Source organism: Agromyces sp. NPDC055661, from assembly GCF_053618135.1.
Genome location: NZ_JBSHHC010000002.1, coordinates 665933 through 723462 on the forward strand (window position 1 = coordinate 665933; position 57530 = coordinate 723462).

Annotated in this window: 49 protein-coding genes and 6 tRNA genes (1 of these 55 cut by a window edge); 30 read left to right on the forward strand and 25 right to left on the reverse strand. The window is 71.3% G+C overall.

The window, feature by feature from the left end; genetic code table 11:
* The coding region (locus tag ACWGO8_RS16680; RefSeq protein ID WP_452044117.1) for an acyl-CoA thioesterase at positions 1–661 on the reverse strand (661 nt) is incomplete at its 3' end.
* Between the two features lie 89 nt (positions 662–750).
* Between ACWGO8_RS16680 and ACWGO8_RS16685 the strand changes: the two genes are divergently transcribed.
* Entirely contained in the window at positions 751–1431 is a 681-nt protein-coding gene (locus ACWGO8_RS16685; RefSeq protein WP_376954969.1) for a hypothetical protein, read from the forward strand.
* 86 nt (positions 1432–1517) lie between these two features.
* Here ACWGO8_RS16685 and ACWGO8_RS16690 read toward each other — a convergent pair whose 3' ends face one another.
* The 6 genes from ACWGO8_RS16690 to ACWGO8_RS16715 form a co-directional block, all read right to left on the reverse strand.
* A complete protein-coding gene (locus tag ACWGO8_RS16690; RefSeq protein WP_452044118.1) occupies positions 1518–3191 on the reverse strand; it encodes an FAD-binding dehydrogenase in 1674 nt (557 codons plus the stop codon).
* Positions 3192–3346: 155 nt separating this feature from the next.
* Complete coding sequence (locus ACWGO8_RS16695; RefSeq protein ID WP_452044579.1) at positions 3347–3754, reverse strand: globin; 408 nt, start codon at positions 3752–3754, stop codon at positions 3347–3349.
* 53 nt (positions 3755–3807) lie between these two features.
* The gene (locus ACWGO8_RS16700; RefSeq protein WP_452044119.1) at positions 3808–4935 is read right to left on the reverse strand and encodes a mechanosensitive ion channel family protein; all 1128 of its coding nucleotides are present in this window, start codon (positions 4933–4935) and stop codon (positions 3808–3810) included.
* Between the two features lie 21 nt (positions 4936–4956).
* Positions 4957–7623 carry an aminopeptidase N gene (gene pepN, locus ACWGO8_RS16705; RefSeq protein WP_452044120.1) on the reverse strand — a complete coding sequence of 889 codons (2667 nt, stop codon included), beginning with the start codon at positions 7621–7623 and terminating at the stop codon, positions 4957–4959.
* An 83-nt stretch (positions 7624–7706) separates the two neighbouring features.
* Positions 7707–10274, reverse strand: a complete 2568-nt coding sequence (pepN, locus tag ACWGO8_RS16710; RefSeq protein ID WP_452044121.1) for an aminopeptidase N — start codon at positions 10272–10274, stop codon at positions 7707–7709.
* A gap of 119 nt (positions 10275–10393) precedes the next feature.
* Positions 10394–11272, reverse strand: a complete 879-nt coding sequence (locus tag ACWGO8_RS16715; RefSeq protein ID WP_452044122.1) for a hypothetical protein — start codon at positions 11270–11272, stop codon at positions 10394–10396.
* Between the two features lie 132 nt (positions 11273–11404).
* Between ACWGO8_RS16715 and ACWGO8_RS16720 the strand changes: the two genes are divergently transcribed.
* From ACWGO8_RS16720 to ACWGO8_RS16755, 8 genes are all read left to right on the forward strand, one after another.
* The gene (locus ACWGO8_RS16720) at positions 11405–12388 is read left to right on the forward strand and encodes a DUF2332 domain-containing protein (protein ID WP_452044123.1); all 984 of its coding nucleotides are present in this window, start codon (positions 11405–11407) and stop codon (positions 12386–12388) included.
* A 10-nt stretch (positions 12389–12398) separates the two neighbouring features.
* Positions 12399–12911 (forward strand): ribose-5-phosphate isomerase, encoded by a 513-nt coding sequence (locus ACWGO8_RS16725; protein WP_452044124.1) that lies wholly within the window; start codon positions 12399–12401, stop codon positions 12909–12911.
* Positions 12912–12923: 12 nt separating this feature from the next.
* Positions 12924–13943, forward strand: a complete 1020-nt coding sequence (locus ACWGO8_RS16730) for an Fpg/Nei family DNA glycosylase (protein WP_452044125.1) — start codon at positions 12924–12926, stop codon at positions 13941–13943.
* A gap of 56 nt (positions 13944–13999) precedes the next feature.
* On the forward strand, positions 14000–14644 hold the full coding sequence (locus ACWGO8_RS16735) for an FMN-binding negative transcriptional regulator (RefSeq protein ID WP_452044126.1): 645 nt from the start codon (positions 14000–14002) through the stop codon (positions 14642–14644).
* A complete protein-coding gene (locus tag ACWGO8_RS16740; protein WP_452044127.1) occupies positions 14641–16122 on the forward strand; it encodes an amidohydrolase in 1482 nt (493 codons plus the stop codon). Before ACWGO8_RS16735 ends, ACWGO8_RS16740 begins: the two co-directional genes overlap by 4 nt.
* Before the next feature lie 78 nt (positions 16123–16200).
* Entirely contained in the window at positions 16201–17745 is a 1545-nt protein-coding gene (locus tag ACWGO8_RS16745; protein ID WP_452044128.1) for a multicopper oxidase family protein, read from the forward strand.
* On the forward strand, positions 17735–19219 hold the full coding sequence (locus ACWGO8_RS16750) for a sensor histidine kinase (RefSeq protein ID WP_452044129.1): 1485 nt from the start codon (positions 17735–17737) through the stop codon (positions 19217–19219). The genes ACWGO8_RS16745 and ACWGO8_RS16750 overlap by 11 nt, the downstream gene beginning before the upstream one ends.
* Before the next feature lie 133 nt (positions 19220–19352).
* Complete coding sequence (locus ACWGO8_RS16755; RefSeq protein WP_452044130.1) at positions 19353–20015, forward strand: response regulator; 663 nt, start codon at positions 19353–19355, stop codon at positions 20013–20015.
* Between the two features lie 35 nt (positions 20016–20050).
* Here the strand turns inward: ACWGO8_RS16755 and ACWGO8_RS16760 are convergent, their stop codons facing one another.
* The 5 genes from ACWGO8_RS16760 to ACWGO8_RS16780 form a co-directional block, all read right to left on the reverse strand.
* Positions 20051–20752 carry a hypothetical protein gene (locus ACWGO8_RS16760; protein WP_452044131.1) on the reverse strand — a complete coding sequence of 234 codons (702 nt, stop codon included), beginning with the start codon at positions 20750–20752 and terminating at the stop codon, positions 20051–20053.
* 42 nt (positions 20753–20794) lie between these two features.
* Positions 20795–21292: a Dps family protein gene (locus ACWGO8_RS16765; protein ID WP_452044132.1), complete on the reverse strand. Its 498-nt coding sequence runs from the start codon at positions 21290–21292 to the stop codon at positions 20795–20797.
* 130 nt (positions 21293–21422) lie between these two features.
* The gene (locus tag ACWGO8_RS16770; RefSeq protein ID WP_452044133.1) at positions 21423–22445 is read right to left on the reverse strand and encodes an alpha/beta fold hydrolase; all 1023 of its coding nucleotides are present in this window, start codon (positions 22443–22445) and stop codon (positions 21423–21425) included.
* Between the two features lie 106 nt (positions 22446–22551).
* Entirely contained in the window at positions 22552–22950 is a 399-nt protein-coding gene (locus ACWGO8_RS16775; RefSeq protein WP_452044134.1) for a hypothetical protein, read from the reverse strand.
* A gap of 113 nt (positions 22951–23063) precedes the next feature.
* Positions 23064–23137: transfer RNA gene (locus ACWGO8_RS16780), tRNA-Gly, on the reverse strand.
* A gap of 91 nt (positions 23138–23228) precedes the next feature.
* Between ACWGO8_RS16780 and ACWGO8_RS16785 the strand changes: the two genes are divergently transcribed.
* Positions 23229–23600 (forward strand): nuclear transport factor 2 family protein, encoded by a 372-nt coding sequence (locus tag ACWGO8_RS16785; RefSeq protein ID WP_452044135.1) that lies wholly within the window; start codon positions 23229–23231, stop codon positions 23598–23600.
* Positions 23601–23631: 31 nt separating this feature from the next.
* Here the strand turns inward: ACWGO8_RS16785 and ACWGO8_RS16790 are convergent, their stop codons facing one another.
* Positions 23632–27411: an SCO7613 C-terminal domain-containing membrane protein gene (locus tag ACWGO8_RS16790; protein ID WP_452044136.1), complete on the reverse strand. Its 3780-nt coding sequence runs from the start codon at positions 27409–27411 to the stop codon at positions 23632–23634.
* 363 nt (positions 27412–27774) lie between these two features.
* On the opposite strand from ACWGO8_RS16790, the gene ACWGO8_RS16795 reads away from it, so the two are divergent.
* From ACWGO8_RS16795 to clpX, 6 genes are all read left to right on the forward strand, one after another.
* A tRNA-Pro gene (locus ACWGO8_RS16795) sits at positions 27775–27849 on the forward strand.
* A 56-nt stretch (positions 27850–27905) separates the two neighbouring features.
* Positions 27906–29384: a trigger factor gene (gene tig, locus ACWGO8_RS16800; RefSeq protein WP_452044137.1), complete on the forward strand. Its 1479-nt coding sequence runs from the start codon at positions 27906–27908 to the stop codon at positions 29382–29384.
* 68 nt (positions 29385–29452) lie between these two features.
* Positions 29453–30001 (forward strand): tetratricopeptide repeat protein, encoded by a 549-nt coding sequence (locus ACWGO8_RS16805; protein WP_452044138.1) that lies wholly within the window; start codon positions 29453–29455, stop codon positions 29999–30001.
* Complete coding sequence (locus ACWGO8_RS16810; protein ID WP_274379505.1) at positions 29998–30630, forward strand: ATP-dependent Clp protease proteolytic subunit; 633 nt, start codon at positions 29998–30000, stop codon at positions 30628–30630. Before ACWGO8_RS16805 ends, ACWGO8_RS16810 begins: the two co-directional genes overlap by 4 nt.
* Before the next feature lie 25 nt (positions 30631–30655).
* On the forward strand, positions 30656–31324 hold the full coding sequence (locus ACWGO8_RS16815; RefSeq protein ID WP_452044139.1) for an ATP-dependent Clp protease proteolytic subunit: 669 nt from the start codon (positions 30656–30658) through the stop codon (positions 31322–31324).
* 195 nt (positions 31325–31519) lie between these two features.
* Positions 31520–32797, forward strand: coding sequence for an ATP-dependent Clp protease ATP-binding subunit ClpX (gene clpX, locus ACWGO8_RS16820; RefSeq protein ID WP_452044140.1), 1278 nt, complete (start codon positions 31520–31522; stop codon positions 32795–32797).
* Positions 32798–32866: 69 nt separating this feature from the next.
* On the opposite strand, the gene ACWGO8_RS16825 is transcribed toward clpX, so the two are convergent.
* Together ACWGO8_RS16825 and sepH are read right to left on the reverse strand one after the other, a co-directional pair.
* Positions 32867–33151, reverse strand: a complete 285-nt coding sequence (locus tag ACWGO8_RS16825) for a hypothetical protein (protein WP_376954939.1) — start codon at positions 33149–33151, stop codon at positions 32867–32869.
* Between the two features lie 114 nt (positions 33152–33265).
* Positions 33266–34378 (reverse strand): septation protein SepH, encoded by a 1113-nt coding sequence (gene sepH / locus ACWGO8_RS16830; RefSeq protein ID WP_452044141.1) that lies wholly within the window; start codon positions 34376–34378, stop codon positions 33266–33268.
* Between the two features lie 205 nt (positions 34379–34583).
* On the opposite strand from sepH, the gene ACWGO8_RS16835 reads away from it, so the two are divergent.
* Positions 34584–34877: a DUF4193 domain-containing protein gene (locus tag ACWGO8_RS16835; RefSeq protein WP_148734830.1), complete on the forward strand. Its 294-nt coding sequence runs from the start codon at positions 34584–34586 to the stop codon at positions 34875–34877.
* Here the strand turns inward: ACWGO8_RS16835 and ACWGO8_RS16840 are convergent.
* Entirely contained in the window at positions 34874–35338 is a 465-nt protein-coding gene (locus tag ACWGO8_RS16840; protein ID WP_452044142.1) for a DUF3093 domain-containing protein, read from the reverse strand. The two genes, ACWGO8_RS16835 and ACWGO8_RS16840, sit on opposite strands and share 4 nt — an antisense overlap.
* Positions 35339–35376: 38 nt before the next feature.
* Between ACWGO8_RS16840 and dut the strand changes: the two genes are divergently transcribed.
* The 5 genes from dut to dxs all read left to right on the forward strand — a co-directional run bounded on the left by dut (position 35377) and on the right by dxs (position 42382).
* A complete protein-coding gene (dut, locus tag ACWGO8_RS16845; RefSeq protein WP_376954935.1) occupies positions 35377–35835 on the forward strand; it encodes a dUTP diphosphatase in 459 nt (152 codons plus the stop codon).
* Positions 35832–36452: a DUF3710 domain-containing protein gene (locus tag ACWGO8_RS16850; protein ID WP_376954934.1), complete on the forward strand. Its 621-nt coding sequence runs from the start codon at positions 35832–35834 to the stop codon at positions 36450–36452. Before dut ends, ACWGO8_RS16850 begins: the two co-directional genes overlap by 4 nt.
* Positions 36453–36454: 2 nt before the next feature.
* Positions 36455–37339: a DUF3159 domain-containing protein gene (locus ACWGO8_RS16855; RefSeq protein ID WP_452044143.1), complete on the forward strand. Its 885-nt coding sequence runs from the start codon at positions 36455–36457 to the stop codon at positions 37337–37339.
* Positions 37340–37492: 153 nt separating this feature from the next.
* On the forward strand, positions 37493–40303 hold the full coding sequence (acnA, locus tag ACWGO8_RS16860) for an aconitate hydratase AcnA (RefSeq protein ID WP_452044144.1): 2811 nt from the start codon (positions 37493–37495) through the stop codon (positions 40301–40303).
* Between the two features lie 132 nt (positions 40304–40435).
* Positions 40436–42382: a 1-deoxy-D-xylulose-5-phosphate synthase gene (gene dxs / locus ACWGO8_RS16865; RefSeq protein WP_452044145.1), complete on the forward strand. Its 1947-nt coding sequence runs from the start codon at positions 40436–40438 to the stop codon at positions 42380–42382.
* A 51-nt stretch (positions 42383–42433) separates the two neighbouring features.
* Here the strand turns inward: dxs and ACWGO8_RS16870 are convergent, their stop codons facing one another.
* The 4 genes from ACWGO8_RS16870 to ACWGO8_RS16885 all read right to left on the reverse strand — a co-directional run bounded on the left by ACWGO8_RS16870 (position 42434) and on the right by ACWGO8_RS16885 (position 47667).
* Positions 42434–44599 carry a 3-hydroxyacyl-CoA dehydrogenase NAD-binding domain-containing protein gene (locus tag ACWGO8_RS16870; RefSeq protein WP_452044146.1) on the reverse strand — a complete coding sequence of 722 codons (2166 nt, stop codon included), beginning with the start codon at positions 44597–44599 and terminating at the stop codon, positions 42434–42436.
* Positions 44600–44604: 5 nt separating this feature from the next.
* Positions 44605–45810: a thiolase family protein gene (locus ACWGO8_RS16875; protein ID WP_452044147.1), complete on the reverse strand. Its 1206-nt coding sequence runs from the start codon at positions 45808–45810 to the stop codon at positions 44605–44607.
* A gap of 77 nt (positions 45811–45887) precedes the next feature.
* Entirely contained in the window at positions 45888–47084 is a 1197-nt protein-coding gene (locus ACWGO8_RS16880) for a ribonuclease D (RefSeq protein WP_452044148.1), read from the reverse strand.
* Positions 47077–47667 (reverse strand): DUF3000 domain-containing protein, encoded by a 591-nt coding sequence (locus ACWGO8_RS16885; protein WP_452044149.1) that lies wholly within the window; start codon positions 47665–47667, stop codon positions 47077–47079. The genes ACWGO8_RS16880 and ACWGO8_RS16885 overlap by 8 nt, the downstream gene beginning before the upstream one ends.
* 91 nt (positions 47668–47758) lie before the next feature.
* On the opposite strand from ACWGO8_RS16885, the gene ACWGO8_RS16890 reads away from it, so the two are divergent.
* The gene (locus tag ACWGO8_RS16890; protein ID WP_452044150.1) at positions 47759–48973 is read left to right on the forward strand and encodes an alpha/beta hydrolase family protein; all 1215 of its coding nucleotides are present in this window, start codon (positions 47759–47761) and stop codon (positions 48971–48973) included.
* A 62-nt stretch (positions 48974–49035) separates the two neighbouring features.
* Here the strand turns inward: ACWGO8_RS16890 and ACWGO8_RS16895 are convergent, their stop codons facing one another.
* Both ACWGO8_RS16895 and ACWGO8_RS16900 read right to left on the reverse strand, forming a co-directional pair.
* On the reverse strand, positions 49036–49476 hold the full coding sequence (locus ACWGO8_RS16895; RefSeq protein ID WP_452044151.1) for a SufE family protein: 441 nt from the start codon (positions 49474–49476) through the stop codon (positions 49036–49038).
* Positions 49477–49545: 69 nt separating this feature from the next.
* Positions 49546–50445 (reverse strand): sulfurtransferase, encoded by a 900-nt coding sequence (locus ACWGO8_RS16900; protein WP_452044152.1) that lies wholly within the window; start codon positions 50443–50445, stop codon positions 49546–49548.
* 143 nt (positions 50446–50588) lie between these two features.
* Between ACWGO8_RS16900 and zapE the strand changes: the two genes are divergently transcribed.
* The 3 genes from zapE (at position 50589) to ACWGO8_RS16915 (ending at position 53763) form a co-directional block, all read left to right on the forward strand.
* Complete coding sequence (gene zapE, locus ACWGO8_RS16905; RefSeq protein WP_452044153.1) at positions 50589–51644, forward strand: cell division protein ZapE; 1056 nt, start codon at positions 50589–50591, stop codon at positions 51642–51644.
* A 265-nt stretch (positions 51645–51909) separates the two neighbouring features.
* On the forward strand, positions 51910–53172 hold the full coding sequence (locus ACWGO8_RS16910) for an ammonium transporter (protein ID WP_452044154.1): 1263 nt from the start codon (positions 51910–51912) through the stop codon (positions 53170–53172).
* A gap of 42 nt (positions 53173–53214) precedes the next feature.
* The gene (locus ACWGO8_RS16915) at positions 53215–53763 is read left to right on the forward strand and encodes a type II toxin-antitoxin system PemK/MazF family toxin (RefSeq protein ID WP_452044155.1); all 549 of its coding nucleotides are present in this window, start codon (positions 53215–53217) and stop codon (positions 53761–53763) included.
* 7 nt (positions 53764–53770) lie between these two features.
* Here the strand turns inward: ACWGO8_RS16915 and ACWGO8_RS16920 are convergent, their stop codons facing one another.
* Together ACWGO8_RS16920 and ACWGO8_RS16925 are read right to left on the reverse strand one after the other, a co-directional pair.
* Positions 53771–54130: a VOC family protein gene (locus ACWGO8_RS16920; RefSeq protein ID WP_452044156.1), complete on the reverse strand. Its 360-nt coding sequence runs from the start codon at positions 54128–54130 to the stop codon at positions 53771–53773.
* Positions 54131–54276: 146 nt separating this feature from the next.
* Positions 54277–54352: transfer RNA gene (locus ACWGO8_RS16925), tRNA-Val, on the reverse strand.
* Between the two features lie 239 nt (positions 54353–54591).
* On the opposite strand from ACWGO8_RS16925, the gene ACWGO8_RS16930 reads away from it, so the two are divergent.
* From ACWGO8_RS16930 to ACWGO8_RS16945, 4 genes are all read left to right on the forward strand, one after another.
* A tRNA-Gly gene (locus tag ACWGO8_RS16930) sits at positions 54592–54664 on the forward strand.
* A gap of 53 nt (positions 54665–54717) precedes the next feature.
* A tRNA-Cys gene (locus tag ACWGO8_RS16935) sits at positions 54718–54791 on the forward strand.
* A 25-nt stretch (positions 54792–54816) separates the two neighbouring features.
* Positions 54817–54891, forward strand: a tRNA-Val gene (locus ACWGO8_RS16940).
* Between the two features lie 237 nt (positions 54892–55128).
* Positions 55129–55803: a hypothetical protein gene (locus ACWGO8_RS16945; RefSeq protein WP_452044157.1), complete on the forward strand. Its 675-nt coding sequence runs from the start codon at positions 55129–55131 to the stop codon at positions 55801–55803.
* Positions 55804–56244: 441 nt separating this feature from the next.
* Here ACWGO8_RS16945 and ACWGO8_RS16950 read toward each other — a convergent pair whose 3' ends face one another.
* Positions 56245–57530, reverse strand: the 3' portion of a protein-coding gene (locus ACWGO8_RS16950) for a glycosyl hydrolase family 28-related protein (RefSeq protein WP_452044158.1). 769 nt of this gene lie beyond the right edge of the window; the window shows 1286 of its 2055 coding nt (coding positions 770–2055); the start codon falls outside the window, past its right edge — the gene reads right to left on this strand; the stop codon is at positions 56245–56247.

Consider the following 57530-nt stretch of genomic DNA (forward strand, 5'->3'; position numbering starts at 1 on the left):
GGGGGGGGGGTCGGCCCCCCCCCCCGCGTTGGGTGTGGTTGCCGCGGCCCCCCCCCCCCCCCCCCGCCCGGTGGATCTTCGGATCGTCGGGCAGACGGCCGAACGCCTTCATCCACACCGCCTGGCGCGGCACGCGCTCGCCGTCGACGCGGAGGTACACGGGAGACGGGATGTGCCGCACGTCGAACGCCCGCTCGCTCGACCAGTACCGCGCGACGTCGTGGTCGAGGTGGCCGAGCACGTCGGCGGTCGACGGCAGCGACTCGGGGTCGGGCAGGTCGTCGGGCATCTCCATCTGGTGCTCGACGCCCTCGTCGTGGGTCTGGAACGACGCGATGAGCGACAGGATCGGCTCGCCGTGCTGGAACGCCTGCGTGCGCCGGGTCGAGAACGAGCGGCCGTCGTGGATGCGGTCGACGGAGAACGTGATCGGGTGCTGCACGTCGCCGGGGCGCAGGAAGTAGCCGTGCATCGAGTGGATCTGCCGGTCGGCGGGCACGGTGTGCATCGCCGCCACGATCGACTGCGCGAGCACCTGCCCGCCGAAGACCCGCCCGAGCGGCATCCACTGCGACGGACCCGTGAAGATGTCCTCATGCGTGCGCGCACCCGTGTCGGTGAGGTGCAGCGTGCTCAGCAGGCCGTCGATGGGACCGTTCATCGTTCCTCCGTGTCGGTGGGGCTGGGCCGCGACCCGGTGGAAGCGCGGCCCGCCGGGGGCGGCGGCGCTCCTTGGTAGTTTAGGAGCAGATGGTCCAGCAACTGACGCTCGCAGACAGCCTCGCGCTCGGCGACCTGCACACGTACCTGCAGCGCGCCGGGCGCGTCGAGGACGGCTCCGTCCGGTTGATCGCGGGCAACGGCATCCTCGCGGTCTACACGGCGATCCTCTACCCCCGGGGCATCCTCGACGAGAGCCCGACCGTGCTCGGCCTGCGCACGTTCGAGCTGCGCGACACCGAGGACTTCGACGCCGTCGTGCCGATGCGCTCGCTCGTCGAGCGCATCGTCCGCCTGCGCGACCAGCTCGCCGACGACCAGGAGTCGCGGCCGGTCACGATGTCGCGGCCGCCCGAGGTCAACACCGTCACGTGGGCGGGCATCTCGCCGCCGCGGGGCGGCTGGCGCGCGCTCGGCGAGGCGGATGCCGCGACGCTCGAGTCCGCCGCACGTGGCGGCATCGACGAGGTCGCCGCCGCCATCCCCGCAGGCACGGGCGAGCAGCTCGTGCAGCGCGTGCGCTCCGAGGTCTGGGGACGAGGGGTCGACGGGCTCGAGTACGTGCCGACGGGCGCCGCGTTCGCGGCGTTCAGCCTCGGGTTCCTCGGCGACGACCCGGTGCGCCTGTTCGAGACGGGTCCGTGGACGCGGCTCACCACGCGACGGGGCCACGTGCTCGTGCGCCGCAAGCCCTGGACGCTGAAGGCGTAGACGCTGCGAGGGTCGAGGAGACCGCGCAGCGGTCTCGAGACCCGGTCGCCGCGCGTGCGGATTTCGAGACGGCGCTTCGCGCCTCCTCACCCCGCGGTTGCGGCGATCGACCGACCGGCCGCACGGCCGGTGAAGAGGCATCCGCCCAGGAACGTGCCCTCGAGCGCCCGGTAGCCGTGCACGCCGCCGCCGCCGAAGCCGGCGGCCTCGCCCACGGCGTACAGTCCCGGCAGCACCGACCCGTCGGGCGCGAGCGCGCGCGAGTCGAGGTCGGTCTGGATGCCGCCGAGGCTCTTGCGCGTGAGCAGGTGCAGCTTCACCGCGATGAGCGGGCCCGCCTTCGGGTCGAGAATGCGGTGCGGCGTCGCGACGCGGATGAGCTTGTCGCCGCGGTACTTCCGTGCGCCGCGGACCGCCGTGAGCTGCAGGTCCTTCGAGAACTCGTTGTCGAGCTCGCGGTCGCGAGCGACGATCTCGCGCTCGATGTTCTCGGTGTCGATGGACACCTCTGGGGAGAGGGCGCGCATGCCCTCGAACAGTTCAGGCAGCGTGTCGGCCACCACGAAGTCGACGCCGTGCCGCTTGAACGCCTCGACGGGCCCCGGAGCGCCGGAGCCGATCCGCTCGGCGAGGAGCTTCAGGTCCTTGCCGGTGAGGTCGGGATTCTGCTCGCTGCCCGAGAGGGCGAACTCCTTCTCGATGATCTTCTGCGTGAGCACGAACCAGGAGTGCGCGTAGCCGGTGGAGACGATGTGCTCGAGCGTGCCGAGCGTGTCGAAGCCGGGGAAGAGCGGCACGGGGAGCCGTCGGCCCTCCGCGTCGAACCAGAGCGACGACGGGCCGGGCAGGATTCGGATCCCGTGGGAGGGCCAGACCGGGTCCCAGTTCGTGATGCCCTCGGTGTAGTGCCACATGCGGTCGCGGTTCACGAGCCGGGCGCCGGCCTGCTCGGCGATGGGCAGCATGCGCCCGTCGACGTGGGCGGGCACGCCCGAGAGCAGTTCCTCGGGCGCGGCGCCCATGCGCTCGGGCCAGTACTCCCGCACGAGGTCGTGGTTGCCGCCGATGCCGCCGGAGGCGACGACCACCGCGGGCGCGCGGAACTCGAAGTCGCCGACCACGTCTCGGTTGCTCGGCTCGCCGCGCCCCGCGGCATCCGGTGCGAGTACGGCGCCGCGCACGCCGACGACCGCGCCCTGCTCGACGATGAGCTCGTCGACGCGGTGCCGGTGGTGCAGCTCGACGAGGCCCGCTGCGGCGCCCGCCTGCACGCGCGCGATGAACGGCGCGAGCACGCCGGGGCCCGTGCCCCACGTGATGTGGAATCGCGGCACCGAGTTGCCGTGCCCGATGGCGTTGTAGCCGCCGCGCTCGGCCCAGCCGACGACGGGGAAGAACCGGACGCCCTTCTCGTGCAGCCACGAGCGCTTCTCGCCGGCGGCGAACTCGAGATACGCCTCGGCCCACTTCCGTCCCCACTCGTCGGTGTCGCGGTCGAAACCCGCGGTGCCCGACCAGTCCTGACGGGCGAGCTCGAGCGAGTCCTTCACGCCCATGCGGCGCTGCTCGGGGGAGTCGACGAGGAACAGCCCGCCGAACGACCAGTGCGCCTGCCCGCCGAGGCTCGCCTCGGGCTCCTGCTCGACGATCACGACGCGCTTGCCGGCGTCGACGAGCTCGGCGGCCGCGACGAGGCCGGACAGGCCCGCGCCGATGATGATCGCGTCGGGCTCGGGGCGGGATGCGGGGGTGGCGGCCACGTGGGACTCCTTCGTCTCGGTGGTGCGGCGGCAGTGCCGCGAGCGGTCCGGCAGCGCCGCGGGGCGGTGCAGCGGATGCCGCGAGGGCGGGTCGGCGGTGAGGGTGCCGCCGTGGCGATGCTACTGCCCGCACGGCGGAATGCGGTCGCGCCTTGTCAGTCCTCGAACGTGTTGACCATCGCGAAGGCCGCACGCTGCAGGTAGTCCCACAGCGTCTCCTCGGCGAGCGGCGGCAGGTCGAGGGAGTCGACCGCGGCCCGCATGTGGGCGAGCCAGCGGTCGCGGGCGTCGGGATTGACCTTGAACGGCAGATGCCGCATCCGCAGCCGGGGGTGACCCCGCTGCTCGCTGTAGGTGCCGGGGCCCCCCCAGTACTGCTCGAGGAACATGGTGAGGCGCTCGGCCGCGGGCCCGAGGTCCTCCTCGGGGTACATCGGGCGCAGCACGGGGTCGTCGGCGACGCCGCGGTAGAACTCGTGCACGAGCTGCTCGAACGTCGCGCGTCCGCCGACGGTCTCGTAGAACGACGGCCCGAGGGCGGCGCCGTGCTCGCTCCCGCGCAGCGGCACGTTCGCCGGTTGCACGGGCCCGGATGCCGCGGGCGTGGTCTGGTCGGTCACGGCAGGTCTCCGCTGCTCGGTGGGTTCGGCGTGGTCGGCGGCTTCGGCGCGCGCGGCGCCCTGGGGGTCTTCACCTTGGTCCCGACTCCGGAGCCGACGCCGTCGCCCACGACGGCGCTCGGCGCCGTCTTCGGCGGCTTCGCGCCCTTGACGCGGGTCGCGCCGTCGAAGCCCGACAGCACGACGCTGGAGAGGCTCGGCAGGCGCACGTCCATCGCGTCGAGCGAGTGCTTGAGGCGGGTGCGCAGCTCGCGGGCGACGTCGTCCTTCGACGACGTGCGCACCTTCATGACGATGCGGATGACCATCGCGTCGTCGGAGATCGACTCGAGGCCCCAGATCTCGGGCTTCTCGAGGATGCGCGAGCGCCACTTGCCCGACTGCGACATCTCGACGGCGGTGCGCAGCATCTCGGACTCGACGGCCTCGACGTCGGCCTCGTACGGCACCGCGAGGTCGAGGATGACGCGGGCCCAGCCCTGCGACATGTTGCCGACCCGCAGGATCTCGCCGTTGCGGACGAACCAGAGCGTGCCGTTCACGTCGCGCACCTTCGTGATGCGGATCTGCACGTCCTCGACGATGCCGGTCGCAGGGCCGAGGTCGACGACGTCGCCGACGCCGACCTGATCCTCGACGACCATGAACAGGCCGTTCAGCACGTCCTTCACGATGTTCTGGGCCCCGAAGCCGAGGCCGGCGCCGATCGCGGCGCCGAGCAACGCGAACGAGCCGAGGATCGACTGGTCGATGACGTTCACGATCATGAGCGTCACGATGATGAAGAGCGTCACGTTGACGATGTTGCGCAACACGGTGCCGAGGGTGCGGGTGCGCTGCACGACCCGCACCGCGGCGAGCGGCGACGCCTGCAGGGCCTGCGTGTCGGTGACGTCCTGCTTCTTCTTCACGCCCGTGACGATGCGGTTCACGACGCGGTCGATCACGAAGTGCAGGATCCACCGGATGAGGAACGCGATGGCGATGATGACCGCGATCGACACCAGCTTGCCGACGATGAGGTCCCAGTTCTCGGCCCAGTACGCCGCCAGGCTCGACCAGAAGTCCCCGCTCAGCGGCGTCTCGTCGAGCGGCGGGACGGTCGGTTCTTCTGCCAGGAACATCTGAGCGAGTCTATCGAGGGGCTACTGGACGGCGCCCGAGAGCGCGACCGCGTCGCGGGCGCGCGCGGCGAGCGCCCGGTCGAGCTCGTCGAGCTGCTCGGACACGAGCCGGTGCAGCGGCGCGGGCTCGGCGTTCGCCGCGAGCCATGCCCTGGTCATCTCGGCGAGCTCCTCGTCGACGAGCGGCGCAGGGAAGAGCCGCGACACGACGAGCGAGGCCATCGTGAAACTCCGCTCCGCCCAGACCCGCTGCAGCATCGCGAAGTAGTCGGTGGCCGTGGGCGCGAGCAGCTCGGGCTGCGTCGTGCGGCGCCAGCCCTCGGCGATCGCGCGGGCGAGGTCGTTCGAGAGGCTCGTGTCGGTCGCGACGCGGTGCCAGGCGATGTCCTTCCCGACCGGGTCGGGGCGGGCAGCCCGTGCGGTCTCGGCGAGCTGGCGACCCTTCGAGGTGTCGTCGTGCGCGAGGGCGGCGTCGATCTCCTCGTCGGATGCCGCGCCCAGCGTCGCGCGGGCGATCACGAGCTCCCAGCGCAGGTCGAGGTCGACCTCGAGCCCGTCGAGCCGGATCGAGCCGTCGAGGAGGCTCCCGAGCACGTCGGCGTGCGCCTGCGTCGAGGCGATGCGCGTGAACGCCTTCACGAGCTGGAGCTGCGCGTCGGAGCCGGGTCCGGCGAGCTCGCCGAGCGCCCAGATCGCATCGCCCGTCTCGGACGCGAGCTGCTCGCGGTGGTCGTCGGCGAGGTAGCGGCTGAGGGCGACCTCGAGTCTCGCCAGCGCGAGCCCGCGCGCGGCCGATTGCGTCTCGTGGCCGATCGCGGCGAGCACGAGCCGCACGTAGTCGTTCGCGGGCAGCTCGGCGTCGCGCACCGCGTCCCAGGCCGAGCCGAGCACGACGGCCCGCGCCACCGGATCGGCGAGCTCCGACAGCCGGCGCACGGCCGTGTCGAACGAGGTCGCGTCGAGGCGCACCTTCGCGTAGGTGAGGTCGTCGTCGTTCACGAGCAGCAGGTCGGGACGCGCCAGGCCGACGAGCTCGGGCACGTCGGTCGACGGTCCGTCGACGTCGAGCTCCACGCGGTCGGTGCGCACGAGGCGTCCGTGCACGTCGCTGGAGTAGCAGCCGAGGGCCACCCGGTGCGGGCGGAGGGTGGGGTGGTCGTCGGCGGCGGTCTGCTCGACGCGGGCGGAGGTGATCAGGTCCGCGGCATCCGTCTCGACCACCGCACGCAGCGTGTTCACGCCCGCGGTCTCGAGCCAGAGCTGCGACCACCGGGTGAGTTCGCGGCCGCTCGCCCGCTCGAGCTCGTCGAGCAGGTCGCGCAGCGTGGCGTTGCCGCCCGCGTTGGCGCGCAGGTACGCGCCGACGCCGCGCTGGAACGCGTCGAGTCCGACCCACGCGACGAGCTGCTTCAGGACCGAGGCGCCCTTGTCGTACGTGATCGCGTCGAAGTTCACCTCGACGTCGGCGAGGTCGCGGATCTCGGCGACGATCGGGTGCGTCGAGGGGAGCTGGTCCTGCTCGGCGGCGTGCGTCTTCTCGTCGCTCGCGAAGGTGGCCCACACGCCGGTGAACTCGGTGACCTGCGAGGTGGCGAGGGTCGACGCCCACGTGGCGAACGACTCGTTCAGCCAGAGGTCGTTCCACCACCGCATGGTCACCGAGTTGCCGAACCACATGTGGCTGAGCTCGTGCAGCACGACGATCGTGCGCTGCTCGCGCCGCGCGTCCGAGACGCGTGAGCGGAACAGGTAGCCCTCGTTGAAGGTGACCGCGCCGACGTTCTCCATCGCGCCCCAGTTGTACTCGGGCACGAAGATCTGGTCGTACTTGCCGTAGGGGTAGGGCACGCCGAAGGCCGCCTCGTAGAAGGCCAGCCCCGCCTGCACCGTCTCGAACATGACGTCGGGCTCCGCGTACTGCGCGAGCGAGGCGCGCGCGAAGAGCCCGAGGGGCACGTCGCGCCCGTCGACGCTGCGGGCCGACCCGCGCCAGGCCGCGTACGGCCCCGCGACGATCGCGACGATGTAGCTCGAGATCACCGGTCCGGTCTCGAACGCCCAGGTCGCACTGCCGCTCCCTGAGCCCGTCGAACTGCCGCTCCCTGAGCCCGTCGCACTGCCGCTCCCTGAGTCCGTCGAAGGGAGTACCGCGGGCGCGCTCGCTTCGATGGGCTCAGCGAGCACTGTCGGGACCGGCGTCGGGGCGTTGCTCAGCACCTGCCAGCCGGCGGGCGCGGTGATCGTGAATCGCACCGACGCCTTCAGGTCGGGCTGGTCGAACACCGCGTAGACCCGGTTCGCCTCGGCGACCGCGAACTCCGTGTAGAGGTACACGGCGTCGTCGACCGGGTCGACGAAGCGGTGCAGGCCCTCGCCCGTGTTCGTGTACTCGCGCGTCGAGACGACCCGCAGCTCGTTCTCGGCTGCGAGGTCGTCGAGCCGGATACGGAACCCATCGCTCACCTCGGACGGGTCGAGCACCCGCCCGTTGAGCACGAGCTCGTGCACCTCACGGGTCGTCGACTCGATGAACGTCTCGGCGCCCGGCTCGGCGCGGAAGCGCACGACGGTGGTCGAGCGGAACGCGTCGCCGTCGCCGGTGAGGTCGAGGTCGACCTCGTAGGCGGGCGCGGCGACGACGGAGGCACGGGCCTCGGCTTCGTCTCGGGTCAGGTCGGGCCGTGGCATGCGTGCCTCCGTCGTGCGATCGTGCGTGTTCGGGTCGGTTCGTGCTGCGGTGTCGGGTGCTGCGATGCCGGCGGATGCCGCGACTACGCGTCCTGCGCGTCGCGCTCCTGCGCGGCGAGCGCCCGGTCGATCCCGGCGAGCCGCTCCACCACGAGGCGGCGCAGTGCGGGGACGTCGGGGTGCGTGTCGAGCCAGGTGCGGCTCGCGTCGGCGAGGGCGCGGTTCGCGAGCGGCGACGGGTAGAGGCCGTCGACGAGCTTCTCGGCGATCGCGTAGCTGCGCTTCGCCCAGACGTCCTCGAGCATCGCGAAGTACCGCTCCACGAACGCCTCGAGCAGGGCCGGGTCGTTCGCGCGGAGGAAGCCCTCGGCCGTCTCGCGCACGACGGTGTTCGTCGCCGTGTCGACGTCGATGAGCGACGCCCAGGCGCGCTCCTTGCCCTCGGGCGTCTGGATCGCGGCGCGGGCGTGCGCCGCCGACTGCTGGCCGGTCGCCGTGTTGTCGGACGCGAGGCGCTCGTCGATCTCGGCGTCGCCGGCGCGGCCCGACGCGACGAGCGCGATGAGCAGCTCCCAGCCGAGGTCGGTGTCGATCTCGAGGCCCTCCAGCGCGAGCGAGCCGTCGTAGAGCGCGACGAGCTGGTCGACCTGCGACCCCGACTCGGCGATCGCGGCGAAGTTCATCACGAACTGGAACTGCGCGTCGCTCCCGGGCTCGGCCTCCTGCGCGAGGCGCCAGAACCCGTCGGCGAGGGCGCGGCGCGCGTCGGCGCGACGCTCGGGCGCCGTGTAGGCGCTCGCCGCCAGGATCGAGTTCGCGAGCACGATGCGCAGGGTCGTCGACTCGGTCTCGCTCGCGATGTTGCCGAGCACGAGCGCGAGGTAGTCGCTCGCCCGGGTCTCGGCATCGCGGGTGGCATCCCACACCGAGCTCCACACCAGGGCGCGCGCCAGCGGGTCCTCGATCTCGGAGAGGTTCGCGAGGGCGACGCCGTGCGACGCCTCGTCGAGGCGGATCTTGGCGTAGGCGAGGTCGTCGTCGTTGAGGAGCACGAGATCGGGGCGCGCGAGGCCGACGAGCTCGGCGATCTCGGTGCGCTCGCCGTCGACGTCGAGCTCAACGCGGTGGTCGCGCACGAGCTTGCCGTCGCGCAGGTCGTAGAACCCGATCGCGAGCCGGTGCGGGCGGATGGTCGGGTGGTCGGCGGGCGCCGACTGCAGCACGGAGAACGCGGAGATCACGCCCGCGTCATCCGTCTGGATCTCGGGACGCAGCGTGTTGACGCCCGCCGTCTCGAGCCAGAGGCCCGACCAGTCGGAGAGGTCGCGGCCGCTCGAGACCTCGAGCTCGGCGAGGAGGTCGGCGAGGGTCGTGTTCCCCCAGCCGTGCTTCTTGAAGTAGGCCGAGACGCCGGCGAAGAACGCCTCGACGCCGACCCAGGCGACGAGCTGCTTCAGCACCGAGCCGCCCTTGGCGTAGGTGATGCCGTCGAAGTTGACCTGCACGTCCTCGAGGTCGTTGATCGTCGCCACGACCGGGTGCGTCGACGGGAGCTGGTCCTGGCGGTAGGCCCAGTTCTTCTCCATCGAGTTGAAGGTCGTCCACGCCTCGGTCCATTCGGTGGCCTCGGCGGTGGCGATGGTCGACGCCCACTCCGCGAACGACTCGTTGAGCCAGAGGTCGTTCCACCACTCCATGGTCACGAGGTCGCCGAACCACATGTGCGCGAGCTCGTGCAGGATCGTGACGACGCGACGCTCGCGCACGGCATCCGTCACCTTCGACCGGAACACGTAGAACTCGGTGAACGTCACCGCACCCGCGTTCTCCATGGCGCCCGCGTTGTACTCGGGCACGAAGAGCTGGTCGTACTTCGCGAAGGGGTAGGGCACGTCGAACTTCGCCTCGAAGTACTCGAAGCCCTGCTTCGTCTTCTCGAAGATGTAGTCGGCGTCGAGGTACTGCGAGAGGCTCTTGCGGCTGAACACGCCGAGCGGGATGACGCGGCCGTCGGCCGAGGTGAGCTCGTCGCGCACGACCGCGTAGGGGCCGGCGATGAGCGCGGTGATGTAGCTCGAGATGCGCGGGGTCGGCTCGAACGCCCAGGTCTTCGCTCGTTCGCCGGTTGAGCCTGTCGAAACCGCGTCCACCGGCTCGGGCGTGGGGGAGTTCGACACGACCTCCCAGTGCGCCGGCGCGGTCACCGTGAAGCGGAACGCGGCCTTCAGGTCGGGCTGCTCGAACACCGCGAACATGCGGCGCGAGTCGGGCACCTCGAACTGGGTGTAGAGGTACGCCTCGCCGTCGACCGGGTCGACGAAGCGGTGCAGGCCCTCGCCCGTGTGCATGTAGCGGCCGTCGGCCACGACGACGAGCTCGTTCTCGTCGGCGAGGTCGGACAGCTGGATCCGGACGCCGTCGCTGACCTCGGCCGGGTCGAGGGCCACGCCGTTGAGGGTCACCGAGTGCACGGCCGCGGTGATCGCGTCGATGAACGTCGACGCACCGGCGCGCGCGGCGAACCGCACCGTGGTCGTCGATCGGAACACGTCGGGGCCGGTGGTCACGTCGAGCACGACGTCGTACTCGTGGACCGTGACGAGCGCGGCGCGCTCCTCGGCTTCGATGCGGGTGAGGTTCTCTCCGGGCACGTGCGCTCCTTCGCAGTCTTCGCGGCTCGTGACCGCAGGCAACGTGTCCCAGCCTAGCCCCGCGTCCGGGGAGCTCCCCAGCGCGTGCCCAGGTCCGCTCGACGCGGCGGGCGACCGGGTCAGCGCCCCCAGATCGAGACGACGGATGCCGCGAAGGCGGGCAGCGCCGCGATGACGCCGAGCACCAGCAGCACTCGACCGACGATGACGCCGCCCCTCGAGCCGCGCACCCCGAGGAACCACGGCAGCAGCCGGGGGAGCGAGAAGGTCACCAGCGCGCCGACCGCGAGGATCGCGCCGAGCGGCCAGAGTACGACGCCGATGAGCAGCGGCAGGACGGTCTCGGCCCAGTTCGTCCGCGTCATGAGCGGCAGGCTCCGGCTGAGCCGCCCGGTGAACGCCGCGAGGAACGCGCCCTGCACGACGGCGAGCGCGGCGAACACGAGCACCGACAGCCAGCCCGGACCGACGATGTCGAAGTCCACGTTGTCGGAGCGGAGCGGGTCGATGAACGGCGACACGATCACGAACACGGCGAGTCCGAACGTCGGACCCGCGAGGCGCCCGCGCGGCAGCCACGGCGCGACGAGCAGGTAGAGCGCGGTCGATGCGAACGCGAACGGCAGGGCGCCGAAGACGAGGAACCCCAGCGTGCCCTCGAACGTGATCTCGCCCACGGTCGCCGCGGCCTCCGTGAGGCGCCCGGTCGCCTCGGGCGAGGTGAGCGCCAGCAGGCGCATGGCGAGCCGCCCGCCCGCCCCCGTGACGAGGAGGGTGGAGGCCGTGGCCGCCACGAGGAACATCGACACCCACCAGGCGTAGAGCCGGAGCCCGTCGAGGTGGCGTCGCAGGCGGGGCGCCGTCGGCGCCGAGGCCGAGCGCGCGGCATCCGACGCAGGCGCGGGCAGTGCGGGCTCGACGAGCCGCTCGCGGCCCCACACCACGCAGAGCACCACGGCGAGGTCGAGCAGCGCGACGCTCACGATGACGACCAGCATCCGACCTCCGTTCCGGCCGACCCGGCTGCGCGCGAGCCTACTGCCGACGGTCGACGTCGCGCCGCCCCCAGAAGGCGGCAGGCGGACCGCGCGCACGTTGACCGGGTGGGTCGGCCGTCTTACGGTGGCGGCATGAAGTCCACGGATGCCGCGGCCCCGACGGCCGAGCGATACCGGGTCTTCGGCGAGGTCGAGGCTCGGGGGATGTCGGCCACGTACGAGGCGTGGGCGCTCGGGATCGCCGACGACCCCGCGACGGTGGCGCTCATCGACGAGCTGCCGGCGCCGAAGCGCCAGCCGAACCTCGTGTTCTCGGCGTCGCGGTTCCAGGGCGCGCCGGCGGGCCCGTACCACCTGTTCCGCGACTGGCTGCACGACCACTGGATCGAGGTGCGCGCGACGGCGCTCTCGCACGCGACGCAGACGAACGAGGCGGCGCGCTGCGCGCTGCACGTCCCCGCGCTCGCCGGGATCGCCGGCCCGCTCGCGCTGCTCGAGGTGGGCACCTCGGCCGGGCTGTGCCTCTACCCCGATCGCTACAGCTACCGGTACTCGGGGCATCCGCGGCTCGACCCGGTGGACGGACCCAGCTCGGTCGTGCTCGACTGCGTCACCGAAGGCGAGGTGCCGGTGCCCGACCGCCTCCCGGAGGTCGTGTGGCGCGGCGGCATCGACCTGAACCCGCTCGACGTGCGGCATCCCGACGACGTCGCATGGCTCGACGCCCTCATCTGGCCCGAGCACGACGACCGGCGGGCTCGCCTGCGGTCCGCCGCCGCCATCGCCGCGGCCGACCCGCCCCGCATCGTCGCCGGCGACCTCGACGCCGAGCTCGACGCCGTCGCCGCACAGGTGCCCGACGGGGCGACCCTCGTCGTATTCCACACCGCGGTGCTCATGTACCTCGACGAGGCCGGTCGCGCTCGCTTCGCCGAACACGTCCGCCGGCTGCCCGGGCACTGGCTCTCGGTGGAGGCGCGCAGCGTCACGCCCGGCATCCGCGTCCGGGAGGACGTGCCCAACGAGAGCTCGGATCTCGTGCTGGCGCTCGACGGCGTGCAGCTGGCCTGGGCCCAGCCCCACGGGCGTGCCGTCCGATGGGTGCCGAATCCCTAGACTTGGGCGCATGCGCATCCACATCGCGACCGACCACGCCGGCCTCGAGTTCAGCCGCACGCTCGTCGACCACCTGACCAACGGCGGTCACGACGTCGTCGATCACGGCCCCACCGAGTACGACCCGCTCGACGACTACCCGGCCTTCTGCATCAACGCGGCACAGGCGGTCGCGCGCGACCAGGCCGCCGGGGTGCGCACGCTCGGCGTCGTGTTCGGCGGATCGGGCAACGGCGAGCAGATCGCCGCGAACAAGGTGGCGGGCATCCGCGCGGCGCTCGTGTGGAGCATGGACACCGCGATCCTCGCCCGCCAGCACAACGACGCCAACGTCATCTCGATCGGTGCGCGCCAGCACACCGTCGAGGAGGCCATCCGCTACATCGACGCGTTCATCGCCGAGCCGTTCTCGGGCGACGAACGCCACGTGCGCCGCATCGCCCAGCTCGCCGAGTACGAGACCACGGGCGACATCGTCGGCAAGGGCGTCGACCACGAGCCGTCGGACGCCGACGAGGCCTAGGAAGCAGCGCAGGTGCCCGAGGGCCACTCGATCCACCGGATCGCCCGGCAGTTCGACCGGAACTTCGTCGGGCACGTCGTGCACGCCTCCAGCCCGCAGGGCCGGTTCGCGCTGGGTGCGGCCGAGCTCGACGGGCGACGGATGACGGACGCGCGCGCCGTGGGCAAGCAGATGTTCCTCGGGTTCGAGGGCGACCGCTGGCTCCGCGTGCACCTCGGCCTGTACGGCGCGTGGGACTTCGCCGGCGACATCCTGCTGGATCCCACGATCGCCTCGGCGAACGGCCGCATGGGCCAGACGAACCAGCGCGGCACGTTCCTCGAGGGCCCGAACCCAGACGCGGCGAACCCCGACCCGGCGATCCTCGACTCGGCCGGCGAGAACTCGCTCACCTCCATCGGGGCGCCGCGCCGCACGCGCCTGCGCATGTCCGAGTCCGAGAAGGAGGCGAACGGGTTCGAGACGTTCCCGCCCGAGCCCGTCGGCCAGGTCCGCGTCCGCCTGCTCACGGAGACGATCGTCGCCGACCTGCGTGGTCCCACCAGATGCGAGGTGCTCGACCCGGCGCAGGTCGAGCGCATCGTGTCGAAGCTCGGACCCGATCCGCTCATCGACGACGGCCCAGCGGCCGAGGAGCGGTTCACCCGCACGGTCCGCCGCAAGGGGGTGCCGATCGGCCTCCTGCTCATGGACCAGGACGTCGTCGCCGGCATCGGCAACGTGTACCGCGCCGAGCTCCTGTTCCGTGCGAAGCAGAACCCGCACACGCCCGGCAGGGACGTGCCCGAGGAGCACGTGCGCCACCTGTGGACCGACTGGGCGAGGCTCCTGCGCATCGGCGTGGAGACCGGCCAGATGATGACCATGGACGACCTCGATCCCGACGAGTACCGCGCGGCGATGGCCAACCGCGACGACCGGCACTGGGTGTACAAGCGCGAGGGGCTGCCGTGCCGGGTGTGCGGCACGAACATCGTGCTCGAGGAGATGGGCGCCCGCAAGCTCTACTGGTGCCCCTACTGCCAGGCCTGACCCCTCCGCTGGTCGAGTAGCCTGCGAAGCAGGCGTATCGAGACCCCCGGAGCACCATGCGACAGAACCCCAGCTTCACCCTCGCGAGCGCGGAGGGCGTCAAGCGGCTGGTCCGCGAGCACCCCTGGATGACGATCGTGAGCTCCACGGATGCAGCGGGCCTCGTCGCCAGCCACTACCCGGTGCTGCTCGACGAGACCGCAGACGGCATCGTCCTGCTCACCCACGTCGGCCGCCCCGACGAGGTCGTGCACGAGCTCGGCCGGCACGAGGTCATGGTCATCGTGCAGGGCCCGCACGGCTACATCTCGCCGGGTTGGTACGACGCGAACCCGGCCGTCCCGACGTGGAACTTCGTGACCGCGCACCTCTACGGCACGCCCGAGCTGCTCGACGCCGACGAGAACCTGCGCGTGCTCGAGGCGCTCGTCGACCACTTCGAGGACGCCCTGCCCGAACCGCGCCGCATGCGCGGGACGCCCGAGAACTCCGCCTACGCCGATCGCATCGCCACGGGCACGGTGGGCCTGCGCATCCCGATCACGCGGTTCGTCGCGAAGAACAAGATGAGCCAGAACCGGCCCGACGAGACGGTCGACCGTATCATCGGCGAGCTCGAGGGCGACGGTCCGTACGCCAGCCCCGCGCTCGCCGCGGAGATGCGCCGCACGCACGAGGCCCTGCGGGCGGCTCGCGCGTGAGCGCGCTGCTCCTCGAGGGTGCCCGCAACCCCGGTGCGCCCGACGCCGTCGACGTGGTCATCGCCGACGGCGTCGTCGCGGAGGTCGTGCCGCACGGCGCGTCGACCGTCCGCGGATCCGACGCCGAGCGCGTGGACGTCGACGGCCGCTGGATCGTCCCCGGCCTGCACGACCGGCACGTGCACCTCTCGCAATGGGCCATGGTCTCCCGACGGCTCGACCTCGCCGACGCTGCCTCTGCTGCGCAGACCGCCGCGCTCGTTCGCGCTGCGGTCGATTCGGGCGAGCCCGAGGTGATCGGGTTCGGCTATCGCGACGGGCTGTGGCCGGATGCCGCGAGCCTGGCCCTCCTCGACCCGGTCTCGGGCGACGTCCCGGTCGTGCTCGTCGCCGCCGACCTGCACGCCTGCTGGGTGAACTCGGCCGCGGCCCGCCGTCACGGCGTGGACGCTCCCGGCGACGGGATCCTCCGCGAGGACGCCTGCTTCCGCCTCGTGCGCGAACTCGACGACGTCGCCGACGACGTGCTCGACGGGTGGGTCGCCGCCGCGGCCGTTCGCGCTGCCGCCCGCGGGGTCGTCGGGGTAGTCGACTACGAGATGCGCTGGAACCGCGACGACTGGGCCCGCCGTGCGGCGACGGGCGGCGACTGGCCGCTGCGCGTCGCGTTCGGGATCTACCCGCAGCACCTCGACCGCGCGATCGCCGAGGACCTGCGCACCGGCGAGGTCGTCGAGGGCACCGGCGGGCTCGTGACGGTCGGCGGCGCGAAGGCCATCACCGACGGCTCGCTCAACACCCGCACCGCGTGGTGCTTCGACCCGTACCCGGGCCTCGACGGGCACGAGCATCCGTACGGACTCGCCACGATCGCCTACGACGAGCTGGTGCCGCTCATGCGCCGCGCGCACGAGGGCGGCCTGACCCCCGCCATCCACGCCATCGGCGACCGCGCGAACGCCCGCGTGCTCGACGCGTTCGAGGAGGTCGGCTGCCGCGGTTCCGTCGAGCACGCCCAGCTGCTGCGCCACGAGGACGTCGCCCGGTTCGCCGGGCTCGGCATCGTCGCGAGCGTGCAGCCCGAGCACGCCATGGACGACCGCGACGTCGCCGACAAGTACTGGGCGGGTCGCACGGATCGGGCCTTCATGCTCGCCGAGCTCCAGGCCGCCGGCGTCGAGCTCGCGCTCGGCTCGGACGCCCCCGTGGCGCCGCTCGACCCGTGGGTGGCGATCGCCGCCGCGGTGGGCCGCGCCCGGGACGGACGGGCGCCCTGGCATCCCGAGCAGGCGATCGACGTGCGCGCCGCGCTCGCCGCTTCGACGGGCGGCGCCGGCCCCGACGTGCAGGTCGGACTGCGCGCCGACCTCGCGGTGCTTGAGCGCGACCCGTACGCGGCATCCGTCGACGAACTGCGCACCATGCCCGTGGCCGCCACGCTCGTCGGCGGCCGCATCACCCACTCGACCCTCCGGTAGGCAGCGGGGGATAACCCCCGCGCCGATCCGGTCGCCCGCCGGATGGGGTGACGGCGCCGCCGTCGCGAGGCTGGAAGCATGCCAGCATCACGCATCGCCGTCACCGCGATCCGCCGTCCGAAGGCCGCGCTCACCGCCCTCGCCGCCGTCGCGGCGGGCGCCCTCGTCGCCGTCGCCTTCGCCGGGTGCGGGATCGCCGGGCCCGGGCCCGTCGACACGGTCGGGACGGTCGACTTCGACCGGCCGCTCGCCATCCCGCCGCTCGCCGAGTCGACCGTCGACGCCGACGGCACGCGCGTGTTCTCGCTCGAGGCGCAGGCGGGCACGACCGAGTTCGAGCCGGGCGTCCCGAGCGACACCTGGGGCTTCAACGGCACCTACCTCGGTCCGACGCTCGTCGCCGACCGAGGCGAGCGCGTGCGGGTCGACGTGACCAACTCGCTCGACGAGCCCACGACCGTGCACTGGCACGGCATGCACCTGCCTGCCGAGATGGACGGCGGCCCGCACCAGATGGTCGACCCGGATGCCACGTGGTCGCCGACGTGGGCCATCGACCAGCCGGCGGCGACGCTCTGGTACCACCCCCACCCGCACGGCGAGACCGAGGAGCACGTCGCCCGCGGCCTCGCGGGCATGTTCCTGCTGCACGACCCCGACGAGCGGGCGCTCGGCCTGCCCTCGGACTACGGCGTCGACGACATCCCCGTCATCGTGCAGGACACCGGCTTCTCGTCCGACGGCCGCCGCGAGTCTCCCGTTCGCGGATACGCGGGCGGACTCGGCGACGAACTCCTCGTCAACGGCACCCGCACGCCGTACCTCGACGCCAGGAGCGAACTCGTCCGGCTCCGCCTGCTCAACGCCTCGACCGCGCGCACCTACGGGTTCACCTGGTCGGACGATCGCCCCGTGGAGCTCATCGCGACCGACGGCGGGCTGCTCGAGGCATCCGTGCCGCTCGACCGCATCGTGCTGTCACCTGGGGAGCGGGCGGAGGTGCTCGTGCGCCTGACGCCGGGCGAGCGGGTCGTGCTGCGGTCGGAGATGACCGCCGAGGCGGCCGGGATGGTCGGGCCGGTGGCCGCGATGAACGCCAACACCGATTCCTTCGACGTGCTCGAGGTGCGTGCCGCCGACGAGCTCGCCGCAGCGAGTCCGGTGCCCGAGCACCTCGCGACGATCGAGCCCTACGACGAGGCGGACGTCGCGACCACGCGCACGTTCCGCCTCGACGACAGCTTCCAGATCAACGGGCACGCCATGGACATGGGTCGCATCGACGAGACCGTGACCGTCGACACGCTCGAGCGCTGGGTCGTCACGAACGACACGGAGGTGCCGCACAGCTTCCACGTGCACGACGTGCAGTTCCGGGTCGCGTCCATCGACGGCGCGCCGCCGCCGCCCGAGCTCGCCGGCTGGAAGGACACCATCCACGCCGAGCCGCACCGGGAGTACGAGCTCCTCATGCGCTTCGAGGACTACACCGATCCCGACACCACGTACATGTACCACTGCCACCTGCTGTGGCACGAGGACCAGGGCATGATGGGCCAGTTCGCCGTCGTCGAACCGGGCACGTCTGCCACGATGACAGGAGGAACCGACCATGAGCACTGACACCGTGCCCACCGACCGACCCGGGAACGAAGCCGCGGATCCCACGACCGCGATCCTCCGACCCGCCACCACCGCCGAGGGGGCGAGCACCGCACCGATGTCGACGACCACGACGAGCGCCACGGATGCCGCGCCGCGCCGCCGCGGCTACGGCTCCCTCTGGGCGGCCGTGCCCCGCGAGTTCGGCTTCCTCATCCTCACGATGCCCATCGCGATCATCGGGCTCACCATCATCTCGACGGTGTTCTTCACGGGCCTCGGCCTCGTCGCGATCGTGGTCGGCATCTTCCTCATGGTCGCGTCGTTCTACATCGCGCGCGGCTTCGGCACGCTCGAGCTCGTCCGCCTGCGCTGGGCCGGGCGGCCGGAGATCCGCCGGCCGGCCTGGGAACGCGTCGACGGCGCCCAGGGCTTCTGGCGTGCGGTCTTCGGGCCGTTCATCGACGGCCACTACTGGCTGTACCTGCTGCACGCGCTCGTGGTGAACCCCATCGCGAGCATCGTCTCGTGGAGCCTCACCGTGGCGTGGACCGCGACGGCGCTCGCCGGGCTGACCGGCTGGATCTGGCAGCCGCTCATCCCGAACCAGGAGCGCACGTTCTGGCTCAGCCAATGGCTCCTCGAGCGCTTCTTCCCCGACGCGGCGCCCATCGATCCCGTGTTCGGCGAGCGCGTGCTCGAGGTCCTCGTCGGCGTGATCTTCGCGCTCACCCTGCCGCTCGTGTTCCGGGGGCTCACGCTCATGCACGAAGGCATCGCCCGCGGCATGCTCGGGGCCTGGCGCTCCGAGGCCCTCGAGCGCGAGGTCGCCTCGCTCGCCGCATCGCGTGGCGCGGCCGTGCAGGCCGAGGACGCCTCGCTGCGCCGTCTCGAGCGCGACATCCACGACGGCCCGCAGCAGCGGCTCGTGCGCCTCCAGATGGACCTCGCGACCATCGAGCGCCGGCTCGAGCACGATCCCGACTCGGCGAAGGCCCTCGTCGGCGAGGCGCGCGACCAGGCCCGCGAGGCGCTCGACGAGCTGCGCGCCCTCTCCCGGGGGTTCGCCCCGCCGCTCCTGCAGGACCGCGGCCTCGCGAGCGCGCTCGAGTCCCTCGCGGCCCGCAGCCCGGTGCCGGTCGAGTTCGAGAACCGGCTCGCGACGGATGCCCCGCTGCCGGCCGCAATCGAACGCAACGCGTACTTCATCGCCGCCGAGCTCCTCACCAATGCGGCCAAGCACTCGGGCGCGAGCGCGATCCGACTGCGGATCGCGAGCCGCGATACGGGAGCATCGGGGCACTGGCTCGACCTCTGGGTCACCGACAACGGGCACGGCGGCGCCTCGCCGCGACCGGGTCACGGCCTCGCCGGACTCGAGGAGCGCGTGCAGGGCCTCCGCGGGCTGCTCGTGGTCGACAGCCCCGAGGGCGGTCCCACGGTGATCGGCGCGCACGTGCCGTTCGCGCCCGTCGCGGCATCGGTGATCGAGTAGCGCCGACGCAGTCGCCGCGTATCGAGATCGTCGTGCACGGTCTCGATACGCGTGCCGCGCTCGCTCCTCGACCACCGGTCCCCGGCACACCTGCCGCCCGAGGCCGCCGCCGTCGCGCCGATATGGTGAGGGCATGACGGATGCCGCCCGCCGCCCCCTCCGCATCGTGCTCGCCGAGGACTCCGTCCTGCTGCGCGAGGGGCTCGTGCGCCTGTTCGACGAGGCGGGCTTCGAGACCGTCGGCGCCTACGGCGACGCGGACGCGTTGCTCGCCGCGCTCGACGGCGACACCCCCGACCTCGCGGTGCTCGACGTGCGCATGCCGCCGACGTTCCGCGACGAGGGCGTGCGGGCCGCGATCGAGCTGCGCCGGCGTCGGCCCGAGCTCGGCGTCCTGCTGCTCAGCCAATACGTCGAGGGCACCTACGCGCACGAGCTGCTCTCCTCGGGCGAGGGCGGCATGGGCTACCTGCTGAAGGACCGGGTGGCCTCGCTCGAGGAGCTCCAGGACGCCGTCGAGCGCGTCAGCGCCGGCGGCACCGTGCTCGACCCGCAGGTCGTGCGGGAGCTCCTGGCCCGTCGCGGCGACCCGCTCGCCTCGCTCACGCCGCGCGAGCGCGAGGTGCTCGAGCTCATGGCCGAGGGACGCACGAACACCGGCATCGCGAAGCAGCTGTTCATCGGCGTCGGCGCGGTGGAGAAGAACGTGACCTCGATCTTCCAGAAGCTCGGCCTCGAGGACTCCGGCACCGACCACCGCCGCGTGCTCGCCGTACTCGCCTGGCTGCAGCGCTGAGGCCCGCCGCAGCGCTGGGCGCGCGGTGACGGTCGTCAGCCTCCGTCGGTCGTCCGCAGCGGCTCGTGGAGCCGCCACACCGCGCGGTAGCCGCGGTAGCCCCACGCCATCCAGCCCACGAACGACGCGATGACGACCACGGCGCCGATGCCGATCGACCATCCGACCGATGCCGTGAACGTGTAGACGAGCGCGCCGACGAAGAGCCCGGCCAGCGCGGCGTGCACCACGAGGATCAGCACCATCGAGCTGGCGAACACCTGCGAGCGATCGCGAGCGACGAAGGGGTAGTAGGTCTGCTGCGACCCCGGCATGTCGTCGGTCGTCCCCATCATGAGGTACGGCCGGATGCCGGGGTCGAGGTCGACGTACGCGGCCCGAAGCCGGTTCATGGCGAGGACGTAGGCGAGGTCCTCCAACGCGGTGTTGAACACGCGAAGCTGCGTGATGAGCCCGAGCACCACGAGCAGGAAGAGGATCCCGAGCGCCGCCACGCCGAACCAGCCGCTGAACTGCGTCGCGTTGCCGAGCACGCCCAGCGTGACGAGGCCCGCGGAGACGAGCGTCAGGAAGATCGCGATGCGGGTCAGGACCTCGCTCTGCGTCGTGGAGCGCGAGGCGAGGAGGCTCCAGTGCTCGGTCGCGAGCATCTGGGCACGCAGCGACCGTTGCGCATCCGTGAGGCGCGCGACGTCGTCTCCGGGAGACGACCCGGGCCCGGGTGCATCCGCCGTCATAGCGGCATTCTGCACCCGGGCCCGGTCGGCCCGCCATCGCGGCTACTTGACCGCGATGTGCGAGAAGAGGAACCAGCGGTCCTTGTCGAGTCCACGACGGATCTCGATCGCGACGTCCTGGCTGGCCGGGTCCAGCTCCGCCAGGCCCTCGATCGCGTCGTTCACCTTCTCGGTGGCGAGGTCGATCTGCGCGACGACGTCGGCGATCGCCTCGTCGTAGGGCTGGAAGCCCAACTTCGGGTTCGCCGCGCCGCTCTTGGCGGCGACCGTCGCGAGCCGGCCGTCGATGGGGAGTCCGAGGGCCACCACGCGCTCGGCGGCGGTGTCGGCCCACTCCTGGGCGTGCGCCACGACGTCGTCGAGCAGCTCGTGCACGGCGATGAAGTTGACGCCGCGCACGTGCCAGTGCGCCTGCTTGCCGTTGACGACGAGCGCGACGAGCTCGTGCACGACCGGAGTGAGGTACTGGGCGACGCCTGCGGCGACGTCGGCGTTGGCGCCGGACGTGGTGGCCTTCGGGGCGGTCTTCGTGTCGGTCATCGTGTCACCTTCCGTGTGCGTTCGTCTGCTTCAACGCTACGCAGCGAGCGTGGTATTTCAAGGAAGGGAAGGCTCGGCTCAGTGGGTCGACCAGCGGTTGCCGCGACGTGGCGTCGGGGCATCCGCCGGCTCACGCGTCGGTCTTCGCCGGCGGGTGATGGACGCCGCGGTGCACCTCGTAGACGCGGGCGTCGCCCGGCGAGTCGGGGTCGTCGGTGATCGGCCGGTCGGCCATGAACTGCCGGATCACGTTCGAGAGCTCACCGGGGTGGCTGTAGTTGATGGCGTGCGCCGCCCCGTCGATGCCGACCACCAGCACGTGGCTGTCCGTCTCCTCGGCCACCTCCCTGACCCGGTGCGGCGGCGGGAGCAGCGGATCCCGGTCGCCGAGGACGACGAGGGTCGGGATGTGCAGCTCGAGCAGGCGCTCGAGCGACGGGTACTGCGTGAGCGACCGGAACATCTTGAACGTGCTGGGCACGCCGAATCGCAGGTAGTCGGGTGTGGCCACGCCGATCATGCGCGCCGGCTCCCGCGTGCCGTCGCGGCTGAGCTGCCCGACGGCACGCGCCAGCGGCTGGTTGTGCAGGCCGCCCGCCGGGGAGACGAGGATCGCGCGCTCGAGGCGCTCGGGGTAGTGGTACGCGAACTCGCAGATGACGGGGCAGCCCATGGAGTTGCCGACGAGGGTCACCTTGTCGATGCCGCGCTCGTCGAGGAACCGGGCCGCCGCGTGTGCGAGGTCGGGCACGTCGAGCGCGTTCGGTGCCTTGCCGCTGCGTCCGAAGCCCGGCAGGTCGGGCACGAGCGTGTGGAACTCGTCGCCCAGCCGCTCGGCCGTGGGCAGCAGGTATCGGCCCGAGAGGCCGAAGCCGTGCACGTGCATCATGACGGGAGCATCGGGCGGGTTCTGGGACTCCCGGTAGAAGACGTCGATCCCGTCGACGGTGGTCCAGCGCTCGGCGAGCGAGGACTGCGGCTTCTTCGGCTGCATCCGCTCGCGATGGCGGGCGGATGCCGCGTCGTCGGTCGGTGGGACGGGCGACGGGATCGATGGAGGCATCGACCGCCGACGGAGGCCCGCCCAGACGGCGAGCGCCGCGCCGGCGGCGACGACCGCGACGGCGATGGTGATGAGCACTCGGGTCCGCACGAGGGTCTCCTTCCCGATGCGCCCGCACAGGGTCGTCCTCGGCACAACATACTCCCGGGCGCCGCGATCGCGCAGCGCCCCGTCGGAGGGGTGAGCCGAGCGACGGTCAGGGGTGCGACGGCGGGTGCGAGCGGCGCGACCGGCCGACGCCGGCCGACGCTCGCGGCATCCGATCGGTCCACTCGACGATCAGGCCGGCGAGCGCGAGGACGCCGCTGACGGCCGCTCCCCACCAGTACGGCGTGGCGACCCACAGGGCGTAGGCGGACGCGCCGATCGAGAGCACGAACGCGAACGTCATCGTCGTCCACGAGGTCGGGACCTGGTTGAGCAGCATGGCCCCGGCCACGACCGCGAGCGAGCCCGCGATGATCGCGAAGATCGCGGCGACGACCGCCGACTCGGGCGAGGCCAGCAGCGCGAGGCCGAACACGACCTGGGTCAGGCCCGCGAGCCAGGCGAGGTCGGCGACCACGCGGGTCCGCTCCGAGCGTCGTGCGGTCACGATGGCCCCCTTCGACGAGGCGCACGCGATGGTGCTTCTCCGCGCAGCATACGCCCGGCGAGCGACGCCCACAGCGCCCCATCGAAGGGCCTCGGACGAAAGGAAGGAAGCGGTGGAGCGGATGACGGGAATCGAACCCGCGTAATCAGTTTGGAAGACTGAGGCTCTACCATTGAGCTACATCCGCGTGGCGCCCGCGCGGGCACCGGACCATCGTAGTACACGGCCGAGGCCGTTCCCGGCAGGCGTGCGCGGCATCCGTTCGAGGGAGAACGCGCATGGGCGGGCGAGACACGGTCGAGGCGCTGGTCGCCACATTGAACGCCGGGGACGTCGACGGCATGGACGACGTGTTCCACGAGGACGCCGTCATGGACTGGCCGCAGTCCGGTGAGCGGATCGTCGGCGGCGACAACCGGCGGGGCGTCTATCGGGCCTTCCCCAAGCTGCCCGCGATCACGCCGCGACGCATCGTCGGCGAGGGCGACGTCTGGGTCCTCGAGGCGACGCTCGACTACGGCGACGAGGCCGAGTACCAGGCGGTGTTCGTCTTCGAGCTCCGCGACGGGAAGATCGCGAAGGAGACCGCGTACTGGTCGCTGCCGTTCGAGGCGCCCGAGTGGCGCGAGCAGTGGGTCGAGCGCATCTGACGGATGCCACGGGCATCCGCGCCCGCAGCGATCAGCGCAGCTCGCCGATGGAGTGCACGACCCCGCGCGCGAGGCGGAGCTGCCGCTCGTACGTCGCCGCCAGCGCGATGAGGATGACGCCCGCCACCCCGAGCCACAGCCACCACCACACGGCCTCGTAGACCCACGTGATCCATGGCCAGAGCTGTGCGATCGCGTGCACCAGCAGCACCCCGCCGCCGAGCAGGAGCGGTGCCTGCAGGCGTCGGACGGCGCCGACGACCACGGCGACCACGGCCACGACGCCGAGCGCGATGAGCCGCCACAGCTCGGACTCGGTGAAGTCGGCCAGGAGCGGCGGCAGCAGCAGCACGGCGAGGCCGGGCCCGAGCGCGGGCCAGCTGCCGATCCCGGGGGATCGCGACATCCGGATCGCCCCCGCGCCGATGAGGGCGACACCGACCGACGCCGTGACGAGGTCGAAGGGCTCGACGCGACCGAGGAAGAGCGCCGCGAGGCCGCCGAGCACCAGCACCCCGAGCGTGCTCCACGCGAGGATCGGACCGGCGAACGGTCGTGCCCGAGTCGCGACGGCGCCCACGTGCGCGGCTGCGAACACCGGGAACAGCACCGCGGCCCGCAGCGTCGGCTGATCGCCCGAGACGATCGCCAGCAGGGTCGGCACGGCGGCTACGACGGCGGATGCCGCGAGCAGCACCTCGCCGATGACGTCGGGTCGTGAGCCCGAGCGGGCCCAGATGACCGCGAGCGCGACGCCCGCGGCGAGGGCGAGCAGGGGCCAGAACTCCACGACCAGGTCACTCGGGGCGCCGTTGCCGACGGCCGCGCCGCGCACCAGCGCCGCGCCCGTGAGCGCGACCCAGCCGGTCGCGACGCCGAGGAGGCGGATCGGCACGCCGCGCGCCCGCTCGGGGAGGAACGAGGAGGCGAGCGCGACGACCGCGCCGGCGGCGACGAGGACCAGCGTGCGGAGCTCGGACTCCGCCGCGGACGCGACGCTCGGCAGCACGGCCACGCCCGCGGCGGACGCGTACAGCGCGGTACGACCGATCGCGGTCGGGGCGGGCGGTGCCGTGCGGCGCCAGGTCAGGAGGCCGGCTGCGATCGCGAGACCCGCGGCGAGGGGCAGGGTGTAGGCCTCGACGTCGTCGACACCCGAGCCGGCGAGCCGGGTCCAGGCGGCGGCGACCGCCAGGGCGAGGCTGAGCCAGGAGAGGTGGCGCGTGTCGGACGTGCCGCCGATCGGGTCGCCGTCGAGCGCGGCGAGGATGATCGGCACCGGCGTGAGCACCAGCAGGACCAGCCACGCCTGGTCGCCCGCGGAGCCGATGGCGGCGAGGGCCACGACTCCCGCGAGCCCGACCGAGAGTCGCCAGGCGGTCCGAGCACGGCGATCGGGCGGCAGCACGAGCGGGGCGAGCGCGGCGGACGCGAGCGCGCCGGCGGCCAGGCCCAGGACCGACGGCGGTGCGCCGGGGATCGACGCGAGCGCCCGCTCGAGGGCCAGGGCGATCATCGCGGGTCCGACGGCGGCGAGCAGGAGGCGCAGGAACCGGATCGAGGTCACGCGCACCCCGACGCTCGCGACCACCGCGATGATCGCGGCGGTGAGCCAGGCGAGGGACTCGTCGCCGAACACGGCCGCGACGAGGGCGCCGATGATCGCACCCAGCACGGCGGCAGTCAGTGCCGGCGTCGCCAGGGCGACGCGGTCGTGCGGCGCGAGGCGCGGAGCGAACACGAACGCGGCCGACAGCACGGCTGCGACGATGCCGAGCCAGAGGAGCCCGGACGTCCACGGATCGGCGACCTCGACGCCGAGGGCCTCGAACCACGATGGGATCGCGAACGACGCCGCGGCCGCGATCGCCACGCCGGTCACGAGATGGAGCGCGCCGACCGGCGGCGCCGCACGCTCGGGCCAGACCCGGGTGGCCAGCACGCGGCCCGCGACGATGGTCGCAAGGAGCGCTGCGGTCGCCCACGGCCACACGTCCGCGTTCGACCATCCGATCCACCACGCGAACGCGGCGGCGCCCATCCCGAGCGCCGCGAGCACCGGCAGCAGGCCCGGTGCCGGGATCCGCGCGCGGAGTGCCGCGAGTCCGAGTGCGACGGCCCCCACCGCCGTGAGGATCGCGACGGGCAGCGCCACACCCGGCGCCATCACTCCGACCGCGATCGCGCCGACGAGGGCCAGGGCGACCGGAATCGCCATGAGCTTCCGTGCCGCACCGACGAGGAGCAGGACCACGAGGGAGCCGGCGGCGAGGACGAACGGGACGAGGATCGTGGCGGCATCCAGGTTCGTCTCCGACGTCCACCGGATCACCGCGCCGTGGCCGACCTGCCAGGGCGGGTCGCTCGCCAGGAATCGTTCGAACGTCGTCGCGCAGATGAGGAACACGCCCCAGATCGAGGCGAACGCGGCGATGCCGGCCGCCGCGATCACGGCGGCGAACGCAGGGCGTCGCACGGCGACGGGGCCGCGGGTGACGGCGGCGAAGACCGCGGCGACGGCTCCGGCCGTGGCGGGAGCGAGCCAGGTCGCGAGCGCCTCGTCGAGTTCGGCGCTCACGCCCACCGCCGGCGCGAGCGCCATGGCTGCACCCGCGCCGACTCCTGCCGCGACACCCCAGGCCCGCGCGGCGGGAACGCGCGCCGCGACGGTGGCGATCACGAGGAGGATGGTCGCTGCGCCGACGGCGAGGAACGCCCAGGTCGCACCCCACGCAGGGTCGGGCAGCGCCCACCCCGCCGTGGCCAGGGCGACGGTGGCGCCGGCGAGCCCGGCCGAGCACAGGATGATCCGCTCGGGAGAACGCGGCAGGAGCGCGACGGCGACGGCCGCGAGGACCACGACCGCGAGGCCGCCGAGCCAGGCCCCGGTCGCCGTGTCGGGATCGACGGCGTACGCGAGCAGGAATGCGGACACCGGCGCGAGCGCGGCAGCCGCGAACCCCGGGACGCGGATGCGGCTCGCGACGCGGGCGCCGGCCAGGAGCACCGCGACCACGGCGATGGCGATGCCGGCGTAGGCGGACGGCTCGAGGGCGGTCGTGCCGAACAGTGCGTTGGCTCGCACGATCCAGACGTCGAGCAGCAGCAGCACGACGGCGACGGATGCCACGCCCTCCGCCGTGCCCGGAAGGCCCCGCGCGCGCAGCAGCCAGGCCACGCCGAGCACGAGCACGCTCGCGGCCGCGATGATGACCGAACGCACCTCGAGGCTCGCCACGAGGTAGGCGACGAAGAGGAACACGATCGCCGTGACGGAGATGAGCACGACGCCGAGCGTGAGGAGCAGCACCTGCACGCCGGAGCGACGCCGGCTCTGCGGCGCCGGGGAAGGGGAAGCAGGAGCAACGTCGGCAGGGGGCGTCGAGGGCGGCGGGACGGACGGCTGCGCGGCGGGTACCGCGGGGACCACCGGCGCGGGACCAGTCGACACCGGAGCCGCGGGTCGGGGCGACGCCACGGCGACGGAGACGTACGAGCCTGCGGCAGCGGGGATCGAGGCGGGCGCCGCGGCATCCGCCGGCTTCGTCGCGCCGGCCTCGCGCGCGGACTGCGCCGCCCGCATGCCGTCGATGAACGACTGCCGCGCCTGCTCATGCTCGTAGATCCCGGTCGACATCCGGAACAGCTCTGTCGCGGCCGGCACGCCGACGTCGAGGCCGCACACGTCGCAACGGGTGGAGGCGAGCGTGCTGAAGCACGCCGGGCAGCGCGTGGTGTCCACGAACTGCGACGGATCGGTCGGCCATCGGCGCAGGCCGGCGACACGATCGCCCAGGGCTCGGTCGGTCATGCGCACACTCTGCCACGCGGCATCCGCCCGCTGGCAGACCATCCACAGTGCCCGTTCGGGGGCCACGGGGGCTCATCACGGCGTGTCGCGCCGGGGGCCCCGTGCAACGCGCTCCGCCACCGCGCACTCCGTTTCTCAGGATCGCATGAGCGGAGTGCGGCGTGACGGCGGCCATCTCTCCTGAGAACGGGGCCGATGCGGTCGGGGGATCCTGAGAACGGTCGGGGCGGATGCCGCATGCCACGCCTGCGCGCCGCGTGCGACAGGCCCGCGCGGCCGTGCAGTAGACTTTCGGGGGTCCATCCGCCTGACGTGTGCTTCGGCATGCCCGCGCGGGTGAATCGACGAGTTGAGTCAGCGACTCGGGGCGTAGCTCAGCTTGGCTAGAGCGCCCGCTTTGGGAGCGGGAGGTCGCAGGTTCGAATCCTGTCGCCCCGACGGGTCGCCCGAGACGAGACCCGACACGAACTTCCACACAACAGGAGATCCTCCCCATGCCGACCACTTCGGTTGAGAAGCTGAGCCCGACGCGCGCCAAGCTCACCATCTCGGTGACGCCCGAGGAGCTGAAGCCCAGCATCGCCCACGCCTACGAGCACATCGCCGAGCAGATCAACGTGCCGGGCTTCCGCAAGGGCAAGGTGCCGCCGCCCATCATCGACCAGCGCGTCGGCAAGGCCGCCGTGCTCGAGCACGCGGTCAACGAGGGCCTCGACGGGTTCTACCGCGCCGCCGTCACCGAGCACGAGCTGCGCCCCCTCGGCCGCCCCGAGGCCGACATCGTCGAGTGGCCGAACGAGAAGGACTTCTCGGGCGACCTGCTCCTGGCCATCGAGGTCGACGTCAGGCCCGAGATCGAGCTCCCCGCCTACGACGGCCTCGAGGTCACGGTCGACTCGGTCGAGGTCGGCGACGACGAGATCTCCGAGGAGCTCGAGCGCCTGCGCAGCCGCTTCGGCACGCTCATCACCGTCGACCGTCCGGCCACGTCGGGCGACTTCGTGACGCTCGACCTCGTCGCGATCATCGACGGTGCCGAGGTCGACACCGCGAGCGGCATCTCCTACGAGGTCGGCTCGGGCGAGCTGCTCGAGGGCATCGACGACGCGCTCGAGTCGCTCACCGCGGGTGAGACCACCACGTTCGAGTCGAAGCTCCTGGGCGGCGACCACGAGGGCGAGACCGCCGAGATCACCGTGACCGTCACGGCCGTCAAGGAGCGCGAGCTCCCCGAGGCCGACGACGAGTTCGCGCAGATCGCCAGCGAGTTCGACACGCTCGACGAGCTCACCGCGAGCCTCAAGGAACAGGTCGCCCGCAACAAGTCGTTCGGCCAGGGCACCCAGGCCCGCGACCTGCTCGTCGACAAGCTCCTCGAGCTCGTCGACGTGCCGGTCGCCGACGCCGTCATCGAGGACGAGGTGCACCGCCACCTCGAGTCCGAGGGTCGCCTCGAGGACGACGAGCACCGCGCCGAGGTCACCGAGGCCAGCACCAAGGCCTTCAAGACCCAGATCGTGCTCGACGCGATCGCCGAGGCCGAGAAGGTGCAGGTCAGCCAGGACGAGCTCACCCAGTACCTCGTGCAGGGCGCCGCGCAGTACGGCATGGACCCGAACGAGTTCGTGCAGATCCTGAGCCAGCAGGGCCAGATCCCCGCCATGGTCGGCGAGGTCGCGCGCAACAAGGCGCTCGCGATCGCGCTCGGCAAGGCGAAGGTGACGGATGCCGCCGGCAACGCGGTCGACCTCTCCGAGTTCACCGCCGTCTCCGATGCCGACGCGACCGAGGCGGATGCCGCGGCCGAGACCGCCGAGGCGGCCGAGGCACCCGTCGAGGAGCCGAAGCCGGCCCGTAAGCGCGCCGCGAAGAAGGCCGACGCCGACGAGGCGCCCGCCGAGGCCGAGGCCGACGCCGAGGAGCCGAAGAAGCCCACGCGCAAGCGCGCTCCGAAGAAGGCCGACGCCGAGTAGTCGGCGATCGATCACCCCGCGGGGCCGGACGGATGCCGTCCGGCCCCGCGTCGTCTCCGGGAGGTGACGTGACCGACTGGCAGCAGCGGGTCGATGCGGTGTGGGATGCCGCGGGCGAGCTCGGCGACGACGAGGTCATCCGACGCATCGACGCGCTCGCCGCCGAGCTGCCCGCCGATGACCCGCGCGCACCGTTCGAGCAGGGCGGTGCGCGCGATTCCGCCGGGCTCGAGGCGGAGGCCGAGCCGCTCTACCGGCGCGCGCTCGAGCTGGGCCTCGACGGGCGCGCGCGGATCGAGCTGCACGTCCAGCTCGCCTCGACGCTGCGCAACCTCGGCCGTCCGGAGGAGGCGATCGCCCTCCTCGACGCGGTCGAGCCCGAGTCCGGCGACCTCCGCGACGCCGTGATCGGGTTCCGCGCGCTCGCCCGGGTCGACGCGGGCGACGCCCGCCTCGCGGCATCCGAGGCCGTGGCGGCGCTCGCCGGACACGTGACCCAGTACGGGCGGGCGCTCGGCGCCTACGCACGGGAGCTCGCCGAAGGCCCGGCGAGCCGCGGGACGGCGCGGCATCCGCCTAGGGCGAACAGCCCCGTTCGCGTGTGTTGCACCGGATAGATTCGAGTGAACGCGACAACGGAAACGGAGCGAAATCCATGGCCGAACCGACACTGCAGCCCGGTGTGTTCGATCGACTGCTGAAGGACCGCATCATCTGGCTCGGCTCTGAGGTGCGCGACGACAACGCGAACGAGATCGCGGCGAAGCTGCTGCTCCTCGCGGCGGAGGACCCGAAGAAGGACATCTACCTCTACGTCAACTCGCCCGGTGGCTCGATCACGGCCGGCATGGCGATCTACGACACGATGCAGTTCGTGCCGAACGACATCGTCACCGTGGGCATCGGCATGGCCGCGTCGATGGGGCAGCTGCTCCTCACGGCCGGCACCAAGGGCAAGCGGTACATCACCCCCAACGCGCGCGTGCTGCTGCACCAGCCGCACGGCGGCTTCGGCGGCACGGCGAGCGACATCCAGACGCAGGCGCAGCTCATCCTCGACATGAAGCGCCGCCTCGCCGAGATCACCGCGGCGCAGACCGGCAAGTCCGTCGAGCAGATCAACGCCGACGGCGACCGCGACCGCTGGTTCAACGCGCAGGAGGCGCTCGAGTACGGCTTCGTGGACCACATCCGCGAGTCGGCGCTCGACGTGTCCGGCGGCGGCGGAACCGACCAGGCTGCGTAGGGACGAGAGAAGAGAGAACGAGCGAATGAACACCCCCACCTTCGGCGGCGTCGCGAACGGCGGCCTGCAGATGCCGGGCTCGCGCTACATCCTGCCGAGCTTCGAGGAGCGCACGGCCTACGGCTACAAGCGCCAGGACCCCTACGCGAAGCTCTTCGAGGACCGCATCATCTTCCTGGGCGTCCAGGTCGACGACGCGTCGGCCGACGACATCATGGCCCAGCTGCTGGTGCTCGAGTCGATGGACCCCGACCGCGACATCATCCTCTACATCAACTCGCCCGGCGGCTCCTTCACGGCCATGACGGCGATCTACGACACGATGCAGTACATCCGGCCGCAGATCCAGACCGTCGTGCTCGGCCAGGCCGCGTCGGCCGCGGCCGTGATCGCCTCGGCCGGCACCCCGGGTAAGCGCCTCGCCCTGCCGAACGCCCGAGTGCTCATCCACCAGCCCGCCATGGGCGAGGCCGGCCACGGCCAGGCCTCCGACATCGAGATCCAGGCGGCCGAGATCATGCGCATGCGCTCGTGGCTCGAGGAGACGCTCTCGCGTCACTCGAACCGCTCGCAGGAGCAGGTCAACGCCGACATCGACCGCGACAAGATCCTGTCCGCCGAGGAGGCCCTCGAGTACGGCCTCATCGACCAGGTGCTCACCTCGCGGAAGAGCCTGCCGGCGCTCACGCGCTAGCCGATCCGACCGCGCGAACGCGGCGGACGACCGGTCCACGACCGGCTCGCCCGCCGCGTTCGCGCGTGCGGCAGACGCCCCCTGCGGGGTTCGCGCAGCGCGAACTGCCGGCTCGACCCCAATCCGGGCGCGCCACGCCGCAACGCTCCGATCTCGGGCTAGGCTCGGAACAGACTCGTCGACAGGGAGGGTTCGATGGCACGCATCGGGGAGAGCGCCGACCTGCTCAAGTGCTCCTTCTGCGGGAAGAGCCAGAAGCAGGTCCAGCAGCTCATCGCCGGGCCCGGCGTCTACATCTGCGACGAGTGCGTCGAACTCTGCAACGAGATCATCGAGGAGCGGCTCGCCGAGGCGGGCGAGACCGAGGCCGGCGACTTCGAGCTGCCGAAGCCGAAGGAGATCTTCGCCTTCCTCGAGGAGTACGTGATCGGGCAGGATGCCGCGAAGCGCGCCCTGGCCGTCGCGGTCTACAACCACTACAAGCGGGTCCGCGCCCGCACCACGCTCACGCCCGCCGACCGCGCCCACGACGACGTGGAGATCGCGAAGTCGAACATCCTCCTCATCGGCCCGACCGGCTGCGGCAAGACCTACCTCGCCCAGACCCTCGCGAAACAGCTCAACGTCCCGTTCGCGGTCGCCGACGCCACCGCCCTCACGGAGGCGGGATACGTGGGAGAAGACGTCGAGAACATCCTCCTCAAGCTGATCCAGGCCGCCGACTACGACGTGAAGCGCGCCGAGACGGGCATCATCTACATCGACGAGATCGACAAGATCGCGCGCAAGGCCGAGAACCCGTCGATCACCCGCGATGTCTCGGGCGAGGGCGTGCAGCAGGCGCTCCTGAAGATCCTCGAGGGCACGGTCGCGTCGGTGCCGCCGCAGGGCGGCCGCAAGCATCCGCACCAGGAGTTCATCCAGATCGACACCACGAACGTGCTGTTCATCGTCGCCGGCGCATTCGCAGGGCTCGAGGACATCATCTCCTCGCGCGCGGGCAAGCGCGGCATCGGCTTCGGCGCCCCGCTGCACAGCAAGCAGGACGAGGCGGAGCTGTTCAGCGAAGTCCTTCCCGAAGACCTGCACAAGTTCGGCCTGATCCCCGAGTTCATCGGCCGCCTGCCGGTGGTCGCCACCGTCACGCCGCTCGATCGCGACGCCCTGATGGAGATCCTCACGGTGCCGAAGAACGCGCTCGTGCGGCAGTACCAGCGCATGTTCGAACTCGACGGCGTCGAGCTCGACTTCGAGGACGCCGCGCTGGAGGCGATCGCCGACCTCGCCGTGCTGCGTCAGACCGGCGCCCGCGGCCTCCGAGCCATCATGGAGGAGGTGCTCGGACCCATCATGTTCGAGGTGCCCTCGTCCACCGGTGTCGCCCGGGTCGTCGTCACGAAGGCGGCGGTGCTCGACAACGCGGCGCCCACCATCGTGCCGCACAAGCCGCGTCGCGCCGAGAAGTCCGCGTAGGGCATCCGCTCGCCGACGTCGCACGCGGTCACGCGCGACGGACGCTGGGCCTGACCTGCTGAACCCGATTCAGTCGTAGACGCGCACGAGCTGCCAGTGCGCGCCGTCGTGCTCGACATCGAACACGTGCGTCTCGCCGTCGTCGGCGCTCGCCTGGAAGCGCCACCCCGAGATCGCCAGCGGCACGCGGCCGGGGGAGACGTCGTGCCCCGCCAGCGGCGCCCACCAGTCGCACGGACCCACGAGCGTGGTCGGCATGTCGGTCACGCGGAAGCGCCGCGCACGCCACACGAGCCGCTCGGGCTCACCGGCGTCGCTCGTCCAGACCTCGACGAGCTCTTGCACCCGGGGCATGCGCACCTCCACCGCGTTCGAACGTATGTTCGAATGGTAGCACCGGGCGTGCCGAAGCGGCAGGGCGCGAGGAACGACGACGCTGCGCGCGTCGGTCCTGATGCGGCGGAGGGGTCAGGCCAGGTCGTCGTCGGATCGCGCGCCGAAGACGATCTCGTCCCAGCTCGGCATCGACGCACGGCCCTTCTTCGCGGGTCGCTGCGAGGTTCCCGAGCCGTTGGCGGGCTTGCTCGACGCGCCCGACGGCTTGCCGCCCCAGAGCGCGCGGGCGGCCGTGCCGGGCTTCTCCTCGGGCGTGGCCTCGGCGGGCTGGGCCTTCGGCGTCTCGGCGGCCTGCGTCGGCGCCGGAGCGAGCGGCAGCGGGAGCTGCGGCTGCTCGGGCTCCGCGGCAGCGGACTCGCGCTCCCCGCGCCGGCGCCGCAGCGCCTCGAGCAGGTCGGCGGTCTCGCCCATCGACTCCTTCGGCTCGTCGGCGCGCTTGATGGCGGCGCGCGTGACGGCCGGGCTCGAGGTCGCGGGCGTCGTGCGGGCATAGGGGAGCGGCTCGAGGTGCGGCGCGGTGTCGTGCTCGCCGAACTCGGGCTCGTCGAAGGTGAAGGCGCCGCTGTCGAAGCGGGACTCGTCGGACTCGGGTGCGACGGCGCGCAGCCGGGGGATGAGGCCGCCCTTCAGCTCGCCCTGCTGCGAGAGCGTCGTCGCTTCGCCGTTCATCGGGTGCAGCGACTGCTTGCGCGGCTCGAATCCCCAGCGGGCGTCGTGGTCGATCGCATCGGCCGTGAACTCGAGCTTCACGATCCAGCCGCGCTCCTCGTCCTTCCAACTCGCCCAGCGTTCGCCGTGTGCGCCGAGCTTGGCGAGGCGGTCGCGGATGACGCTGCCGAACGTGGGCGGGTCGTCGTTGGGTTCGACCTCCACCGTGACGTGCACGGGAACGGCCAGCGCGGACGTCACGACGTGCTCGCGCTCGGCGAGGACGGGGCCCTCGAAGCGGCGGACGTAGTCGACGGATGCCCCGGTGACCTGCGCCACGTCGTCGGCGGAGAGGCCGGAGCGGATGAGCGACTGCACCTCGCGCGGCGAGGGCTTCGGCCCGGTGTGCGTCTCGGGTTGCGCCTGGCGGATCCGCGACTGCAGGACCTCGTCGATCTCGATCCGGAAGCGTGCGCCATCGTCGGAGGCGGCGAGGAGCGCGCCGTTCTCGACTCCGATTACCTTCAGTTCCTGCATCGCGACAAGCCCTTCCGTGCCTTCGTCTCCGCCCAAGGATGCCACGGGCGATGCGGAGCCTTCGGGAATAGCGTGGGCGCGCCGGAAGTTGAGCAGGTAGCCGGTCCGGACAGCCGTGCAATCGGGACGCAAGTGGTTTGCTTACGCCACCGATTTAATGCAGACTATGGCCGCCGAATCTTCGGCGATGAGGAAATGGATGGGAATGGCAACGGATTACGACGCACCGCGCAAGACCGAAGACGACTCCGAGTCGATCGAGGCCCTGAAGGAGCGCGTCCCCGACAAGATGTCGGGTGTGGTGGACGTCGAAGACGCCGACAACCCCGGTGGCTTCGACCTGCCCGGAGCCGACCTCTCCGACGTCGAGCTCGACGTCGTGGTGCTGCCCCCGCAGGCCGATGAGTTCACGTGCGTGAACTGCTTCCTCGTGAAGCACCGCTCGCAGATCGACCACGAGACCAAGCTGGGTCCGATCTGCATGGAGTGCGCCTCCTAGGTCGCGTCCTCCCCACGCTCCGGCCGTCGTGATCCATTGATCACGGCGGCCAGTTCTTTGGGCCGGCGGCTCGACAGCAGCCAGTACGGCGCCGGATCGGCGGGATCCGTGATGGGCACGCGCACGACGGGGTGCACCCAGCCGCGGATCACGAGGTACGCGCGCGCGTCGAGTCCCGTGCCCCGTTCGATGCGCGCGGCCGCGTCGAAGGCGGCGACCGCCTCGCCGGTGTAGTCGAGGGAGATCTGGGCGCGGCCGGCCCGCAGCATCCGATCGCGCACTTCGATGACCGGCGCGGTGAGGGTCAGCGACCCCACTGCGGCGATGTAGAGCACGATGCCGGTCACGATGCCGGCCGGCAGGGAGACGGGGGCGAGCACGAGGATGCTCGCGGGGACGAGCAGCAGCGTCGCGATGAAGATCCAGGGCGACGGCCACAGCTTCTCGCGGTAGTCGGGCATGGAACTATCAGACCAGACTTCTGCACTACCCTCGAACAGTGACCGATTCCGTCGATGTGCTGATCACGGCCGATCGCGTCCCGTCGTACGCCCATCCGGGCGACGCGGGCGCCGATCTCCATGCCGCAGAGTCCGTCCTCCTGGGCCCCGGTGAACGGGCGACGGTGAGCACGGGCGTGGCGGTCGCACTGCCCGACGGCTATGTCGCATTCGTCGTCCCGCGGTCGGGGCTCGCGTTCAAGCACGGCATCACGATCGTGAACGCGCCCGGCACGGTCGACGCCGGTTACCGCGGCGAGATCAAGGTCGCACTGCTCAACACCGACGCCAGCGAGGCCTACACGATCGAGGCGGGCGACCGGATCGCCCAACTCGTCGTCATGCCGGTCAGCCGGGCGCGGTTCGTCGAGGTCGAGCGGCTCCCCGGGAGCCTGCGCGGCGAGGGGGGATTCGGCTCCACGGGATTCGGGGAGCACAAGTCAGGAGTGAACGCGTGAGCGACATCGAGAACGTCGACGAGGTCCCGGTCGACCAGCCCAAGTCCGCACCCGAGGACCGGGCCACCGCCGGCCCGTTCGACGAGTCCGAGGCGAACCCCGTGCGGCCCTACGTCGACCTCGGCGGCGTGAAGGTGCTGCCCCGCGAAGGCCTGCACCTCCGCCTCGAGGTGGAGGAGGGCACGAAGCGCGTCGTCGCGATCGGCCTCGACTACGCGAACTCGACGCTGCAGGTGCAGCCGTTCGCCGCACCCCGCTCGAGCGGGCTGTGGCACGAGATCCGGGCCCAGATCGCCGACCAGATCGCCCGTCAGGGCGGCACCACCACGGTGCGCGAGGGCGCCTTCGGCCCCGAGCTGCTCGCCCAGATCCCCGTGGCCGCCGCAGAGGGCCAGGCCGGGCACATGCGCCTCGCCCGCTTCATCGGCGTCGACGGCCCGCGCTGGTTCCTGCGCGGCGTGATCGCCGGCGAGGCGGCGGTCGACCCCGCGGCGGCCGCACAGGTGGAGGACCTCTTCCGCTCGATCGTCGTCGTGCGCGGCTCGACGCCCATGCCGCCGCGCGACCTCATCCCGCTGCGCATGCCGGCCGCCTCGTCCGGCGCGCCCACCGCGTAGCGATGCAGGGACCCGACGCCGAGCGCGATCCCGGGCACGACGAGCGGTCGGATGCCGCGGCGCGGCCCGCGGCCGACCAGGCACCCGTCGGTGGCGACACCGACGCGGGCTCCGTCGCTGACGCGATGCCGGCGGCCGCCGACGCGAACGCCGCCGGCGCCGCCGACCGCCCCGACTCGGGCGAGTTCGCCCGCCAGTTCGCCGCCGCGGCGGAGAAGAGCGGACTCGGCGCGCTCGCGCGCGAGGAGAAGCTGACCGGCCGCGACCTGCTCACGGCCGTCGGGGGAGTGCGCGGCATCCTCGAGGCGCTGCTGCCCGGCCTCGTCTTCCTCACGACGTACAGCCTGCTGACGAGCGTCGCCGGCCAGGACCCGCAGGCCGCGCTCGTGCCGGCCCTCGCGGCATCCGTGGGGCTCGCGGTCGTGTTCACGCTCGCCCGGATCTTCACGCGCGGCCAGCCCACGCAGGCGATCGCCGGCCTCATCGGCGTTCTCGCGTCGGCCGCGCTCGCGCTCTGGACCGGCGATGCCCGCGACAACTACGTGCTCGGGTTCTTCACGAACGCGGCGTACGCCGTGGCGCTGCTGATCTCGCTCCTCGTGCGCTGGCCGGCCATCGGGCTCATCGTGGGCTTCCTGATGGGCGACGGCGTGGCGTGGCGCGAGGACAAGCGGAAGTACCGGGCCGCGCAGTTCCTCACCCTGGTGTGGATCGGGCTCTTCGTCGCCCGGCTCGTCGTGCAGGTGCCGCTCTACCTCGTCGACAACGTCGAGGCGCTCGGCGTGACGCGACTGCTCATGGGCGTGCCGCTCTACGCCCTGGTGCTGGTGTTCACGTGGCTCGTCGTGCGGGCGGTCTACCCGTCGGCCGCGCGCTCCGCCGAGTGATACAGTTATCTCGACGTCAAGATAAATCCGTCCCCATGACGGTGCCGGTCCGTGGCACGCTTAGGTGAGCCTTGCTGGATCAGCCCCCTGTCTGACGGAGAAGATGGAGCGTCGTGCGCGTGCTCGCGCGGCATCCGCGAAGGAGAGGACATCGTGTCTGCAGTGAACAGTTTCGGGGCGAAGGACACGCTCCACGTCGGTGACCAGTCCTATGAGATCTACCGTCTCGACACGGTGCCCGGCCACGAGAAGCTGCCGTTCAGCCTGAAGGTGCTCCTCGAGAACCTCCTCCGCACTGAAGACGGCGCCAACGTCACGAAGTCGCAGATCGAGGCGCTCGGCTCCTGGGTCCCCACGGCCGAGCCCGACACCGAGATCCAGTTCACGCCCGCGCGCGTGGTCATGCAGGACTTCACCGGCGTGCCGTGCATCGTCGACCTCGCCACCATGCGCGAGGCCGTCCTCGCGCTCGGCGGCGACCCCAACCGCATCAACCCGCTCTCGCCGGCCGAGATGGTCATCGACCACTCGGTCATCGCCGACCTCTTCGGCAGCGAGAACGCGCTCGAGCGCAACGTCGAGATCGAGTACGAGCGCAACGGCGAGCGCTACCAGTTCCTCCGCTGGGGCCAGACCGCGTTCGACGACTTCAAGGTCGTGCCGCCCGGCACCGGCATCGTGCACCAGGTGAACATCGAGCACCTCGCGAAGGTCATCTACGACCGCGCCGTCGACGGTGTCATGCGTGCCTACCCCGACACCTGCGTCGGCACCGACTCGCACACCACGATGGTCAACGGCCTCGGCGTGCTCGGCTGGGGCGTCGGCGGCATCGAGGCCGAGGCGGCCATGCTCGGCCAGCCCGTCTCGATGCTCATCCCCAAGGTCGTCGGCTTCAAGCTCTCGGGCGAGATCCCCACGGGCGTCACCGCGACCGACGTCGTGCTCACGATCACCGACATGCTGCGCAAGCACGGGGTGGTCGGCAAGTTCGTCGAGTTCTACGGTTCGGGCGTGGCATCCGTGCCGCTCGCCAACCGCGCCACCATCGGCAACATGAGCCCCGAGTTCGGCTCGACCGCCGCCATCTTCCCGATCGACGACGTGACCATCGAGTACCTGCGCCTCACCGGCCGCAGCGAGGAGCAGCTCGCGCTCGTCGAGGCCTACTCGAAGGTGCAGCACCTCTGGCACGACCCCGCGGACGAGGCCGTCTACTCGGAGTACCTCGAGCTCGACCTCTCGACCGTGGTGCCGTCGATCGCCGGCCCGAAGCGTCCGCAGGACCGCATCATCCTCGCCGATGCGAAGAGCCAGTTCGAGCTCGACCTCACCGACTACGCCGAGGTCACGCACGACCTCGTCGACCTCGAGGGCGCCGAGTCGTTCCCGGCCTCCGACCCGCCCGGCAACTCGCCGGAGGACGAGTACAGCAACCACGTGCACCACCACCACTCGCACGCGCCGAAGTCCGCGTCCAAGCCCACCCGGGTCGACGCCGCCGACGGCGAGAGCTACACGCTCGACCACGGCGCCGTGACGATCGCGGCGATCACGTCGTGCACGAACACGTCGAACCCGTCGGTCATGCTCGCCGCGGGCCTCCTCGCCCGCAACGCGGTGAAGAAGGGCCTGAAGGCCAAGCCGTGGGTGAAGACCACGCTTGCGCCGGGGTCGAAGGTCGTCACCGACTACTACGAGAAGGCCGGACTCACCCAAGACCTCGAGGACCTCGGCTTCTTCACGGTCGGCTACGGCTGCACCACCTGCATCGGCAACTCGGGCCCGCTCATCGAGGAGGTCTCGGCCGCGGTCCAGCAGAACGACCTCGCCGTGACCGCGGTGCTCTCGGGCAACCGCAACTTCGAGGGCCGCATCAACCCCGACGTGAAGATGAACTACCTCGCGAGCCCGCCGCTCGTGATCGCGTACTCGCTCGCCGGCTCGATGAACTTCGACTTCGAGACCGACCCGCTCGGCACCGACACCGATGGCAACGACGTCTTCCTCAAGGACATCTGGCCCGACGCGGCCGAGGTGCAGAAGACGATCGACGAGTCGATCAACGAGGAGATGTTCACGCACCAGTACGCGAGCGTCTTCGAGGGCGACGAGCGCTGGCGCACCCTCCCCACCCCGACGGGTGCCATCTTCGAGTGGGACGCCGAGTCGACCTACGTGCGCCGTCCGCCGTACTTCGAGGGCATGACCCTCGAGACCACGCCGGTGACCGACATCGCCGGCGCGCGCGTGCTCGCGAAGCTCGGCGACTCGGTCACCACCGACCACATCTCGCCGGCCGGCTCCATCAAGGCCGACAGCCCGGCGGGCCAGTACCTCACCGAGCACGGCGTCGACCGCAAGGACTTCAACTCCTACGGCTCGCGTCGCGGCAACCACGAGGTCATGATCCGCGGCACGTTCGCGAACATCCGCCTGAAGAACCAGCTCCTCGACGGCGTCGAGGGCGGCTTCACGCGCGACTTCACCCAGGAGGGCGGCCCGCAGTCCTTCATCTACGACGCGTCGATGAACTACCAGGCGCAGGGCACTCCGCTCGTCATCTTCGGCGGCAAGGAGTACGGCTCGGGCTCGAGCCGCGACTGGGCCGCCAAGGGCACGAACCTGCTCGGCGTGAAGGCCGTCATCACCGAGAGCTTCGAGCGCATCCACCGCTCGAACCTCATCGGCATGGGCGTCGTGCCGCTGCAGTTCCCCGCTGGCGAGACCGCGGACTCGCTCGGGCTCGACGGCACCGAGGTCGTCTCGATCACGGGCCTCGAGCAGCTCAACGAGGGCACCACGCCGCGCACCGTGCACGTGGTCGCCGAGCCGAGCGAGCACTCGCCCGAGGGCAAGCAGACCGTCGAGTTCGACGCGGTCGTGCGCATCGACACCCCCGGTGAGGCGGACTACTACCGCAACGGCGGAATCCTGCAGTACGTGCTGCGTTCGCTCGTCTAGGGCGGCGTCGCCTTCGGGGCGGTCGGCGGATGCGCCGGCCGCCCCGAACTCTTCCCGGCCTCCCAGAGAGCCCGGCGTAGACTCGATTCGATCCGCGGCCGCGGCCGCCCGGACCACCGGAGGCTCCATCCCATGACCCTGCTCGAGAACATCTCGGGACCGCGCGACCTCGATGCGCTGAGTCACGAGCAGCTCGAGCAGCTCGCGGCGGAGATCCGCGAGTACCTCGTGGCATCCGTGTCGAAGACGGGCGGTCACCTCGGGCCGAACCTCGGCGTCGTCGAGATGACCCTCGCCATCCACCGGGTGTTCCAGTCCCCGCGTGACGCGATCGTGTTCGACACCGGTCACCAGTCGTACGTGCACAAGCTCCTCACCGGCCGACGCGACCTCTCGACGCTGCGCCAGACGGGCGGTCTCGCGGGCTACCCCCAGCGATCGGAGTCCGAGCACGACATCGTCGAGAGCTCGCACGCGTCGAGCTCCCTCTCGTGGGCCGACGGCATCTCGAAGGCGTTCGAGATGACTGGGCAGAGCGACCGGCACGTCGTCGCCGTCGTGGGCGACGGCGCGCTGACGGGCGGCATGACGTGGGAGGCGCTCAACAACATCTCCGACGACAACACCCGCAAGCTGGTCGTCATCGTGAACGACAACGGTCGTTCCTACGCGCCCACGATCGGCGGCATGGGTCGGTTCCTCAGCGCCGTGCGCACGAGGCAGGCGTATCGCAACCTGCACCTGTCGAGCAGCCGTGCGGCCGACCGGCTCGGCGGGCCGGCTCGAGCGTTCTACCGGGGCGTGCGCGGGGGGCTGCACGGCTTCCTCAGCCGGTTCACCGGCAACGAGGCGCTCTACTCCAACCTCGACATCAAGTACCTCGGTCCCGTCGACGGCCACGACGAGCGCGCCATGGAGGAGGCGCTCCGACAGGCCAAGGACTACGGCGCGCCGGTCATCGTGCACGCCATCACCGACAAGGGCCGTGGTTACGAGCCCGCGCGTCGCGACATCGCCGACCAGTTCCACGCCGTGGGCCAGATCGACCCCGAGACGGGGGAGTCGCTCGAGAAGGCATCGGCGCCCTCGTGGACGAGCGTGTTCGCCGACGAGCTCGTGCGGCTCGCGGAGCACAACGAACGCCTCGTGGGCATCACCGCGGCCATGCTCCGCCCGACTGGCCTGCACCGCATGGCCGAGCGCTTCCCCAACCGGGTCTTCGACGTCGGCATCGCCGAGCAGCACGCCGCGACCTCCGCGGCCGGCCTCGCGTTCGGCGGCCTCCACCCCGTCGTCGCCGTCTACGCCACGTTCATCAACCGCGCGTTCGACCAGGTGCTGATGGATGTCGCGCTGCACAAGGCCGGCGTCACGTTCGTGCTCGACCGCGCCGGCGTCACCGGTCCCGACGGTCCGAGCCACCACGGCGTGTGGGATCTCTCGATCCTGCAGGTCGTGCCCGGCATCCGCATCGCCGCGCCCCGCGACTCGGTACGTCTCGCCGAGGAGCTGGCCGAGGCGGTCCAGGTCGGCGACGCACCCACCGTGCTGCGCTTCCCGAAGGGCACGGTCGGCGTCGACTACGACGCGATCCGCCGCACCGGCGACGGCGTCGACGTGCTCGCCGAGTCGGCGCGCAAGGACGTGCTGCTCGTCACCGTCGGCCCGATGGCCGGCATCGGGCTGCAGGTCGCCGAGCGCCTCGAGGCGCAGGGGATCGGCGCCACCGTCGTGGACCCGCGCTGGGTCGTTCCCGTGCCGGGCAGCGTCATCGACCTCGCACGCGATCACCGCATCGTGGTCAGCCTGGAAGACGGGATCCGCGTCGGCGGCATCGGCACGCGCATCCGACAGGACCTCCGCGAGGCCGACGTCGACACCGCGGTGACCGAGATCGGCCTGCCCGACGAGTTCCTCGAGCACGGCTCGCGCGGCGACATCCTCGAGCGCGTCGGCCTCACCCCGCAGCACATCGCGCGCGACGTGACCGCCATGGTGCTCGGCTCGAAGCTGCCGCACGCACGCGGCGCGGGCCTCGAGCAGGTCTCGAGCGACACGGGCTCCCAGCCGCGCGTCTGACATGCGAACGGCCCCCGGCGTGAGCCGAGGGCCGTTCGAGAGCGACAGATGCTACGCGACCGCCGCGGCCTGCTTCGCGCCGACCCCGCGGATGGGCGGGTGGTGGAACGTGTCGCCGAATGCGCGCTCGGACGCGCCGACGCGGTCGAGGTAGGGGGTCGCCCCGCCCGCCTGGAACGGCCAGCCCGCGCCGAGGATGAGGCACAGGTCGATGTCCTCGGCCGCCGCGACGACCTCCTCGTCGAGCATGAGCTTGATCTCGCGGGCGAGCTCGTCCTCGACGCGACGCAGGATGGTCGCCTCATCGACGGGGGACTTGCCGACGGTGATCGCCTTCTTGGCGTCCTTCGAGAGGTCGGTCACCTTGCCGTGCTTGTCCTTCTCGACGACGGGGCCGCCGAGCTTCGCGAGCGCGTGCAGGTTCTCCGAGGAGTAGAACCGCTCGGGGAACTCGCGGACCATGGTGTCCTGCACGTGGGCTGCGACGGCCCAGCCGACGAGGTCGATGAGCTCGAACGGGCCCATCGGCAGGCCGATCGGCGCGAGCGCCTGCTCGACGACCGGCACCGGGGTGCCCTCGTCGACGGCGCGCGCGGCCTCGCCCATGACCTTCGCGAGCAGGCGGTTCACGACGAACCCGGGAGCGTCGGCGGTGAGCACGGCGCTCTTCCTGAGCTTCGCGGCGACGGCGAACGCCGTCGCGAGCGTCGCGTCATCGGTGGCCGGGGCCTTCACGATCTCGAGGAGCGGCATGACCGCCACCGGGTTGAAGAAGTGGAAGCCGACGACGCGCTCGGGGTGGGCGAGCTTCGCGCCGATCTGCTCGACCGAGAGCGACGACGTGTTCGTCGCGAGGATCGCGGTCTCCGACAGGTGCGGCTCGACCTCGGCGAACACCTGCTGCTTGACGGCGAGGTCCTCGAAGACGGCCTCGATGACCCAGTCGCAGTCGGCGAAGTCGGCCTTGTCGGTCGTGCCGCTCACGAGCGCGCGGAGGCGGTTGGCCTCGTCGGCGTCGATGCGGCCCTTCTGCTCGAGCGTTCCGATCTCGTCGTGGATGTACGCGATGCCCTTGTCGACGCGGGCCTGGTCGAGGTCGGTGATGACCACGGGGATCTGCAGGCGACGCACGAACAGCAGCGCGAACTGGCTGGCCATGAGGCCGGCGCCGATGATGCCGACCTTGGTGACCTTGCGGGCGAGCTCCTTGGCGGGCGCACCGGCCGGCCTCTTCGCGCGCTTCTGCACGAGGTTGAACGCGTAGATCGACGCCACGAACTGGTCGCCGGCGACGAGGTCGGCGAGCGCCTCGTCCTCGCGCGCGAACGCGTCGGCCTTCGTGCCGCCCTTGGCGGCCTTCAGCAGGTCGAGCGCCACGTACGGGGACTTCGCGGTCGTGCCGATCTTGCCCTCGAGGCTCTTGCGGGCGATGTTGATCGCGATGTCCCACTTGGCGAGCCGCTCGAGCTTGCCCGGGACATTGGGGCGCTTCACCGTGATGGTGCCGCCGAGCACGCCGTCGGCCCACTTCAGCGAGTCCTCGAGGAAGTTCACCGGCGAGAACATCGCATCGGCGATGCCGAGGTCGAGGGCATCCTTCGCCTTCAGCATGCGGTTGTTCTTCAGCGGATTCTCGACGACCACGCGCAGGGCGTTCTCGATGCCGATGAGGTTCGGCAGGAGGTAAGCACCGCCCCAGGCGGGCACGATGCCGAGGAACACCTCGGGCAGGGCGATGGCCGGCGCCGAGGCATCCACGGTGCGGTAGTCGGAGTTCAGCGCGACCTCGAGGCCGCCGCCGAGGGCGAGCCCGTTGATGAACGTGAACGACGGCACGCCGAGCTCGCCGAGCTTGCCGAAGACCATGTGGCCGAGCTGGCCCATCTTCAGCGCCATGTCGCGGCTCGGGATCTCGCCCACCTTCGAGAGGTCGGCGCCCGCGGCGAGGAAGTACGGCTTGCCGGTGATCGCGACGGCCTGGATCTCGCCGGCTGCGGCCCGCGCCTGCAGCTCGTCGAGCCGGTCGCCGAGCTCGAGCATCGTCACGGGGCCGAGCGTCGACGGGCGCGTGTGGTCGCGGTCGTTGTCGAGCGTGATGAGCGCGAGCACGCGTCCGGACGGCAGGCGGATGTCGCGCACGTACGAGTGCGTGACGACCTCGTCGTCGGCGAACGCGGCCGCCAGCTCGGAGAAGTCGATCTTCGAGTAGTCGGTCATGTCGCTCAGCGGCCCTTTCCGTAGCGCTTGTGGTGCGGGTTCTCCCAGATGACACTGCCGCCCTGCCCGAGGCCGACGCACATGGCGGTGAGGCCGTAGCGCACCTCGGGGTGCTGCTCGAACTGGCGGGCGAGCTGGAGCATGAGGCGCACGCCCGACGCGGCGAGCGGGTGGCCGATCGCGATGGCGCCGCCCCATGGGTTCACGCGCGGGTCCTCGTCGTCGATGCCGAAGTGGTCGAGGAAGCTCAGCACCTGCACGGCGAACGCCTCGTTGAGCTCGAAGAGGCCGATGTCGTCGATCGTGAGGCCGGCGTTCTTGAGCGCCTTCTCGGTCGAGGGGATCGGGCCGATGCCCATGACCTCGGGCTCGACGCCGGCGAAGCCGAAGCTCACCATGCGCATCTTGACCGAGAGGCCGAGCTCCTTCGCGGCATCCGAGCTGGCCAGGATCGCGGCCGTGGCGCCGTCGGTGAGCGGGGACGCGTTGCCCGCCGTCACTCGGCCGTGCGGCCGGAATGGAGTCTTGAGGGTGGCGAGGCCGTCCATGGTGGTCTCGGGACGACGGCCCTCGTCTTCCGTCGCGAGGCCCCAGCCCTGGTCGGTGCGCAGCGCCACGGGGACGAGGTCGGGCTGGATGTGCCCGGCGTCGTACGCGGCCTGCACCTTCTGCTGGCTGCGCATGCCGAAGCGGTCGCTGCGCTCCTTCGTGAGCTCGGGGAAGCGGTCGTGGAGGCGCTCGGCCGTCGTGCCCATGTTGAGCGCGTCGGGGTTCACGAGCTTCTCGGCCAGGAACCGGGGGTTGGGGTCGGCGTCGAGGCCCATCGGGTGGCGGCCCATGTGCTCCACGCCGCCGGCGATGACGACGTCGTACTGGCCGAAGCCGATGCCCGAGCCGGTGGTGGTCACGGCGGTCATGGCGCCGGCGCACATGCGGTCGATGGCGAAGCCCGGCACGCTGAGCGGCAGGCCCGCGAGGATCGCGGCGGTGCGGCCGAGGGTGAGTCCCTGGTCGCCCGTCTGCGTCGTGGCGGCGATGGCCACGTCGTCGACACGATCCTTGGGCAGGTTCGGGTTGCGCTCGAGGAGTCCGGTGATCGCCTTCACGGCGAGGTCGTCGGCCCTCGTGTTCCAGTACATGCCCTTGTCGCCGGCTCGTCCGAACGGGGTGCGGACCCCATCGACGAACACGACATCAGCTCGTTCAGCCACGCTGCAGCTCCGTTTCGATCAGAGGATGATTCGATCCTAGGAATGCTCCGGAGCCGCGCGGAATCGCTTGACGGAACCTACGATCCGTCGCTGGCGGCGTCTTGCACCGATTGTGACGCCTCCACAAAGGCGTCGGCGATGATCTGTGCGGTTTCCGCAACCTGCCACGGGCGCGCGCCGAGGGCCGAGAGTGCCGCGCCGATTCCCGCCGGGCCGGGATCCGCCGGCGGCTGCCAGGCGACGCGGCGCAGGTGGTCGGGCGTGAGCAGGTTCTCCACCGGCATCTCGAGCCGCTCGGCCACCTCGGTCACGCCGGCCTTCGCGAGCCGGAGGCGGGCGTCGGCCTCGGGGTTGCGCATCGCCCACGCGCGCGGCGGGGGCGGTGAGTCGCTCGGCACGCGCACGGCGGGGAGCTGGCTCGTGGCGAGGCCGGTCTCGACGGCGGTCCACCAGCGGTCGAGCTCTGAGCGGCTCGCACGGCCGGTGAACTCGCGGAGGTCGGCCAGCGCGCGGCGGGACTGGGGGAGGACCTTCGCGACGGCGAGGATCGAGGCATCGGGCACCATGCGACCCGGGGCGACATCGAGCTCGGAGGCGCGGGCGTCGCGCGCGAGCCAGAGCTCACGGGCGACGGCGAGGTTGCGCGGATTGCGCAGGCCGTGGATGCCCGAGAGGCGGCGCCACGGCTCGGCAGCGGCCGGCTTCGCCTCACGATTGAGCACCGCGTCGAACTCCTGGCCTGCGAGGTCGGCCTTGCCGGTCTCCTCGAGGCGCTCGGCGAGCCGATCGCGGACGTCGACGAGGAGCTGGACGTCGAGCGCGGCGTAGGTGAGCCACGACTGCGGCAGCGGCCGGGTCGACCAGTCGGCGGCCGAATGCTCCTTCGCGAGCTTGATGCCGAGCAGCTCCTCGACGACCGAGGCTAGGCCGACGCGCGGCATCCCGAGCAGCCGGGCCGCGAGCTCGGTGTCGAAGATGTGGTCGGGGTCGAGTCCGACCTCGCGGAGGCAGGCGAGGTCCTGGCTCGCGGCGTGCAGCACCCACTCCTCGGCGTGGACGGCGTCCTCGAGCGAGGTGAAGTCGGGGATCCGGGGCGGATCGAACAGGAACGTGCCCGAGCCGCGGCGATACATCTGGATGAGGTAGGCGCGCTGCGAATAGCGGAATCCGCTCGCGCGCTCGGCGTCGACCGCGACCGGACCCTCGCCGTCGGCGAGTCGCCGCACCGCGTCCTCGAAGTCGGCGGGCGACTCGATCACCCGGAATTCATCCACGCTTGGTCCTCCGTCGGGGCAGGGCGGTCACCCCCTCGGATCGAGGCGGCAGCCCCGCGAGCATGCACAACAACTCTCCCCAGCCTTCCACATGCGGGCCCACGGCGGCATCGAGGGGCGTCCACGAGGCGCGGACCTCGATCTGGGCGCCGTCGCCCTGGCGGGCCAGCTCGCCGAATCCGGTGGACAGGATCTTGGTCGCGGTGCCCGAGGCGGCGATGTACCGGGCGCCCCGGGCATCGAGTGCGTCGACGAGCCACGACCACGCGACATCCGCGAGGAAGGGGTCGAGGCCGATGTCGGTCTCGAGGGGCGCCTGGGCGAAGCAGACCACCCGGAAGCGCCCGCCCCATGCCTCGGGCTCGTCGGGGTCGTAGAGCAGCACGAAGCGCCCGGTGCCGAGGTCGGAGTCGTCGCCGTGGCGGCCGGTGCCGACATCGGCCGAGAGCGCCGCCGCCCACGGGGCGAGCGAGCCGGGTGCGGGGATCTCCGACACGCGCAGCTCGGGCCGCAGCGAGGCCGCTCGAAACGCCTCGAGTGCAGCCTCGAACTCGGGGGGCCGATGCGTCGAGGAGTCGGGCACGAGTGCAGACTAGGCTCTCGAACAGGGGTCATGGCGGCGGCACGCCGCATCGCATGCCACACGGACGACACCTTCGCGAGGGAGGGCACGGATGGGTCGACGCACCGGTGCGGTGGGAACGCTCGGACTGGCCGCGGTGGCCGTCGGAATGCTCACCGCAGCCGTCGCGACCGTGGCCGCGGTCGTCACGGTGGCGTATGCCCGGCGCGTGGTGATCCCGCCGACGACGCGACCCGACGAGGAGCGCATCGTGGGTGTGGACCTCGCCGCCGGAGAGGTCGCGCTCGCGGCATCCGACGAGACCCGCATGCACGGCCGCTACGGCCTCTGGTTCGAGCACGACTCGGGCTATGCGCGCATGGGCGACGTGATCGAGGAGGACGAGCGCGTCGTGCGCCGGCGCGTCGAGTCGGTCGACTTCGGACGGCTCGACCGCGCGGCCCACGGCCGGGTCAGCGGCTGGTATCACCTCGGGCCCTGGGAGCTCGGGCACGAGTACGAGAACGTCGTGGTGGAGACGCCGCTCGGTCCGGCGCCCGCGTGGTTCGTCCCGGCGGCGACGCCGACGGACCGCTGGGTGATCCAGGTGCACGGGCGCGGTGCGAAGCGCCAGGAGACGCTGCGCGCCGTGGATCCCGCCCGGGAGGCGGGCTGGAACTCCCTCCTCATCTCGTACCGCAACGACGGCGAGGCGCCCGAGAGCGAGGACCGCCGATACGGCCTCGGCGGCACCGAATGGGCCGACGTCGTCGCCGCCGTACGCTACGCCGAGGACCACGGCGCCGAGCGGATCGTCCTCATGGGCTGGTCGATGGGCGGCGCGATCTCGCTGCAGGCCGTGCTGCGCTCGGCCGCCGTGCGCGAACGGCTCGTCGGCCTCATCCTCGACTCGCCGGCGATCGACTGGGTCGACATCCTGCGCTTCCAGGGGCAGGCGCTCGGCTTCCCGCGCGGCCTCGGCGACGCCGTGGCGCGCGTGCTCGGCGGCCCCTGGAGTGGCGGGCTGACCGGCGTCGCCGCGCCCATCGACGTCGACGATCTCGACCCCGTCGCGCGCGCGGAGGAACTGCCGGTGCCGATCCTGCTCATGCACAGCGTCGACGACGGCTTCGTGCCGATCGACGGCTCACGCCGGCTCGCGGCCGCGCGGCCCGACCTCGTGCAGTTCGAGGAGTTCGAGGGCGCGCGTCACACGAAGCTGTGGAACCACGACACCGACCGCTGGACGGAGCTCGTGCGGGGCTGGCTCGAGCGCAGCTCGCTCGACGCGAAGCGGCTGGCCGACGAGGCCGAGATCACGGGCTAGGCGGGCCGAGGCACGCGGCACGCAGCGGATGCCGCGACGCGGCGCTGCGGCATCCGTTCAGGTCAGGCGGCGGCGACGCGCGCCCGCACCTGGCGCTTCACGCGACCGAGCATGCCGGTCATGCCGCGGACCCGGAGCGGCGACACCGCCTCGGCGAGGCCGAGCGACTGCGGGTAGTCGGCGGGCACGTCGAGCACCTCGTCGACCGTGAGGCCGTCGAGGCCCTGCACGAGGATCGACGCGAAGCCGCGCGTGGTGGGCGACTCGGCGGGCGCCGTCGCGTGCAGGTGCACGTGACCGTCGACCACCTCGACGAAGATGTAGACGGGCGACTGGCACTCCTCGACCTTCTCGAGGAGGTCGGGGTGGTCGCGATACCGCTCGGGCAGCTCGGGCAGCTCGTTCGAGAACTCGAGCAGCAGCTGCAGGCGGTCCTTGACGCCGAGCGCGAGGAAGTCCTCGCGGGTCTCGGCGAGCGGGGCGGGGAGGGTCGTGGCGTCCATCGGTTCCATTCTCCCATCACGAACGCGCGACCCCGCCCGCCCGGCCTGCCGAGCGGTTCAGGCGGAGGTCTAGCGGGTCGGGACCTCGCCGCGCTCGGCGCCGGAGACGATCGGCACGCGCACGGCGCTGCCCCACTCGGTCCACGAGCCGTCGTAGTTGCGGACCTTCTCGAAGCCGAGCAGGTGCGCGAGCACGAACCAGGTGTGGCTCGAGCGCTCGCCGATGCGGCAGTAGGCGATCACGTCGTCGCCGTCCTGCAGGCCGGCCTCGCCGCGGTAGATCGCGTCGAGCTCCTCACGGGTCTTGAAGGTGCCGTCGGGCGCGGCGGCACGAGCCCACGGCACGGATGCCGCGGTGGGGATGTGGCCGGCGCGGAGCGCACCCTCCTCGGGGTAGGCCGGGGCACTCGTGCGCTCGCCGTTGTACTCCTCGGGGGAGCGGACGTCGATGAGCGGGTTGCCGAAGTGGGCCAGCACGTCGTCCTTGAACGCGCGGACGACGCTGTCGTCGCGCTCCACCACGGGGTACTCCACGGCGGTCGCGTCGGGGACGTCGGTCGTGAGCGGGCGGCCCTCGGCGATCCAGAGGTCGCGGCCGCCGTCGAGCAGGCGCACGTCCTCGTGGCCGAACAGGGTGAAGACCCACAGCGCGTACGCGGCCCACCAGTTGTTCTTGTCGCCGTAGATGACGACGGTGGTGTCGCGCGAGATGCCCTTCGAGCCGAGGAGCGCGGCGAACTGCTCGCCGTCGATGTAGTCGCGCACGACCGGGTCGTTGAGGTCGGTGTGCCAGTCGATCTTGACGGCGGTCGGGATGTGGCCCGTCTCGTAGAGCAGGACGTCCTCATCGGACTCGACGACCACGAGACCGGGTTGGCCGAGCCGCTCGGCGAGCCAGTCGGTGGTCACGAGACGCTCGGGGTGGGCGTACTCGGCGAACTTCGCGGCGGAGTCGAACTCGGCGGGCATGGGGAACCTCCTGGGATCGTCCGGTCGGACGGGGTGTGCGGGGGAGCGGACTAGGCTGGTGACCTGTCCACCTCGAATCTACGCGGCGTGCGGGTGGAAGTCAGCATGCCCGTCATCCGGTGCAATACGGGAGTCCCTCCAGCATGACCACGGCAGCGAGCCATGCCCTCATCCGCCTCGTCGAGCGGAACCCGTCGATCTCGGCCGGCGAGATCGCCTCGGAGCTGGTGCCGCCGCCGCAGTTCGAGCACGCGACCTTCGAATCCTATCGGCCCGACCCCGACTACCCCTCGCAGCAGGCTGCACTCGACCGGCTGAACGAGTTCGCGGGCGCCTGGCGGGCCGCGCAGCGGCCCGGCGGCTTCTTCTCGCGCAAGCGCCCGGCGCGCATCGAGCTCCCCGGCGTCTACCTCGACGGCGGCTTCGGCGTGGGCAAGACGCACCTCCTCGCGGCGCTCTGGCACGTCGCGCACGGCCCGAAGTACTTCGGCACGTTCATCGAGTACACCGCGCTCGTCGGTGCGCTCGGCTACGCCAACGCGGTCGAGCTCCTGCGCGGCGCGCGCCTCGTCTGCATCGACGAGTTCGAGCTCGACGACCCGGGCGACACCATGCTCATGACGCGGTTCCTCGGCGAGCTCATGGCCGGCGGCACGCGCGTGGCCGCGACGTCGAACACCCCGCCGAACGCGCTCGGCGAGGGTCGGTTCGCGGCCGCCGACTTCCTCCGGGAGATCCACGCCCTCTCGTCGAACTTCGAGACGCTGCGCATCGACGGCCTCGACTACCGCCGCCGCGACACCGAGGGCCATGCCGAGGCCATGGGCGACGACGCCGCGGTGACCCACGCGACCGAGGTGCTCGCGGCCCGCGGCCACGCCGTCTCGCTCGACGGATTCGACGACCTCATCGCGCACCTCGCGACGGTGCACCCGTCGAAGTACATCAAGCTCATCGAGGGCGTCGAGTTCATCGGCCTCGAGGGCGTGCACCAGCTGTCGAACCAGAACGCGGCCCTGCGCCTCGTGGCCTTCATCGACCGCGTGTACGACGCCGAGGTCCCGATCCTCGCGAGCGGGCTCCCGCTCGACCAGGTCTTCGACGACGAGATGATGGCCGGCGGCTACCGCAAGAAGTACCTCCGCGCGATGAGCCGCATGATCGCGCTCACCACTGGCGAGCTGCCGCCGCACGACTGAGCGGCGCCGCGGCATCCGATCGCGCCGTTCGCACACGGATGCCACGGCCTCCGCCGGCGGCATCCGTCACCCCTGATCGGGCACCCGATCGCATTCCCGACGACCGCGATTCACATCGCCTGCCCGGCGCGCCGAAACACGCTGTTTACGCGAGCGGCCCGGTCCGTAACGAACGCGAAACACAAGACGATCCCTCTCGAAACGTCCCGTCATGAGACTGGGCCGCACAGGTTTCCCCAACCCCTGCATCTGAGAGAGGTTCGAGATGGATCAAGGCAACACCGCGTTCCTACTGATATCAGCAGCACTCGTGTTGCTCATGACCCCCGGACTCGCGTTCTTCTACGGCGGCCTCGTCAAGGCGAAGAGCGTCATCAGCATGATGATGCTGAGCTTCGGCGCGATGGGCCTGATCGGCGTGCTGTGGGTCATCTACGGATACGCGATCGCATTCCCCGGAGCGGAGGGCCTGGTTCCGCCGTGGTCCATCGACTGGTCGGCGATCGGCCTGTCGAGCCTGCTCGAGACGCCTGAAGGCGCGGCCTACCCGCCGCTCGCCTTCGTCGGCTTCCAGGCGACCTTCGCGATCATCACCGTCGCGCTCATCTCGGGCGCGATCGCCGACCGAGCGAAGTTCGGCGCCTGGATGATCTTCGCGGGCCTGTGGGCGACGATCGTCTACTTCCCGGTCGCGAGCTGGGTGTTCAACTTCGGCCTCGCCGAGGACGGCAGCTTCGCCTACGGCGGCTGGATCACCTACGGCATGCAGGAGTTCTTCGGTGTCGGCGCGCTCGACTTCGCCGGTGGCACCGCGGTGCACATCAACGCCGGTGCCGCGGCCCTCGCCCTCGCGCTCGTGCTCGGCAAGCGCGTCGGCTTCTCGAAGGGCGCGCACGTGCCCCACAACCCGCCGTTCGTCCTCCTCGGCGCCGGCCTCCTGTGGTTCGGCTGGTTCGGCTTCAACGCGGGCTCCGAGCTCGCCGCCGACGGCACCGCCGCGGTCGCCTGGATCAACACGCTCGCCGCTCCTGCCGCGGCCCTGCTCGCCTGGCTCGTCGTGGAGAAGATCAAGGACGGGAAGCCGACCTCCATCGGCGCCGCGTCGGGTGCCGTCGCCGGCCTCGTCGCGATCACCCCGGCCTGTGCGTTCCTCACCCCGATCTGGGCGATCGTGCTCGGCGTGGTCGCCGGCGCCGTCTGCGCCCTCGCGATCGACCTGAAGTTCAAGTGGGGCTTCGACGACTCGCTCGACGTGGTGGGCATCCACCTCGTCGGCGGCCTCATCGGCACGCTCTACCTCGGCTTCTTCGCCAACGGCACCGGCTTCATCTACAGCGGCAACCTCACGCAGCTGCTGGTGCAGGCCATCGCCGCCGTCGCGGTCCTGGTGTACTCCTTCGTGCTCGCCTGGGTCATCGGCTTCGCGATCCAGAAGACCATCGGCTTCCGGGTCAAGAACGAGGACGAGATCGCCGGCATCGACACCGTCGTGCACGGCGAGGAGGGCTACAAGCTCGAGACCGTCTGAGGACGCTGAATCACCGCGAGGGCGGTGGGGTAGTGTGCGGGTGTGTCAGACACCAGCCGCTTCCTCACCGCCCTCGGGCGCGTCTTCAGGTCCCTCACCGGCGGCCGGCAGCAGGCACCGTCGACGGATGCCGCGGGCGCGTCGACGTCCGTCTCCACCGGGTTGCTCTCGCCCGGGCAGGCGGGGCCGTCGGCTACCGTCGAGGTGGATCCTCGGCGCTTGAAGGGCGTGCGCCTGGCGTACACGCCGTCGCGTGACGGCGAACCCGATCCCGGCGAGATCGTGTGGACATGGGTGCCGTACGAGGAGCGCGACGGACGCGGCAAGGACCGCCCGGTCGCGATCGTCGCGGCATCCGGGGGAGGGGACTTCCTGGCGGTGCAGCTCACGAGCAAGCCGCACGACGGCGACCGCGACTTCGTCGCCCTTGGCGACGGCGCGTGGGATGCCGCGGGCAGGGCGAGCTGGGCCCGGATCGACCGCGTGTTCCGCGTGCGGTCGGGCGGGATGCGGCGCGAGGCGGCGTCGCTCGACGCCGCGCGCTACGGGCGGATCGCGAGCGCCCTCGGCGAGCGGTACGGGTGGCGCTGAGCCGGCCTCAGTGGCGCGGCGGCCGATGCAGGCCGAACGGCGACCCCTGATCGTCACGGCAGAGCCGGAACTCGCCGTAGATCGCCGCGGTGGCCTCGTCGTCGCCTCCGGGGAGCTCGTCGACCGAGCCCCCGAGGCGGATGACCTCAGCGACGGCGGCATCCAGGTCGTCGACGCGGAAGAAGACGTAGGGCGACGCGCCCTCGTCGCCGCCGTGGACGCCCGCGGGAACGCCGGCGCCCTCGATCGCGTACCCGTCGCCGCCGGGGCCGGACTCGAACGACCAGCCGAACAGCTTCCCGTAGAACGAACGCGCCGTCATGGCATCCGTCCCGCCGAACTCGATGAACGACACCTCACCGGTCATGGTTCCTCCGCTCGCGGTCGCGCGCGGCGCCGATGCCGCGCTGTGCGCCAGCCACGGTAGCCCCGGCGCGAGGTCGCGACAACGGGGTTGCGAGCCGATGCGCACGCCGCCTCAACGGGAAAACCCCCGGCGAACCGGGGGTCTCATGGTGGGCGATGCCGGGCTCGAACCGACGACCTCTTCCGTGTGAAGGAAGCGCGCTACCAGCTGCGCCAATCGCCCATGTGGGATGCGGTTCCGATCTCGTCGTGACCGCGGACTCGATACTAGCCGACCCGACCGGGCGATTGCACATCGGCGGGCCGGGCGGTGCGGAATCGACCGCGGACGGGCCTCGACACGCCCGGGAAACACGCATGGATTCTCGCGATGACCGGGCCGAACAGGCCAAGCGGCCCCCTCGGTTTGTGATTCGTTCACCGAATCCGTTAGAGTCTCTCTGTCGCCGAAACAGCGACAACGCGGATGTGGCGCAGTTGGTAGCGCATCACCTTGCCAAGGTGAGGGTCGCGAGTTCGAGTCTCGTCATCCGCTCTGATCAGTAGGGGCGAAAGCCCCTTCTGTTCTTTGGTGGTGAACCCAGACACGGTGGATTGGCCGAGAGGCGAGGCAGCGGCCTGCAAAGCCGTATACACGGGTTCGAATCCCGTATCCACCTCCAAGCCTGAGAACCCCGTTCTCGACTTGGGCGATTGGCGCAGCGGTAGCGCGCTTCCCTGACACGGAAGAGGTCACTGGTTCGATCCCAGTATCGCCCACCACGAAACCCCCGGTCATCCGGGGGTTTTCTGTTTGTCCTAGACAGGACTTGATCCACCGGGGGGCAAACGGGGGGCAGGTTTCGACCCTCCAGCGCGGAAGAGGTCACGTCTGGACTCCTGCCCTTGTCTTCCGGTCTGTCGCCCGAGGCCTTCGGGATGCGTGGCGACAGATCGCCGTTATCGGGTTGGCGTGACGCCGGGGACAGGGACTCGACAGCGATCCGGCAGGATGGCGGGGTGGACAAGATCGACCGGGCGCGTGAACTCGCTGCGAGCGGAAACTACCGCGCCGCGCTCAATCTTCTGCGGGAGCAGGCAGTGCGCGATCAGCCACCGTACCGCTCACGCCTGGCCCTCGCGGGACTCTACCGAGAGCTGGAGTGTCCTGACCAGGCCGGTCGATGGGGGATCATCTCCGATGGCTGGACCAGCCCACTTGAACAAGACCGGCTCGCGCGGCTGTTGGCCGCAAGCGGCGTTCCTGCGAAGTCAACACGAGTGTTCCTCCGAATTCCGCACGACGCGGACGACCCAGCCGATCTCGCAGCGGTCATCGCCCGCGTGCCGATGTACCGTGCTCGCTGGAGGCCACGGTGGGACTGGGATTCAGTCGTCCTACCGAGCGGCTGGCTGGTTCGAGTCACGCGCACAACGGCGAAATGGATGATCTATCTGGCGGTCGCAGTCGCGATCATCGCGATGATTGCCGTGTTCCAATACACCCTGACGGACGAAGGTGATGCCAGCGGATGGGCTATCGGCGGGAGCCTGACGTTCGTTGGGCTCACTGCGTTCGCGCTCATCGCCTATGGGGTGTCGCGTTGGGCCCTTCATCGGATCTGGTCAGGCGGGGTGCTGGTACTACTCGGCGTGACCCTACTCGTTTCGGTGATCGTCGCGGCGTTCCTCTGAACGCCGGGCCGTATCGCCGAATCGCTGGAGATCGAGGCGGCGACATGGCCTGGGAAGCCCCGGCGGTCGGGTGTTGGCTTCTGCCGCGGATCCCCTGCGCGCTTGCCTTCGTCGCTGGCGAGCTGAGTTCGCGGGGGGCAAAACGGGGGGCAAGCAGCACAGAAACCGCGCTGCACGGGACTGCGTCACGCTGCGGTTCGTTGCGGCCGTTGTTGCCTGCAATCAGGCATTTGTTTCGTTCCGCTGCGTTCGGCTGCGCGCGACTGCGCACACCAAAGTTCGCTGACACGGAAGAGGTCACTGGTTCGATCCCAGTATCGCCCACCACGAAGGCCCCGGCATGAGCCGGGGCCTTTCGCGTTCCCGGGGGCACGTCTTCGCCGCAGCATGCCGCGGGCCGGATGCCCTCGTCGAGGCATCCGGCCCGCTGCACTCAGCGCGTCACCAGGGCGACGGCGCCGGCGGCGCCACGACCGGAGGCCGGTCGTCGCACGTGATGGTGTTCGGCAGCTCCCACGGCGCCAGCCAGGGGCCGGTGGTGTTCACGCCGCTCGAGTCGTTCCCGCCGAGGTCGACGAGCGAGAACTCGGAGCCCGCGGGCGTGAAGTTGAACGAGCCGCAGTTGTTCACGCCGACGGCGCCCACGTTGCGGGCGTCGACGTTCTCGAAGGAGGCCGAGCCGGCGACGCGCGCGCTCACGACCGAGGTGCCCGTGCCGTCGACTCGGACGTCCTCGAAGTGGACGTTCGAGATCGACACCTGGTCCTTCACGGGCCAGTCGGACACCAGCATGATCGCGTTGTAGGTGTTGTCGAGGAAGTCGCCCGAGACGCGGATGTCGGCTTGGTCGATCGAGCGGTCGAGCGCGTAGAACCAGATCGCGCCGAGGCCGATGTTCCAGTTGAGCTCGTAGCCGCCCGCGCGCACCGTCGTGTTGTCGGTGAACGCGAGCGTCCCCGTGAACGGCACGGCGCCGAAGCGGGACCCGGCGTGCAGGCCGCTGCCCTCGCGGATCGGGTCGGCGACGAGGTTGTTCGACACGGTGTTGTCGATGCCGCCGTAGATCGCGATGCCGTTCGCCAGGGTCGGCGTCTGCACCGTGTTGCGGTCGAACGTGTTGCGCGCATTCGCCGTGCCCTCCGACCACATCGCGAGCCCGTCGTCGCCGGTGTTCCGGATGAAGTTGCCCGCGACGAGCGAGTCGGTCACGCCGGTGTGGAAGTTCAGCGCGTCGGCGATCTGGTCGACCACGATGTTGTCGCGCACGACGAGGTCCTGCATCGGCCCGTCGAACCACAGGCCGACCTTCGTGTGCTCGATGTGCAGCCGCTCGATGGTCGAGTCGCTCATGGCGCCGCCGATGCCGTTGACCTGGTCGGTGTCGATGCGCTCGCGCACGTCGCCCCGGATGGCGAAGTCCGAGAGGTGCACGTTGCGGCTGCCGCCGTCGGCGACGTCCCTGCCGTAGAACCCGACCCCGGTGTGCACCGAGCCGTCGGGCGTGGGCTTCTTCAGCGCCACCTCGTCGCCGAACACGATCGAGTGCCAGTTGCCCGCACCGCGGATCGTGACGTCGTCGACGATGAGGTGCTCCTCGACGCGGAAGGTGCCCGCCGGGATGTACACGTCGACATCGTGGCGCTGCGCCCACTTGATCGCCGTGCGGAACGCATTGCCGGCATCCCGGCGGCCGGTCGGGTCGGCGCCGAACTTCGTCACGCTGACGG

Coding starts and splice junctions, on each gene's coding strand:
- ACWGO8_RS16685 (WP_376954969.1), top strand. CDS start 751: ATGGTCCAGCAACTGACGCTCGCAGACAGCCTCGCGCTCGGCGACCTG.
- ACWGO8_RS16700 (WP_452044119.1), bottom strand. CDS start 4,935: ATGTTCCTGGCAGAAGAACCGACCGTCCCGCCGCTCGACGAGACGCCG.
- pepN (WP_452044120.1), bottom strand. CDS start 7,623: ATGCCACGGCCCGACCTGACCCGAGACGAAGCCGAGGCCCGTGCCTCC.
- ACWGO8_RS16715 (WP_452044122.1), bottom strand. CDS start 11,272: ATGCTGGTCGTCATCGTGAGCGTCGCGCTGCTCGACCTCGCCGTGGTG.
- ACWGO8_RS16720 (WP_452044123.1), top strand. CDS start 11,405: ATGAAGTCCACGGATGCCGCGGCCCCGACGGCCGAGCGATACCGGGTC.
- ACWGO8_RS16725 (WP_452044124.1), top strand. CDS start 12,399: ATGCGCATCCACATCGCGACCGACCACGCCGGCCTCGAGTTCAGCCGC.
- ACWGO8_RS16735 (WP_452044126.1), top strand. CDS start 14,000: ATGCGACAGAACCCCAGCTTCACCCTCGCGAGCGCGGAGGGCGTCAAG.
- ACWGO8_RS16745 (WP_452044128.1), top strand. CDS start 16,201: ATGCCAGCATCACGCATCGCCGTCACCGCGATCCGCCGTCCGAAGGCC.
- ACWGO8_RS16750 (WP_452044129.1), top strand. CDS start 17,735: ATGAGCACTGACACCGTGCCCACCGACCGACCCGGGAACGAAGCCGCG.
- ACWGO8_RS16755 (WP_452044130.1), top strand. CDS start 19,353: ATGACGGATGCCGCCCGCCGCCCCCTCCGCATCGTGCTCGCCGAGGAC.
- ACWGO8_RS16760 (WP_452044131.1), bottom strand. CDS start 20,752: ATGACGGCGGATGCACCCGGGCCCGGGTCGTCTCCCGGAGACGACGTC.
- ACWGO8_RS16765 (WP_452044132.1), bottom strand. CDS start 21,292: ATGACCGACACGAAGACCGCCCCGAAGGCCACCACGTCCGGCGCCAAC.
- ACWGO8_RS16785 (WP_452044135.1), top strand. CDS start 23,229: ATGGGCGGGCGAGACACGGTCGAGGCGCTGGTCGCCACATTGAACGCC.
- ACWGO8_RS16790 (WP_452044136.1), bottom strand. CDS start 27,411: ATGACCGACCGAGCCCTGGGCGATCGTGTCGCCGGCCTGCGCCGATGG.
- tig (WP_452044137.1), top strand. CDS start 27,906: ATGCCGACCACTTCGGTTGAGAAGCTGAGCCCGACGCGCGCCAAGCTC.
- ACWGO8_RS16815 (WP_452044139.1), top strand. CDS start 30,656: ATGAACACCCCCACCTTCGGCGGCGTCGCGAACGGCGGCCTGCAGATG.
- clpX (WP_452044140.1), top strand. CDS start 31,520: ATGGCACGCATCGGGGAGAGCGCCGACCTGCTCAAGTGCTCCTTCTGC.
- ACWGO8_RS16825 (WP_376954939.1), bottom strand. CDS start 33,151: ATGCCCCGGGTGCAAGAGCTCGTCGAGGTCTGGACGAGCGACGCCGGT.
- sepH (WP_452044141.1), bottom strand. CDS start 34,378: ATGCAGGAACTGAAGGTAATCGGAGTCGAGAACGGCGCGCTCCTCGCC.
- ACWGO8_RS16835 (WP_148734830.1), top strand. CDS start 34,584: ATGGCAACGGATTACGACGCACCGCGCAAGACCGAAGACGACTCCGAG.
- ACWGO8_RS16840 (WP_452044142.1), bottom strand. CDS start 35,338: ATGCCCGACTACCGCGAGAAGCTGTGGCCGTCGCCCTGGATCTTCATC.
- ACWGO8_RS16855 (WP_452044143.1), top strand. CDS start 36,455: ATGCAGGGACCCGACGCCGAGCGCGATCCCGGGCACGACGAGCGGTCG.
- dxs (WP_452044145.1), top strand. CDS start 40,436: ATGACCCTGCTCGAGAACATCTCGGGACCGCGCGACCTCGATGCGCTG.
- ACWGO8_RS16870 (WP_452044146.1), bottom strand. CDS start 44,599: ATGACCGACTACTCGAAGATCGACTTCTCCGAGCTGGCGGCCGCGTTC.
- ACWGO8_RS16890 (WP_452044150.1), top strand. CDS start 47,759: ATGGGTCGACGCACCGGTGCGGTGGGAACGCTCGGACTGGCCGCGGTG.
- ACWGO8_RS16895 (WP_452044151.1), bottom strand. CDS start 49,476: ATGGACGCCACGACCCTCCCCGCCCCGCTCGCCGAGACCCGCGAGGAC.
- ACWGO8_RS16900 (WP_452044152.1), bottom strand. CDS start 50,445: ATGCCCGCCGAGTTCGACTCCGCCGCGAAGTTCGCCGAGTACGCCCAC.
- zapE (WP_452044153.1), top strand. CDS start 50,589: ATGACCACGGCAGCGAGCCATGCCCTCATCCGCCTCGTCGAGCGGAAC.
- ACWGO8_RS16910 (WP_452044154.1), top strand. CDS start 51,910: ATGGATCAAGGCAACACCGCGTTCCTACTGATATCAGCAGCACTCGTG.
- ACWGO8_RS16920 (WP_452044156.1), bottom strand. CDS start 54,130: ATGACCGGTGAGGTGTCGTTCATCGAGTTCGGCGGGACGGATGCCATG.